This window comes from Mesorhizobium sp. ISC25 (assembly GCF_042295465.1).
GTDB lineage: Bacteria > Pseudomonadota > Alphaproteobacteria > Rhizobiales > Rhizobiaceae > Mesorhizobium.
Genome location: NZ_CP135441.1, coordinates 2588046 through 2645716 on the forward strand (window position 1 = coordinate 2588046; position 57671 = coordinate 2645716).

The 57671-nt window shown below is 59.1% G+C and carries 43 protein-coding genes and 7 pseudogenes (2 of these 50 cut by a window edge); 19 read left to right on the forward strand and 31 right to left on the reverse strand.

Features of this window, described 5'->3' with window-relative positions:
- The 3 genes from RQ479_RS13020 to RQ479_RS13030 form a co-directional block, all read left to right on the forward strand.
- A protein-coding gene (locus RQ479_RS13020; RefSeq protein WP_376705376.1) for a hypothetical protein crosses the window boundary here: on the forward strand, positions 1 to 916 show its 3' portion. Its footprint begins 848 nt before the window's first position; the window shows 916 of its 1764 coding nt (coding positions 849–1764); its start codon lies off the left edge, out of view; the stop codon is at positions 914 to 916.
- A gap of 108 nt (positions 917 to 1024) precedes the next feature.
- Entirely contained in the window at positions 1025 to 1435 is a 411-nt protein-coding gene (locus RQ479_RS13025) for a DUF1036 domain-containing protein (protein WP_376705377.1), read from the forward strand.
- Positions 1432 to 3765 (forward strand): M23 family metallopeptidase, encoded by a 2334-nt coding sequence (locus RQ479_RS13030; protein ID WP_376705378.1) that lies wholly within the window; start codon positions 1432 to 1434, stop codon positions 3763 to 3765. Before RQ479_RS13025 ends, RQ479_RS13030 begins: the two co-directional genes overlap by 4 nt.
- Positions 3766 to 3994: 229 nt before the next feature.
- Here RQ479_RS13030 and RQ479_RS13035 read toward each other — a convergent pair whose 3' ends face one another.
- The gene (locus RQ479_RS13035) at positions 3995 to 4636 is read right to left on the reverse strand and encodes an OmpA family protein (protein ID WP_376705379.1); all 642 of its coding nucleotides are present in this window, start codon (positions 4634 to 4636) and stop codon (positions 3995 to 3997) included.
- Between the two features lie 81 nt (positions 4637 to 4717).
- Between RQ479_RS13035 and RQ479_RS13040 the strand changes: the two genes are divergently transcribed.
- Entirely contained in the window at positions 4718 to 5314 is a 597-nt protein-coding gene (locus tag RQ479_RS13040) for a DUF6931 family protein (protein WP_376705380.1), read from the forward strand.
- 597 nt (positions 5315 to 5911) lie between these two features.
- Here RQ479_RS13040 and RQ479_RS13045 read toward each other — a convergent pair.
- From RQ479_RS13045 to RQ479_RS13055, 3 genes are all read right to left on the reverse strand, one after another.
- Positions 5912 to 6088, reverse strand: a complete 177-nt coding sequence (locus RQ479_RS13045) for a hypothetical protein (protein ID WP_352719935.1) — start codon at positions 6086 to 6088, stop codon at positions 5912 to 5914.
- Between the two features lie 327 nt (positions 6089 to 6415).
- Positions 6416 to 7666 (reverse strand): caspase domain-containing protein, encoded by a 1251-nt coding sequence (locus RQ479_RS13050; RefSeq protein WP_376705381.1) that lies wholly within the window; start codon positions 7664 to 7666, stop codon positions 6416 to 6418.
- Positions 7667 to 7677: 11 nt separating this feature from the next.
- Positions 7678 to 8781, reverse strand: a complete 1104-nt coding sequence (locus tag RQ479_RS13055) for an OmpA family protein (protein ID WP_376705382.1) — start codon at positions 8779 to 8781, stop codon at positions 7678 to 7680.
- Positions 8782 to 9164: 383 nt separating this feature from the next.
- Between RQ479_RS13055 and RQ479_RS13060 the strand changes: the two genes are divergently transcribed.
- Positions 9165 to 9737, forward strand: coding sequence for a DUF1003 domain-containing protein (locus RQ479_RS13060; protein WP_376705383.1), 573 nt, complete (start codon positions 9165 to 9167; stop codon positions 9735 to 9737).
- 107 nt (positions 9738 to 9844) lie between these two features.
- On the opposite strand, the gene RQ479_RS13065 is transcribed toward RQ479_RS13060, so the two are convergent.
- The 3 genes from RQ479_RS13065 to RQ479_RS13075 form a co-directional block, all read right to left on the reverse strand.
- Positions 9845 to 10288, reverse strand: a complete 444-nt coding sequence (locus RQ479_RS13065) for a hypothetical protein (protein WP_376705384.1) — start codon at positions 10286 to 10288, stop codon at positions 9845 to 9847.
- Between the two features lie 1426 nt (positions 10289 to 11714).
- Complete coding sequence (locus tag RQ479_RS13070) at positions 11715 to 12128, reverse strand: hypothetical protein (RefSeq protein ID WP_376705927.1); 414 nt, start codon at positions 12126 to 12128, stop codon at positions 11715 to 11717.
- Positions 12128 to 12301: a hypothetical protein gene (locus RQ479_RS13075; RefSeq protein ID WP_376705385.1), complete on the reverse strand. Its 174-nt coding sequence runs from the start codon at positions 12299 to 12301 to the stop codon at positions 12128 to 12130. The genes RQ479_RS13070 and RQ479_RS13075 overlap by 1 nt, the downstream gene beginning before the upstream one ends.
- Before the next feature lie 87 nt (positions 12302 to 12388).
- Here RQ479_RS13075 and RQ479_RS13080 point away from each other — a divergent pair.
- A pseudogene (locus tag RQ479_RS13080) lies at positions 12389 to 12638 on the forward strand (ABC transporter substrate-binding protein); the annotation flags it as partial.
- A gap of 94 nt (positions 12639 to 12732) precedes the next feature.
- Here RQ479_RS13080 and RQ479_RS13085 read toward each other — a convergent pair.
- The 4 genes from RQ479_RS13085 to RQ479_RS13100 form a co-directional block, all read right to left on the reverse strand.
- Positions 12733 to 13458 carry an RES family NAD+ phosphorylase gene (locus tag RQ479_RS13085; RefSeq protein WP_376705928.1) on the reverse strand — a complete coding sequence of 242 codons (726 nt, stop codon included), beginning with the start codon at positions 13456 to 13458 and terminating at the stop codon, positions 12733 to 12735.
- Positions 13452 to 13787 carry an antitoxin Xre-like helix-turn-helix domain-containing protein gene (locus RQ479_RS13090; protein WP_376705386.1) on the reverse strand — a complete coding sequence of 112 codons (336 nt, stop codon included), beginning with the start codon at positions 13785 to 13787 and terminating at the stop codon, positions 13452 to 13454. The genes RQ479_RS13085 and RQ479_RS13090 overlap by 7 nt, the downstream gene beginning before the upstream one ends.
- A gap of 682 nt (positions 13788 to 14469) precedes the next feature.
- A complete protein-coding gene (locus RQ479_RS13095; RefSeq protein ID WP_376705387.1) occupies positions 14470 to 15543 on the reverse strand; it encodes an aminopeptidase in 1074 nt (357 codons plus the stop codon).
- Between the two features lie 457 nt (positions 15544 to 16000).
- Entirely contained in the window at positions 16001 to 17083 is a 1083-nt protein-coding gene (locus RQ479_RS13100) for a sensor histidine kinase (RefSeq protein WP_376705388.1), read from the reverse strand.
- Positions 17084 to 17409: 326 nt separating this feature from the next.
- Here RQ479_RS13100 and RQ479_RS13105 point away from each other — a divergent pair, with 326 nt between their 5' ends.
- The 3 genes from RQ479_RS13105 to RQ479_RS13115 all read left to right on the forward strand — a co-directional run bounded on the left by RQ479_RS13105 (position 17410) and on the right by RQ479_RS13115 (position 21956).
- Positions 17410 to 18801: a family 16 glycosylhydrolase gene (locus RQ479_RS13105; RefSeq protein ID WP_376705389.1), complete on the forward strand. Its 1392-nt coding sequence runs from the start codon at positions 17410 to 17412 to the stop codon at positions 18799 to 18801.
- A gap of 99 nt (positions 18802 to 18900) precedes the next feature.
- Positions 18901 to 20646 (forward strand): type I secretion system permease/ATPase, encoded by a 1746-nt coding sequence (locus tag RQ479_RS13110; RefSeq protein ID WP_376705390.1) that lies wholly within the window; start codon positions 18901 to 18903, stop codon positions 20644 to 20646.
- Complete coding sequence (locus tag RQ479_RS13115) at positions 20646 to 21956, forward strand: HlyD family type I secretion periplasmic adaptor subunit (RefSeq protein WP_376705929.1); 1311 nt, start codon at positions 20646 to 20648, stop codon at positions 21954 to 21956. The genes RQ479_RS13110 and RQ479_RS13115 overlap by 1 nt, the downstream gene beginning before the upstream one ends.
- A gap of 133 nt (positions 21957 to 22089) precedes the next feature.
- On the opposite strand, the gene nadE is transcribed toward RQ479_RS13115, so the two are convergent.
- From nadE to RQ479_RS13130, 3 genes and pseudogenes are all read right to left on the reverse strand, one after another.
- On the reverse strand, positions 22090 to 22938 hold the full coding sequence (nadE, locus tag RQ479_RS13120) for an ammonia-dependent NAD(+) synthetase (protein ID WP_376705930.1): 849 nt from the start codon (positions 22936 to 22938) through the stop codon (positions 22090 to 22092).
- A gap of 457 nt (positions 22939 to 23395) precedes the next feature.
- Positions 23396 to 24172 (reverse strand): exodeoxyribonuclease III, encoded by a 777-nt coding sequence (gene xth, locus RQ479_RS13125; protein ID WP_376705391.1) that lies wholly within the window; start codon positions 24170 to 24172, stop codon positions 23396 to 23398.
- A 121-nt stretch (positions 24173 to 24293) separates the two neighbouring features.
- Positions 24294 to 24476, reverse strand: a pseudogene (locus RQ479_RS13130) (DUF3606 domain-containing protein).
- A 454-nt stretch (positions 24477 to 24930) separates the two neighbouring features.
- On the opposite strand from RQ479_RS13130, the gene RQ479_RS13135 reads away from it, so the two are divergent.
- On the forward strand, positions 24931 to 25134 hold the full coding sequence (locus RQ479_RS13135; RefSeq protein ID WP_292653944.1) for a CsbD family protein: 204 nt from the start codon (positions 24931 to 24933) through the stop codon (positions 25132 to 25134).
- Positions 25135 to 25897: 763 nt separating this feature from the next.
- On the opposite strand, the gene RQ479_RS13140 is transcribed toward RQ479_RS13135, so the two are convergent.
- The 7 genes from RQ479_RS13140 to RQ479_RS13170 all read right to left on the reverse strand — a co-directional run bounded on the left by RQ479_RS13140 (position 25898) and on the right by RQ479_RS13170 (position 37569).
- Positions 25898 to 28537 carry a caspase family protein gene (locus RQ479_RS13140; RefSeq protein ID WP_376705392.1) on the reverse strand — a complete coding sequence of 880 codons (2640 nt, stop codon included), beginning with the start codon at positions 28535 to 28537 and terminating at the stop codon, positions 25898 to 25900.
- Positions 28538 to 29027: 490 nt separating this feature from the next.
- On the reverse strand, positions 29028 to 30233 hold the full coding sequence (locus RQ479_RS13145; RefSeq protein ID WP_376705393.1) for a TadE/TadG family type IV pilus assembly protein: 1206 nt from the start codon (positions 30231 to 30233) through the stop codon (positions 29028 to 29030).
- A gap of 125 nt (positions 30234 to 30358) precedes the next feature.
- Positions 30359 to 30784, reverse strand: coding sequence for a hypothetical protein (locus tag RQ479_RS13150; RefSeq protein WP_376705394.1), 426 nt, complete (start codon positions 30782 to 30784; stop codon positions 30359 to 30361).
- A 613-nt stretch (positions 30785 to 31397) separates the two neighbouring features.
- On the reverse strand, positions 31398 to 33752 hold the full coding sequence (locus tag RQ479_RS13155) for a CapA family protein (RefSeq protein ID WP_376705395.1): 2355 nt from the start codon (positions 33750 to 33752) through the stop codon (positions 31398 to 31400).
- A 66-nt stretch (positions 33753 to 33818) separates the two neighbouring features.
- Positions 33819 to 34763, reverse strand: a complete 945-nt coding sequence (locus RQ479_RS13160) for a hypothetical protein (RefSeq protein ID WP_292664016.1) — start codon at positions 34761 to 34763, stop codon at positions 33819 to 33821.
- A gap of 153 nt (positions 34764 to 34916) precedes the next feature.
- Positions 34917 to 35372, reverse strand: coding sequence for a hypothetical protein (locus RQ479_RS13165; RefSeq protein ID WP_292664018.1), 456 nt, complete (start codon positions 35370 to 35372; stop codon positions 34917 to 34919).
- Between the two features lie 46 nt (positions 35373 to 35418).
- On the reverse strand, positions 35419 to 37569 hold the full coding sequence (locus tag RQ479_RS13170; protein WP_376705396.1) for an ATP-grasp domain-containing protein: 2151 nt from the start codon (positions 37567 to 37569) through the stop codon (positions 35419 to 35421).
- Positions 37570 to 38147: 578 nt separating this feature from the next.
- On the opposite strand from RQ479_RS13170, the gene RQ479_RS13175 reads away from it, so the two are divergent.
- The 7 genes from RQ479_RS13175 (at position 38148) to RQ479_RS13205 (ending at position 46209) form a co-directional block, all read left to right on the forward strand.
- Positions 38148 to 39755, forward strand: a complete 1608-nt coding sequence (locus tag RQ479_RS13175) for a hypothetical protein (RefSeq protein ID WP_376705397.1) — start codon at positions 38148 to 38150, stop codon at positions 39753 to 39755.
- Positions 39756 to 39941: 186 nt separating this feature from the next.
- Complete coding sequence (locus RQ479_RS13180; protein WP_376705398.1) at positions 39942 to 41459, forward strand: ATP-binding cassette domain-containing protein; 1518 nt, start codon at positions 39942 to 39944, stop codon at positions 41457 to 41459.
- Positions 41456 to 42787, forward strand: a complete 1332-nt coding sequence (locus RQ479_RS13185) for an HlyD family type I secretion periplasmic adaptor subunit (RefSeq protein WP_376705399.1) — start codon at positions 41456 to 41458, stop codon at positions 42785 to 42787. The genes RQ479_RS13180 and RQ479_RS13185 overlap by 4 nt, the downstream gene beginning before the upstream one ends.
- Before the next feature lie 44 nt (positions 42788 to 42831).
- The gene (locus RQ479_RS13190; protein WP_376705400.1) at positions 42832 to 43044 is read left to right on the forward strand and encodes a hypothetical protein; all 213 of its coding nucleotides are present in this window, start codon (positions 42832 to 42834) and stop codon (positions 43042 to 43044) included.
- Positions 43045 to 43176: 132 nt separating this feature from the next.
- Positions 43177 to 44274, forward strand: coding sequence for a cupin-like domain-containing protein (locus RQ479_RS13195; RefSeq protein WP_376705401.1), 1098 nt, complete (start codon positions 43177 to 43179; stop codon positions 44272 to 44274).
- A 530-nt stretch (positions 44275 to 44804) separates the two neighbouring features.
- Positions 44805 to 45536, forward strand: a complete 732-nt coding sequence (locus RQ479_RS13200) for a hypothetical protein (RefSeq protein WP_376705402.1) — start codon at positions 44805 to 44807, stop codon at positions 45534 to 45536.
- 124 nt (positions 45537 to 45660) lie between these two features.
- On the forward strand, positions 45661 to 46209 hold the full coding sequence (locus RQ479_RS13205; RefSeq protein ID WP_376705403.1) for a class I SAM-dependent methyltransferase: 549 nt from the start codon (positions 45661 to 45663) through the stop codon (positions 46207 to 46209).
- 343 nt (positions 46210 to 46552) lie between these two features.
- On the opposite strand, the pseudogene RQ479_RS13210 reads toward RQ479_RS13205, so the two are convergent.
- Positions 46553 to 46785: pseudogene (locus RQ479_RS13210) on the reverse strand (DUF6429 family protein).
- Here RQ479_RS13210 and RQ479_RS13215 point away from each other — a divergent pair.
- Positions 46723 to 46863, forward strand: a complete 141-nt coding sequence (locus RQ479_RS13215) for a hypothetical protein (protein WP_376706085.1) — start codon at positions 46723 to 46725, stop codon at positions 46861 to 46863. The pseudogene RQ479_RS13210 and the gene RQ479_RS13215 sit on opposite strands and share 63 nt — an antisense overlap.
- 39 nt (positions 46864 to 46902) lie before the next feature.
- Here RQ479_RS13215 and RQ479_RS13220 read toward each other — a convergent pair.
- Positions 46903 to 47125, reverse strand: a pseudogene (locus RQ479_RS13220) (hypothetical protein); the annotation flags it as partial.
- Positions 47126 to 47452: 327 nt separating this feature from the next.
- Here RQ479_RS13220 and RQ479_RS13225 point away from each other — a divergent pair.
- Entirely contained in the window at positions 47453 to 49039 is a 1587-nt protein-coding gene (locus tag RQ479_RS13225) for an adenylate/guanylate cyclase domain-containing protein (RefSeq protein ID WP_376705404.1), read from the forward strand.
- A gap of 291 nt (positions 49040 to 49330) precedes the next feature.
- Here RQ479_RS13225 and RQ479_RS13230 read toward each other — a convergent pair.
- From RQ479_RS13230 to rfbB, 8 genes and pseudogenes are all read right to left on the reverse strand, one after another.
- Positions 49331 to 49753: pseudogene (locus RQ479_RS13230) on the reverse strand (3'(2'),5'-bisphosphate nucleotidase CysQ); the annotation flags it as partial.
- Between the two features lie 1006 nt (positions 49754 to 50759).
- Positions 50760 to 51731 carry an NAD-dependent epimerase/dehydratase family protein gene (locus RQ479_RS13235; RefSeq protein WP_376705405.1) on the reverse strand — a complete coding sequence of 324 codons (972 nt, stop codon included), beginning with the start codon at positions 51729 to 51731 and terminating at the stop codon, positions 50760 to 50762.
- Positions 51732 to 51840: 109 nt separating this feature from the next.
- Positions 51841 to 52240, reverse strand: a pseudogene (locus tag RQ479_RS13240) (chromosome segregation protein SMC); the annotation flags it as partial.
- Positions 52215 to 52562 (reverse strand): annotated as a pseudogene (locus RQ479_RS13245) (hypothetical protein); the annotation flags it as partial. The pseudogenes RQ479_RS13245 and RQ479_RS13240, both read right to left, overlap by 26 nt.
- 36 nt (positions 52563 to 52598) lie before the next feature.
- On the reverse strand, positions 52599 to 53390 hold the full coding sequence (gene cysQ / locus RQ479_RS13250; RefSeq protein WP_376705931.1) for a 3'(2'),5'-bisphosphate nucleotidase CysQ: 792 nt from the start codon (positions 53388 to 53390) through the stop codon (positions 52599 to 52601).
- A 10-nt stretch (positions 53391 to 53400) separates the two neighbouring features.
- Entirely contained in the window at positions 53401 to 55338 is a 1938-nt protein-coding gene (gene cysN / locus RQ479_RS13255) for a sulfate adenylyltransferase subunit CysN (protein ID WP_376705406.1), read from the reverse strand.
- A gap of 2 nt (positions 55339 to 55340) precedes the next feature.
- Positions 55341 to 56246, reverse strand: a complete 906-nt coding sequence (gene cysD, locus RQ479_RS13260; RefSeq protein WP_376705407.1) for a sulfate adenylyltransferase subunit CysD — start codon at positions 56244 to 56246, stop codon at positions 55341 to 55343.
- 586 nt (positions 56247 to 56832) lie between these two features.
- On the reverse strand, positions 56833 to 57671 hold the 3' portion of the coding sequence (rfbB, locus tag RQ479_RS13265) for a dTDP-glucose 4,6-dehydratase (RefSeq protein ID WP_376705408.1). 232 nt of this gene lie beyond the right edge of the window; only the last 839 of its 1071 coding nucleotides appear in the window; its start codon lies off the right edge, out of view — the gene reads right to left on this strand; the stop codon is at positions 56833 to 56835.

Genomic DNA, 57671 nt, shown 5'->3' on the forward strand with positions numbered 1-57671 from the left:
GCAGGCGGAGGCGAAACCGGCCGCGCCAGCTCCCGAACCGGCTGCAGGCCAGGCGGATGCGACGAGGGCAAAGGAGCAGCAGGCCGACCTGCCGCCGCCCAAACACCAGGCAAGCCGGCCAGCGAAGGCGATACCAGCAGCGCCCATTCCCGAGGCGGCTGCACGCCAGGAGGATGAGACGAGCGCAGCAGGGCGGCAGGCCGACCTGCCCCCGGCCAGTCAACCAGAGCAGGCCACGGTCGCCCTGAACGTGCCCAAGCCGGAAGTTGCCCCGGTGATCGACGACATAGCGCAGCGTGTCTCGTGGGTTCGCGACTTCAGCGGTGGCGACTGTTTCTACGCCAGCGTGACGTCGATAACCGATAAGACCGCTGCCATCGAAGGATTTGGAACCGCGGTCCAGCCATTCGAGCAGATGCTGGCTGATTTCCAGGCAAAGTTCCACGTTGAGCCGGACATCAACGTGCGCCTCATTGAGCCGAGCCAGTGCGAAGTCACCAATTTCCTGCGCTTTCTGGGGCAGACTGCTGGCGAAAAGCCGCAGCTTGTTCTCGATCGAACATCGGTGCCAAATGGTACGCCGATCAGCGGTACGCTGGTGACGCGTGGCGGGCTCATTTCCAGCGTGCTGCTGATCGACCACAAAGGCATGATGTTCAACCTCGATGACCGCATGGTCGTTCAATCGGACAAGGCCACCTTCAGCATTCCGATCGGTCTCGGCGCCGCCGACAGGGCTGCAGGCAAGGCCGTGCCGCAGATCATCATGGTGATCACCGGCCCCCAGGATATCCAGGCGGCTGCGTTCTCCACGCCAATGCCGGCCTCGCAGCTGTTGCCCAAAATTGTCGAGGAAATCGAGGCCAACGGATCCAAGTTCTCGGCCAGCGCCAAGTATTTCCGGCTCGGCGGATAGCATGGGCGTCCGATGGAACTCCGTAGCTCGCGTTTGCCCCGCTCGTCTTCCGACCTGCCCTTAAAGCAGCATGGCCGGCTTCGAACCTTGCTTGCCTCGAGGGGCCGCATGAGGCTTGCCGTCATTTCGGCCGCCGCGTTGCTGGCCGTGCTCTCATGCAACGAAGCGCGCGCCGAATTCACTGTCTGCAATCAGACGCTCGACGTCGTCAACCTCGCCGTCGGCCAGGAGGTCGACAATGCCGACCAGACCGATGGCTGGTGGACCATCGGCGCAAATCAGTGCGTGAACGTCATCCGCGAGGAACTGACGAACCGCTACATCTACCTCTACGCCACTGACGTTTTCGGCCACGCGATCCTGACCGGATCGATCGAAATGTGCATTGAGCGGCGACGTTTCTCGATACGCGGCATCGACGAATGCTGGCAGCGCGGCCATATTGCCGCGCGATTTGTTGAAGTCGATACGCTTGAACAGGTGCGTTGGACGTTTTTCCTGACCGGAAGCAGTCCGTGACGCACGCTATCGACACCAGCTTCAAGGAGAAGAAGCAAGCACGCGCTGCCCTTCGCCGGGGCAGGTTTTGGCGCAGACTTCTTGCCGGCCTCGCCACGGTTTTCCTGTGTTCGATTGCCGCCGGCTTCTACCTCACCGCGGACTATTGGTCGTTTGGCGACGAAGACGAGGAGCTGCATGCGGTCGAAGGGGCCGACGATGTGCCGGCCGATGCCTCTGTTTATGTGCCTGCCATTATCGGCCTGGCGGGGGACCCGATGTGGATCACGCTCGCACCCGATTCCGCCGCCGCAACGAAAGGCCGCGTTGTTCCGCGTCCGGCCGAACTCGACCAGGCCGGGGTTTCGCCACAGATCGAGATTTTGTCCGACGTCATGCTTAGCGCCAGCGAGAAATTCATGACGACCATACCGTCGACGCAGGAGGATTTTGCATTCTTCCAGGCGCAACGAAAGACCGCCCCCGCAGCCCCCAGCGATCTGCAGAATAATCTTCAGCCATCTCCTGCCGCGGACGAACCCCCGCCTGCTGCCGATCAACAGGCCGAGGCCGATGACCCCGAGGCCGGCTGGGCTGAAACAATCGATGCAGGCGATGCAGCTCTTCCCGCGTTCCAGAAGACCCAGATCGAAAACAACACCAGCGTCGCGACTGTCACGAACGAATATCAGCGGTTCGAGGCGACGGAAGACACGTTCGTGAAGATCCTCAACGATCGCAGTTTGGATAGCGTTGCGCTCGATGCACATTTCTCGGCCGACGACGCCAAGCAGGCGGGCGTGGCGCTGAAGGCGCTCTTCGGCCGGAACGGCCTGGAGCCGGGCTATGTCGTGGCCATGCGTGGATACCGGCCGACCCGCGAGACGACAACGATGTCCCTCATGCAGGTGTCGATCTACGCCAAGAACGTCTTTGTCGGTACGCTGACGCGTAACGCCGCCGGCGTGTTCGTATCGGGGGTCGACCCTTGGGTACGCGAAGATCTGTTCAACTACTCGGGCGCGCCGGCGGAAGGCGGCCACAAAAGGCAGTATCGTCTGCTCGACGCGATCTACTCGACAGCGGCACGCAACAGCGTTCCGACCGGCGTGATCGGCGAAGCCATCATGTATCTGTCGAGAGGTCAGGATCTGGACGCCTTCGCAAGCGAGGACCAGCGTCTTGTGCTGATCTATTCGCAGACGCCACGCGGCAAGGACGAAGGCGCCGGGCGGGTGCTGTATGTGGGTGTCCAGGGCACGACAAAAAGTCTCGACTGTTTCGTCTTCCAGCAGGGCGATGGCCAGTTTGCATGCGTGACAGGCGACGATCAGGTCCGCTCGCTGACGGTCACCAACGGCATGGTCACACCGGTCAATGGGGTCCTGACCTCGACCTTCGGGCCGCGCAAGCACCCAATTCTGGGCACCGTTCGCATTCACAAAGGCGTCGACTGGGCGGCGCCCGTCGGCACGCCGATCGCAGCCGCCTTCGATGGCGAAATCAGCTTCCAGGGCGATGGGGGCGGCTATGGCAATCTGGTCAAGATTTCGCACGGAAGCGGGCGCGAGACGCGCTATGCGCATATGCAGAAATTCGCAATCGTGGGCGGCGTCGGCACCAAGGTGAAGGCAGGCGACATCATCGGCTATATCGGCACCACCGGACTGTCGACCGGACCGCACCTGCATTTCGAACTCTACCAGAATGGCGCGGCGGTCGACCCGCTGGGCACGGTTACCGCGGTCGCTTCGGATTTTTCCGCCGTGGAAACGCTCACCGACCGCATCGTCCATGTCGAAAGTGGCGGCAGTGCCCGTGCCAAGAACCCAAATTCTTCAGCGACCGGCGCCGGCCAGTTCATCACCAAGACCTGGATCCGGATGATGAATACGTACCGCCCCGAACTTGCACGCACGCTCTCGACCGCCGACCTGCTTGCCCTGCGTTATGACGCCACGATCTCGCGCGAGATGGTTCGCAATCTGGCGCGAGAGGGCGAAGCCTATCTTCGGGCGCGCGGTCACCAGATCACAGCCGGCCGGCTCTATCTGTGCCATTTCCTCGGCATGGAGGGCGCGCATCAGGTGCTGTCGGCGTCGGGTTCGGCGGAGCTGAGCGCCGTGCTCGGGTCAGCCGTCATTCAGGCCAATCCCTTTCTCACCGGCAAGACCGCCAGTTATGTCGTGGACTGGGCCGAAAGGAAGATGGGTCGAAAGCTCAGCCCAGCCACGACCGCGGCGAGCCAGCAGACGACGACCACCACTGAGGTCCGGCAGACATCTCCCGAGTTCGCAAAGTATAAACAGGTGATCACGGCGATGCTGAGCTCCGTTCAGAATGCGCTTTGAGCCAGGGCATGGCGCGGGCAAGTCGCAGCCGATTCGGAGACGCAGACCGATTGGTTCCCCGGGTCGGCGATTTCCCAACCAAGGCGCTGCTTTTCGGCGCCGGTGTGGTGGTGGGCGGCGTACTGAAGGACCGACAGCGGGCATTCAAACGACTGCCCTGCCCGTGGCAATGCGAGTTGTGGTTCGGAAACTGCCGCACAGTTTTCCGGCGGCATGCGCCAGCTTCTCGCTACTCGGTCTTTATGCGCATTTCCACGCGCCGATTGACAGCATCGTACGGGTTGGGGCTGCGCGGATGCGCTTCGCCCAGGCCGATCGGGTTGATGCGGGCAGCCTCAATGCCGTTTGATGTCAGGAAGGACGTCACAGATTGCGCCCGTCGCTGTGAGAGCCGCTCATTGTATTTTGCCGGACCGGAAGCGTCGGTGTAGCCCTCGACGACGAAGTGGAAAGTGCTCAGCCGGTTGTCCTTCAGGGCCTTGGCAAACTCCGTGAGCTCGGCGCGCGCGGTTGCGTCAAGTTCGGCGGAATCGAGCCCGAAATTGATCAGCATGTCGAGACTGGATTTGTCGGCGGGTCCGTCTTTTGCCTTGGTCTTGCTCTTGCACTGCTCCTCGGTGCCAACACAAATTCCACGCGACTTGCCAAGGTCGGCCGCGCCGGCAAAAAACTTGACGATGTCTTCTGATTTCTGGACGGGGTCGGCGTAAACATGGGTCGAGAAAACCACGACCGCCAACACCAAGGGTGAACTGGCCCACCGCATAGCGGTTACTCCTGTTGAGCATCCGATATTACCAACCGTGAACATACCAAATTCCGAAGCAATTGTCTGCGGGAAATACCGAGCCGCGGCTGCGTCGCCGGTCATCACCCCGCCGCGAGTTGAGACTTGACCCGCGCCGCGCTGCGGGCTTGAGTGCCCACAGGCTCTCGATGAAGGCGTGGCGTCATGGCCAACGGGCTCCGATTCAAAACGGCACGGGATCTTTTCATAGCTTGTCCCGCCGCTGCCCGAGACATGCGAACCCTTCCAACCGAACAGCGTTCGATCGAGTTTTGCCGCGATCTCCTCGCCGGGCGCGTTCCCGAAGAGGCAATCACCTTTTGTGCCTACCTGCTGCCGGATCGGGCTGCGGTCTGGTGGGCTCATGAATGCCTTGGGCATCTGAGCGAGCTGCTCGACGAGACCGATCAAAAATTGCTCGCACTCGTCAGCAACTGGGTCAGCGAACCGGGCAGCGCCCACCATCGCGCCGCACTGGGCCAGGCAACAGCAGCGCCGCCCACAACCCCGGGCGCCTGGATTGCCTTGGCTGCCGGATGGCGTGACAATGGCCTTGTTGCTGGCGGATCTGTCGGCCGCGCAGCAGAAGAGCCGCCGGCCTTACAGCCGTTTCCTGCCGCCCATGCCGTCAATGCCGGAGTTCTGGCAGGGCTGGCGCGTGTTGCACTCGCGGACCGTTTTGCCGTTCTATCTGCCTTTGTCGAAATGGGTCTCCAGATGGCCGAGATCGAGGCGCTGCGCCAATCCGCGGACGCATACTAGTCTCTCATGTTCCCTGTCAGCGCTGAAGGCGAGAGGGAACAACTGCTTGCGCGAGTGTCCAAAGGAGTCGGATTGGCTGGAACTGCACAGGGCCAAGGGTGGGCCCAGAGATAACGGTTGACCAGATTCTCATCCGCGGGTTGGCTACCGTCTTGCGTGTCTTCGTCTCGGTGCTTTCCTCGGTCTAGCGGGGGGCGTCGGGTGGATTGTGCGGGCCACCAGTCTCAGCCCTCGAGAATGAGGTCTCGCAACGTGCTGCTGCCCCTGCTCCCGCGATCTTGGTGTTCTCTGGGCAGCGTTGCCTTGACGGGCACATTTGAAATCAATTCGATGTACGAGAGCGTACCGAAGGGTCGTCAGGCAGTTCCTGCTCTCGCTGATCAAGCGCGGCTAGCAATACGGCAAAGTGCTCCGTCATTTCTTGATCGACTTCCAATCCTAGCCGCTTGCGCAACACCTGACGATTGCCACGAGGTCCCACTGACGGCCCACGCTTGGTGCACTTCATGAGTTCCTTGCTGCTGCCTGTGCGTTGCAGACGTGGTACGTTAGACTGGTTACTTCCGCCCTGACCAGGGGAGGAAACCAATCATTCGGTCACTCTTTGTCGGCTCGATCAATTTCATCAAGCAAAGACTTGTGCTCATCCGGAAGCCCCTGTTCTACCGGAAGATTTAGCGCCTTGCGAAGGTAGTCGCGGATGGCTTCTGACGTGATCCACCGTCGTATGAGGTCGGCGATAACCTTCTGTTTCTTTTCGTCGAACTCAACCATGGCCGGCCCTACATGCGAATAGGTCCGAACCTCCTGGTGATCCGATTTGTTCCTTAGCTATTCTTTGGTATCGAGCAGGACGGCCCTTCTATCATGTGTCGCCAGATCGATCACAATTTCACACAGTTCGAGGTCCGTCTCGTCTGCGTGTGGGCACAGGGCACGGATGGCCGCTACGGCCGTTCTAAGGGACACCACGTTGCCGTCAGACGGCCTTGACGGCTGCGGCAATAGCTTCAGGCGTAATGCCTCCCGGCGCAGCATCCATAATGGCCGACCCCTCGGTTCCCCTAGGGTCACCTTGCCGGTCGAACCAAAGTCCAGATCTTACTTGCAGCCGCCTTGCGCCCACTTGGCGAGCGCCACCTTGAAGCGCGTCCCAAGTGGGTGTTGCAGGCGCAGCACGGAGACATCGTTGGCGGCGAAATTCTTCGCCTGTTCGCACAGCCGAACCTCATCCCACTCGTGGCAGCCATTGCAGTGCTTGCCCTGCCATACCGCTTTGTCGAGCCCCTCCACAGGAGTGAAGAGCGGCTTGCCGGTGATCAGCTCGGCGATACTCTTGCCGTCGATCTTTGGATCTCCAAAATTGACAGGTCGGTCGAAAAAGATCGGATCGTCCGAGGCCAGTTTCGGGATTTTCTGCCGCAGGACATTAAGCGCAAGCTGTGCCTCATCGTCGCCTGACGAATTTGCGGTGGCGTTGCGCCCATCTGAGCCGCCTTCCGGTTGTTGCGGGGCAGTCGCCTCGCCGACGATCAGCGGCGCGTTGAGATCGACCCTGTGCAAAACGACCTCGGTGGTCAGCGAGACATTGATCCACGGGCGCTGCTTGCCGGCAGTTGCTTTGAAAACATCGGCGGTGACCATGTTCATCGCGTCGGTGATGGAGACGTTCGTGGCTCCGATATGGGCAAGCAGCGCCGACGTGAACGGGGAATGTTCGCTCGATCCGTCGAAGGCGACCTGATTGGGACTGGTGGAAAACGCGACCAGCGTGCCCGCGCCGCCATTCTCGATCGGGATTTCGGCAAGCCCACTTCTCGCTCCCTTGACGCCGGCGGCCTTTGTCAGCACTTCAGCCAGGGGATTGTCGCGACAGGCGTCGAGGAAAATCAGTCTTATGCTGGTCTCGCGCGACATTTGCCGCAAAATGAACTCGACAGGCACCGCCTCGAAATCAAGCGAGGTCTCGTCTTCCAGTGCGGCATCGACCGGAAGCAGGTAGTTGCTGCCTGAAACCTGCAAACCGTGGCCCGCGTAAAAGAAAAGGGCAATGTCGGCGCCACGCACCTGCTTTGCGAACTGCGCAATCGTCGTCTGGGTCTGCAATTTGGTCAGATCGAAACCGGAGACCACTTCAAAGTCCAACTTCTCGAGGCGGTCGGCAACAGCCTGCGCGTCGCGGACCGGGTTGGTCAGGGCCGGCGCATGCTGGTACTGGGAGTTGCCAAGGACCAGAGCAACACGGCGTTCCGCATTGGCCGCCGTCAATGTCAATAGCAGCGAGAGTGTCACCAGCCCGATCGCGCGCAGGGCACTGCCGACAATCAGATCGAAGCCCCACCGCCGGAACAAGAGGTCCTTCCTCAGTTGACGAGCTTGGTGGCGGAAAACTCGATCCGCCGGTTGAGCGCCTTGTTCTTCGGCGTATCGTTGGCCGCAACGGGCCGCTCCTCGCCATACCCGGTTGCCGTGATCTGCGTGCGGGCAATACCCGCGGCAACGATGGCATTGGCAACGGCCTGGGCCCTGCGCTCCGACAGCAGCTTGTTGGCGGCAGGCGACCCATCGGAATCGGTGTAGCCGGAAACCTCTACCTTCAGGCCGGGGCACTTGCCGACTACGCCAACCACCTCCGCCAGCAGCGGACGGCTTTGGTTGTCGAGCCGCGCGCTCGCCGACCGAAAGTAGATGGCCCCGGTGCGGGAGAGCACCGCGAACCGGTTGAGGCACTCCTCGTCGCTGAAGTTCGCTTTCGCGGCATCGGTGGCGACGGGTCCGACGTCGGCAGTACTTGCCGCGACTGTCTGCACGGCCGCGGGCTTGCTGCCGCCGGCGTTGAACACGAAATCGAACGATACCGAAGCGGTCGGAACAATGTTGGTCACATTGGCGGCTTGCTGCAGTTTGTCGACATTCGGCAGCAGTCCGAAGTCCTCGACATGCACGGCAACAGGCGTCTCCGAAGCGACGGAGACCATGCTGTCGCTGATCATGGTCACGACGACATTGGCCTCGAGATCCTTGTCGACCCCGTGCAGGTTGAGGCGGAATGGCAGCACTGCCTTCACTCTTCGCTTGGTCGCCAGGTCGGCAAATGCGGCAGGGTCCACTTTTGCGGTCAGTTCGGCGGACGGATACTTGAATGTCTCAAAGAAAAGGAACCGCATGCGGACATTGCGAAGGTCGACACCCGTATCGACGGAGTTGAGGTCAAAGGTGATCTTGGCCTCACCCGTCGAAGAAAGAGTGCCGGCTATGTTCCTGATCTTGTTGGTTTCAACGATCGTATTCTTCTTGACCGACTGGTAGGTGAGCACGGAGGCCGTCGGGTCGAGTGTCCAGTTCGTCTGTGCATTCGCCAGCCCAGGCAACAACAGCACCGATAGCGCGACGAGCAAGCCAAGAGTGTTTAGGGCTAACCAGCTTCTCGAGCCCGTTTTCCACCAGTCTTCGACGACTTCGAACATGGATCCCCCTTGGCAACAGCCTTCCGTGTCGCATTCACGACCATGCCGTGCCAAGGAGAGCATAGAACAATTGTCGAGGCTTGGCGAGCATCGGCCAAGCGACGGCAACGGTGTAAATTCCGCTCACGGACGAGCTGTCGGTTGCCTTTGCAGCAGTGACAGACGAGAAATTCGCCGTCATCGAGAGCCACACTCGCTTGGTTGATTTCCTGAGCCGGCCGACACTTGGACGGCGATGGCCTATCAAGCCGGATTTGCGACGCAACCTTCCCCGCGAAAAGCTACCTGTTGGTACATGCGCTAGCCGTCGCCGGGGGGTTAACGGAGCAAAATTCAAAATGCGCAGTTAGGCATCGGGGCAGATGTTGAGATAGGAGCGACCTATGCACTCCAGCGTCCCCTCTAACGATACGGCACGCGCCACCCCAACTACGCCGGCCGCGGATGGGCTAGCTCCTGCGTTGGCCCGCAACATTGAGGCTCTCGTCGAGCGGAGAAAGCGAGAGGCGAAAGCAGCTTCTCGTGAGGAAAGGGCCGCCGCCGCAATCAGCAGGTTTGCCGGCAGCATGATCTTCGTCTACATCCATCTTGTTTTCTTTGGCGGCTGGATCGCCTTTAACATTGGTGTCGTTCCGATCGTCCAGGCTTGGGATCCTTCTTTAGTCATCTTAGCTATGTTCGCGTCCGTGGAGGCAATATTTCTCTCCACCTTTGTGCTTATCAATCAGAACCGAATGGCCGCCGAAGATGACGCGCGGGCTGATCTCGATCTCCAGGTCAGCCTGCTGAACGAACACGAGACGACCAAGCTGATCAAGATGGTCGAGGAGATTGCGAAGCGTTTAGACGTCCAGACGGAAGCAGACGAGGAATTGAAGGAGCTGAAGCGGGACGTGGCGCCCGAAGCAGTTCTCGACAAGATCGTGGAGGCGGGAGATAAGGCAACTCTCAGCTGAGCTTTAGCGGCTCAGCGGCTACCGAGTTTGACCAACTCCTGCGTGGACGGCTGCCGTCGTGCCAGCGCCTCGGCCTTCCGATTGGAGACATTTGCACCGAGGACACTTTAGAGAGAACCGTCGCCGCGACGTTGTTGGCGATGTCCATGCCCGGGAACAGGCCGGCGACCTTGCAGTCTTCCGGGACCATGCCGATGCCGGCATGCAATACTTGAATACGATCTGCTCAAGAGCCGCGCGAGCCAGAGGTGGCTGGCGTTATAGAAATACGAACGCGCGAGCGCGTATCCGACCAATCCCAACATCGAGAGCACATAAAGGACTAGGAGCAACGGAACGGATGGTTGGTGGTCGACGGAGGCGTCAGCTTCTTCCTGTTCCTGGACGAGACTGTGATCCAGCCTGGCTTTCGTGACCACCGAATCGGCCGGACCACTTTTCTCGTCAGTTTTTCTTGAAATCGTCATCGTGATGTCTGCTCGGATCACTTGATCTTCGGGCAGGCCGCTCGAAAGCCATTCAAGAAGATTATCGCCATTGCTCTTGTCCATGGCGCCACATGTTTTCTGCCTCACTTATGTTCCAAATTCCTAATGTACGAATTCGACCAAGGGTTTCGCTCGGCAGGTCAATGGGGAGTAGCCCAAACCAGCATGCAAAAAACCCGCGCTTCCGGGAGAAGGACGCGGGGCCGATCGGTGCTACACGATCTGGCAGCAATTTTTATGAAGAGGGACTTGCTGCGTTGAGATGAACCGTCGCGCCGGCCCGGTGTTCCAGCGAGTAAATAAAAACCCGCCGCACATGAAGTACGGCGGGGCCGATCAAGCGCTGTTGCACCAGGCGGGGGATTCGGGTGGGCGGGCTTGCCAGGTGCGCGCGGATCAAGTCGACATTAGGCGCATGAGTGGTAACGCGTCCACCAACCGGCGGTTGGAACGAAATTCCGCCTCCAGTTTCGATCCGCAACCATTCTCCGGCCCGTTTGGAGGCGATCAGTGTGAATCGGCGTGCGGCGGAAGCGCGTAGCGCGCCGCGCGGCAGTCTTTCCCGGCACGAACCAGCTTCTGCGCTCGTCACTCCACCTGGCGCGCGGGAATGTCTGTCGAAACCGCTCAACCGCCGCTCGATCGTACGGAAAGCGCGCTTCGGCACCAGGAGCTGTCTGCGGTACAGCAGGGGCGTCGGATTTTTCCATCAGATTGCGAAGCACAGCACTGCTCCCAAACAACGCGGTGCAGCTCATTTGGGTCCAAGAACACCAGAACGCATGGTCAGAGCCGCAAGGGGAAGCCAATGAGGCGATCGGTGAAACTGCTCAACGCGCTAGCGTGGGGAAACCTTCGCCGCGCCAGACCGTTTATTCTGCACCAGGAGAGGCCCATTCATGCCCAGACGAGATGCAAAAAACCCAAGGGCCAGACGGCCAACGAGCCCTCGTTCGCGTCCTCTGAAAGGCGAGGAGACGGAAGTGAACCACATCGTCGAAACGCATCGGCAAAGGCCATTGCGGCAAACGCACACCCGGAATTCTGCAGTAGCGTCAAGAAAAACGGCGCCGGTGACACCAACAACTAGTTTCCATAAGCGGTCGTGGTGGCGTTGCAGCTGCCATAATCCGAGCGCGCCAAGGCCCATCCAGTGATCTGCGACATTAGATCGTTGTGGCCTTGGCGCGCATCCAGCGCTGGCTGGCGCAAGAGGCGATCTACGAGTAGCACATGATGACAGCAAGGGACGGGATGCCTTCGCCTTCGATCCCCTGTCGAGCCGGTCTGCAAGCCGTTCCAGGGGCGAGCTGGGACGACGAACTGCGGGCCTGGAGGCTTGGAGGTGGTGTCCCTTGGCTGCCACACAGCGGAATTGCCGCCCCGTACTTCGTTCACATGGTTCTATTACATTAGATTTAGCTAAAACATTAACAGCCAGTCGAGCAGCCCCCGAAAGCTCGCTGGTCAGGCCCAGCGGCCTCACCCCCTAACCAAGCTGCTGGGCCGCCGCCCCCAAGGGCGAGCGCGAAGTCGGCCGATCCCGCCGAGATGAACGGCCCCCTCGACGCAGCGGTGTGAGACGGGAGTTCCCGCCTGTGCTGGCGGCATCGCGAATTTTCTGAGTCCTGCGGTCTACCTGGACCACATGGTCACCGCGCACACACTGCGCGAGATCCTTGTCCGGCGTCCAGATGCACACCTTCTGCACGCGCTCATCGGCAGCCGCGCTCTGTGCCGCGGACGCCAGCGCGTCGTCGGCTTCTAGCTCGACCATCGGCCAGACCGCCACTCCCATCGCCGCCAGGGCTTTCTCAAGGGGGTGAAACTGCGCGAGCAATGCGGGCTCGATGCCATCCCCGGTCTTGTAGCCGGGCCAGAGCTGATTTCTGAACGATTCGATTACATGATCGTAGCCACCCCAATGTGTGTGGCGCCATTCTCGATCATTTCCAGCACTGTGTTCAGCACGCCGACCACGGCGCCAAACGGCTTGTCTTGGCCGTTGTTGAACCGGCGTTGGCCATAGAAGTGGCGAAACAGCTCGTATGTGCCGTCTACTAAATGAACGATCATCTCAATCCTCGAGGAACCGCTCGGCCGTGCCCGTACGCCCACCGCAAGCCATGTCTCTTACCGCAGCAGCTTACCTTCAAGTGCAGGCGCGGGCACTACTATATGGTAGCCCGCTGCGACAGCCCCTCTTTGACAATCACGATCTGCGCATGGCGCTGAAATAGCCGTCGACCGCGAAGCGCTGGTCAAGACTATCCTTGGCAGCTACGGCAAGGTCGGTAATGACACGCCGGTAAACGCAGCCTATCCTTTGTTCTCCGCCAACATTGAGCAGCGTGTCTACGATCCGGACAAGGCCGCATTCCATTGCCGGAAATCAACACATGGCGCAGACGTAACCCGCCTTTACGAGTAGTCCCTCGCCTCGGCGGCCTAAATCGATCGAAGCCCTCCACGAAGGCCGGATTGCGAGGTCACCCGCGGCCCGTCGTTCAGGAAACTTCCACGACACGGAAGACCTCCCCCGATCCTGAATCCCGCACAAGATCGACGCGCTCGCCATCCCAGTGGTAGTCGAGATGCCGGCCCTGAACGGGTGCCGAAGCACAATCTGGGTAGAAAAGGCCAACGCACTCGCCGTTTGGATGCCGGATGCTGGGATATACCACACCGTCCGAGCCAGCGTCCTTGAGGCTCTTCGCCAACTCTTGCGATGCCTGGTAGCTCTCCGGAACAAGGGCCGGATGGCCCTGCCGCTCAGGCCCTCTCAAGTCGTGCAGATCGGCATCAATCGAAAGAACGATCTCCCGTAACCGTGACGTCCAGCCAGCTTCTTCGGCTGTCCGCGCCATGAAGCGCTCGTGGTGATGGATAGTCTCGAACAGCGCCGTCTCGAAGACGTTGCCGACGTAGAGGACGCCAAAAGTGCCGTCGGTGAAGCGGCTCGGCCTGTCGGTGCTCACGTGCGTGAAGGGCGCCATCAGGTAAGACGCGCCATTGCCGCCGACCCTGCGCTCGACCGGAACGAGGTCGAGATTGCCGATGGTCGCCATGACCCGCGGGTTGGTCTTCTGCTCCGCGGAGATCAGCAGCGGCCAATCGGCCGGATCCGCAATGTCCTCGAACAGATCGATCGGCGGAAAGGCGCTGCGAATGATCCTGACAGCGCCTTTCCACTCAATTCGCGAAACCGGGATCTGTTTTGGCGCCGTCACCAGCCGCCGCGCTCGGCGTCGAGGTAGCGGCGGACTCGCATGATGTCGGTAAGTTCGCCGCCGAGCATCACGTCTAACGCGCTTGCCCCGGCAAAGGCGGAATTGCCGGTCCGGATCCACGCATATCCGCGTTGCGGCTCGGCGAAGATGATCCTGAGGCCCTTGTGGATGCCCATCAGGTTGGAGAGGCGCGCACGGCCGTCGCGGGATATCCGTCCGGGCCCTTCAGCCTTCCAGCGGCGGAAGGACCGGACCGGCATGTCGAGCAGGGTCGCCGCCTGTTCGTCGGTCAGTTCCCATTTGCCGAAAAGATTGAGCGCGGCGCGAAACATGGCAGCCGCCTCGTCCTGGGTAACAGATCGGCACGGAATGCCTCAGGGGCGGTATTCACGCGTTCAAGTGCTAGCATGCCGGTATCTCCATATGGCAGTGAATATCTCATTGTATGCCATTTGGCAATACGCGAGAACAGCGGAGCGCTGAAATGGTCGGAGCGCTCTCCGCAGCGGCAGCCAAGTACGGACCGTTCGCGGCGAATCGCGGAGTGTTCCGGAATCAGTGATTTTAGTGCCCGGCAGAACAGGCTCTCAATTGTCCGGCCAACCTGCTTGATGGCTTCCATCTCAGCGCACCGACGAAGCTACGCGAATATCGCGATGGAGAAGTGCCCCTGCCTGGTGGTCTCCAGGCATATGATGCCGATCGCGCAGAACAAGCCTGGAAGGCCGAACCGGTTGGCCGCAGGATGAAGGTCTCCCTGGCTCGAACCCGCGTCATGATCCTGAGGGCTGTTCCCTATCGAGATGGGATTCTCTGCGCAGCGGATCATGGCTTCCCACCGCATATTCGATGTCAGCTCGATATTTGCTGGCAGTCCGCCGAGCGACCGGGCTTGGTGGAGAGAACACTGCCCTCGGACTTAACGTCCACGATAGCCGGGGATCCTCCTGAAACCACCCACTCAGTTCACGCCTGATTAATGTCAGAGGATTCTCAGTCGCACCACCCCGCCCGTCAGCTTTGACTGGCTCCATAACACGTGTCTGCCCCCGCAAGCGCTTCGGCGCGGCGAGCTTTGTCCAACGCGCCAAGCCTTTGAACCGATGCGTAGAACCGGGGATAGTCGCCCGAACACAAGTCGAACAAGCGGAGAAAGGCCGGCACCCGGTCGCTGTAGACGGAAGTTGCGGCGAGCTTTGCATTGTTGATCGGAGCATCGAACCAGGCGTCATATCCGCGGTATCCACCCCATCGCCTGTCGCGCATCTGTCGGTAGCGCGTCCTCAGCCGTTCGATCGCGGCCGTCTTCGCGGCCCGCTTCTGCTCAGAAGTACCATTGCCGTCATAGACATGCCTAAGCTGGTCCCGGGTCTGCGACACCAGCACAAGAAATTCAGCTCTGCGCCTCCGGTCGGCTTCGTAACGGCGCAATCCGGCAGTATCGCCAATCGCCCGCAGCCATTTTCTCACACCGGTTGTTTCGACAGCGACAGCGAACGCTTCGTTGAACGCGGAATCGTCATGCACGTAGACGCGCTGGTGGGCCAGTTCGTGGAATACCAGCCCTGCAAGGTACGTTTCATCTTGGGTTAGCATCGTGCTTAGCAGCGGGTCACTCGACCAGCCCAGCGTGGAATATGCAGTTATCCCCGTGACATATACGTCGAGGCCTTGTCTTTGAAATTCGGCAGCGGTTTCAGTCGCAGGCTTTTCGGAGAAATATCCCCGGTAGGGAACACAGCCGAAAACCGGAAAGCACCATGTTCGTGGCGCCAGCGAGAATTCCGGCGCGGCGAAGACGGCCCATGTCACGGAGTCGCGACCAACATCGACATAGCTGCGGTAGCTGTTGTTGTCGGGCAGCGCCAGTTCATCGATAGCAAACTGTCGTATGGCGGCCGCCGATGCCATTCGGGCGCGCAATATCTCAGGGGTCGAAGGATCGTCGATCAGTTTCCCGACGTCTTGGCGCGCCGCCATGATCTGCACATGACCCTGCAAAGATTGCGCGTAGTAGGGAATACTGGTGCAACTGGTTACCCCAGGTGTCAGGATAATCGTAGCAACCAATCGAAAGAATGCACGCATCACGGTTTGCCTACAGCACTGCTCTCATGTCCCGATAGCGCAAAGTTACCTCCGGCCACGAACAGTCAGACCAATTTGATGTGTAGGTTAGACCTTCGTCCTCGGCAAGATTGGCCAATGCGATGACTCGCTGCTGAATTGCCGGCCCGCGTGTGGTGAGCGCGAAGGCGTCAGGTGTCCCCGCCGTCCCCGAGGGTCGCGGTCTACAAAACTAGCGTTAGTCGCCGAGCCGTGCCTTGCGTCCGATCGCGGTTATCACCGGCGCCTCCGGTGGGATCGGGCGAGCCGCTGCAGGCGCATTCGCAGCAAAGGGTTGTGACGTGTTCTCGTGACCCGTGAGCCGGCGCGTGCCGAGTTGGCGGCGTCGCGCGTCGGGTGCCCTAGCCTATTTGCAGCCACCTGCTCAAAGCCGCGACAGGAAGCCAGCCGCCAGCCTGCTATGTTCGACGGCAATCGTTCAGCTTGCTGCCGCCGACCGTTTGAAAACGATGGTCACCTTCGTCCCTTTGTTGGCGCTGGACTCGAGAGCTAGCTGCGCCTTGGCGTTCTCGGTCAGCGATCGCGCGATCAGCGCTCCGAGCTTGCCTGGCTTGGGCCACATCTCGCCTTCCGGCAGGCCGATTCCGTCGTCCGCCACTATAACCCGGCAGCCGTCGCCATCCACGACGCTGTGCAGCGTTATCGTACCGCCGTCGCGCCCCCGAAAGGCATGCTTTAGTGAATTGGTCAGCAATTCGTTCACGACCAGTCCCGCCGGCATGGCGACGTTTATTGAGACCGGATATGTATCCACCTTCATATCCAGCCGGATCCCCTCGACTGCATGCGAGCTCATCACCGCGGACGCGATCTGGCTGAGATACACACCAAGGTCGACCTCCTCCTTCGGCTCGTCGGCCGTTAGCGTCTGGTAGAGGATCGCCAAAGCGTCGACGCGACCGGCGAGCCGCTCAAACCGCCTCCGGTCGGCCTCGGTAGCGTTGCGGCTTTCCAGCCGGATCAGTGCGGTGATCATCTGCAGGTTGTTCTTTACCCTGTGCTGCAGTTCGCGAAGCAGTGTGTCTTTCTCGCTGACCCGCTCCTCGGCCGAGCGCTGATCTCCCGCCTCGCCGTGAGCCGATACGTCGACCAGGGCCACCAGCCGGAAGCAAACCTTGCCGTTGTCGTCCTCTATCTCGTTGGAATAAACGTCGACGATCGCGGGTTTGTCCTCGCCGCGCTCCAGCCTGAAGGTGTCGACCAAATCGGTCCCCTCGACTACCGCCTCGGCCAGCGGCCTGTCCTTTTGCTGATGGAGGCCTGTGCCTAAAAGGGCCGCCCAGTTTTCTCGGGTGAGCCTGGCGGCTGTCAGGCCTGACAGTTTCTCGAATTCCGGATTTGCGTAGACCACGCGCTCCTCACCGGCAAGGTCCGAAACGGCTATGGCGATCGGCACCTGGTCGAGGAATTTCTTGAACTGTTCGCTTTCCAGTGCGGTTGCAAGGTCAGGTGTATCAAGCAACTGCTCGACCGCCTCAGCCTTCTCTGAATCCGATGTCATTTGCGCGCCTGTTCTGTGCGGATAATATCAACATTGCGGCGCGCCTGCCACAGCCAAACTGGAGCTGCATCTCACGTTTTGCATCCCGCATCTGACAACAAGCCCTGCGTCCCATAACGGCCGCTCGTCTAACGTTGCGACCGGCCGAAGCAGGAGCGGCAAGGGCCGACTGCAATCCTGGTGCCCTGGAAGGGTTGAGGCGCCTGCTCCGTTGCATTAAGCTTTTGGTAACTCTCCTAAGTCGAGACCTAAATGGTACTGGCTCCTTTTGCCTGCTTAGGTGTTAGGCGTGATATCGAGGCGAGAAAGAGGAGAAAGGGACCAAAATGGCCAGCGTACTGAACGCTAAGGGTGTTCCACTCGCCTACAGCGGGTCGTCAGTGAAGTGGTATTCGGCGACGAATTCCGGCCCGACACTTTATGGCAGCATCTACAACGACTCGATGTACGCCGACGGCGGGGTCACCGTCACAATGTATGGCGGTAAGGGCGATGACATCTATTATCTGTATTCCTCCAAAAACAAGGCGTTCGAGCTGCCCAACGAGGGTGTCGACACCATCTCGACCTGGATGAGCTACAAGCTCCCGGCCAATTTCGAGAATCTGACGGTCACCGGCGACAAACACTACGCTTTCGGAAACGAGCTAAACAACATCATTGCCGGCGGCTCCGGCCAACAGACGCTCGACGGCGTCCGGGGCGACGACGTTCTCAAGGGTGGGTCCGGGGCCGACATTTTTGTCGTGACCCCCGGGAATGGCAGTGACCTGATCCTCGACTTTGGCGCCGACGACACCGCGCGCGTCGGAAGCTACGGCTTCACCTCCTTCGAGGAAGTGCACGCCAACATGGTCCAGACGGGAGCGAATGTCCGCCTCAACCTGTCCGATAACGAGTTTCTCGTGTTCGCCAACAAGACCATCGACCAGTTCACCCCAGGCCAGTTCGATCTGGCCCTGGACAGGTCGCATCTGGAACTCACCTTCTCGGACGAGTTCAACGCACTGGACCTGTGGAATGGCTCGAGCGGCACATGGGATTCGAACTTCTGGTGGGGCGCCGCGAACGGCAGCTCGCTCACGAGTAACAAAGAGCTTCAATGGTATATCGACACCAACTACGCTCCGACGCGTTCCGTTAGCCCCTTCAGCATTGAGGACGGTGTTCTCACGATTACCGCCGCCCAGGCTCCCGCCGCCATCCAGCCCTACATAAACGATTACAAGTACACGTCAGGTTTGCTGACGACCTATGAATCCTTCGCGCAGACCTACGGCTATTTCGAAATTCGGGCTGACATGCCCGAAAAGCAAGGTGTGTGGCCGGCCTTCTGGCTTCTTCCCGCAGACGGCTCCTGGCCACCGGAACTGGATGTCGTGGAGATGCTCGGTCAGGATCCTAACAAGCTCATTCTGACAAGCCATTCGAACGAGACGGGAACTCATACGACAGTGTCCTCGACGGCCTATGCCGCGGATACCGAAGGGTTCCACACCTATGGCGTGCTGTGGACAGAAGACGAACTCGTCTGGTATTTCGATGATGTGGAAGTTGCCCGTGCCGCAACGCCTTCCGACATGCACGACCCAATGTATATGCTGGTCGATCTGGCGGTCGGTGGCCTCGCGGGGGCGCCTGCCGACGGGCTTGCGACACCTGCGGAGATGCAGATCGACTACATCCACGCCTACGCGCTGAACGATTGGCTTATCTAGGCGCACCACCTGACGGCGGCGGTATGTAGACGTTGTCATCGAGCCTGATTTCGGGCACGATCCTTGCGCCTGGACCGAACTGGAACCGATGTGAAGGCGATGTCGCATTCCCATTCGTCCGAGCCGCCGCGAACAACGCTCGCTGCGGTTTTGGCTTCTTTCCGCCGCGCGATCGCTGGAATTGCCCTGATGAGCGGCGTCGTCAATGTTCTGGCGCTGACCGGCTCGTTCTTCATGCTGCAGGTCTATGATCGGGTCATACCCGGCCGCAGTGTGCCCACACTCGTCGGGCTGACCGTATTTGCCGGCACGCTATTCATTTTTCAAGGCGTTCTTGAGCTTGTCCGGTCGCGGTTGCTTGTGCGCATCGGGATGGCCTTGGACGCGCGATTAAGTGGGCAAGTCTATACCGCCCTTATGCGTTTGCCGTTGCGCACCAAGCTCCCAGGCGACGGCCTCCAGTCGTTGCGGGATCTTGACCAGGTGCGTTCGTTTCTGTCGAGCACTGGTCCGACAGCGCTTTTCGACCTGCCTTGGATGCCGCTGTATCTGATAATTTGCTTCCTGTTCCATTTCTGGATCGGCATGACGGCGCTGGCCGGCGCCATCGTTCTCGCCGGCCTGACTCTGCTTGCCGAAGTTCGCACGAGGGAGCCTGCGAAGAGGGCAAACAGCCAGGCGGCGGCGCGCAATACGCTTGCGGAGGCGACGCGTCGCAATGCAGAGGTTCTGCAGGCGATGGGCTTTGGCGCGCGCATCGCCGAGCGCTGGTCAGGCGTCAACGCCGATTATCTCAACACCAACGCAACAGCCAGCGACCTGGCTGGGACGCTCGGGACGATCTCGAAGGTCCTGCGCATGATGCTGCAGTCGGGTATACTGGCGATCGGCGCCTATCTGGTCATCCATCAGCAAGCAACAGCCGGTATTATGATCGCCAGTTCGATTATGATGAGCCGGGCGCTCGCACCGGTCGAACTGGCTATCGCCCATTGGAAGGGTTTTGTCACTGCTCGCCAGGCATGGACCCGGCTGAGCCAGCTTTTGGCCATGCTTCCCCAAACCGCCACGAGTGTCTCGCTGCCCGCGCCGGTATCTGCTCTTGCCGTCGAAAGCATCAGCGTCATGCCACCCGGCGAGCGCCGTGTGGTTGTGCAGGATGTCGGGTTCGCGCTAGAAAAGGGTGCCGGCCTTGGCGTCGTCGGACCGAGCGCGTCTGGAAAATCTTCACTTGTCCGGGCAATAGCCGGAATATGGCTCCCGATCCGTGGAACGGTCAGGCTCGATGGCGCGACCCTCGACCAGTGGTCATTGGAAGAGCTAGGCAACCATGTCGGCTATCTGCCGCAGGATGTGCAGCTGTTTGATGGCACCATTGCCGAGAACATCGCGCGCTTCGAACCTCGCCCGCCGTCTCACAAGATACTGGCGGCTGCGCGAGCCGCCGGCGTTCACGATCTCGTCGTCCATTTGCCTGAAGGATACGAAACTCAGATCGGCGAGGCCGGGGCGGCGCTTTCGGCGGGCCAGAGACAGCGAGTTGCGCTCGCACGAGCCCTCTACGGCGATCCGTTCCTCGTGATCCTGGACGAGCCCAATTCCAACCTCGATGCCGAAGGGGAGGCCGCGCTGGCGGCGGCAATTGAGGGCGTGCGGGCGCGAGGCGGCATTGCTGTGGTGGTTGCACATCGGCCGAGCGCGCTTGCAAGCCTGGATCAGGTCCTTGTCATGGCGAACGGCCGTGTCCAGGCGTTTGGCCCCAAAAATGAGGTCCTGGGCAAGGTAACCCGCCCGGGAGGCGTTCCTCTGAAGGTCGTCTCCGGCCCTGAGGAGGCGACACAGTGATGACGCAACATGCGGCATCCGCCATCGACCGGTCCATTCGACGCTATCTGTTCGGCGGTGTCGCGGTGTGCATGCTTCTGGTTGGTGGGGCGGGAAGCCTGGCCGCGGTCACGGAGCTTTCCGGAGCCGTCATTGCTTCGGGAAAGCTGGTCGTCGATTCCAGCGTTAAAAAGGTGCAGCATCCAACGGGTGGCGTGGTCGGTCAAATCCTCGTTCGAGAAGGCGATGGCGTGAAGGCGGGCCAGGTCTTGATCCGTCTCGATGAGACCGTCACCCGGGCCGATCTAGCCATCGTCAGCAAGAGCCTGGACGAATTCGAGGCGCGGCTGGCCCGCCTCGAAGCCGAGCGCGATGGCAATGACGCCATCGCCTTTCCAGCTTCGCTGCGCTCGCGACAGGGCGATCCTGAGATCCGGCGTGCGATGGCAGGCGAGCAATCCTTGTTCGAGTTTCGTCGCCAGGCACGCACTGGTCAGAAGGCTCAGTTGGAAGAGCGCATTGCTCAGCTCAGCGAGGAAGTTTCCGGTCTGACCGAGCAAAGGGATGCTAAAAGCCAGGAAATCAAGCTGATCGGGCTTGAGCTCGACGGGATGCGCAAGCTCTGGCACCGCAAGCTGGTTTCAATCGATCGCATAACGACGCTTGAGCGTGATGCAGTCCGGCTTGAAGGCGAGCATGGCAAGCTGACTGCGGCAATCGCGCAATCGAAGGGTCATACGTCCGAAATCCGTTTGCAGATCATTCAGATCGACCAGGATTTGCGCAGCGAGGTGGCAACCGAACTCCGTGATGTCCAGGCAAAGCTCGCCGAGTTGGTTGAGCAAAAGGTCTCTGCCGAAGATCAACTCAGGCGAATCGATATACGCAGCCCGCAAACTGGCGTCGTCCATCAGCTTGGCGTGCATACGGTCGGCGGCGTTATATCTGCCGGAGAGCTCATCATGCAGATTGTCCCTGTGACAGACGACCTGACCGTGGAAGCGCGTGTGGCACCGCAAGATATCGATCAGCTGACACCAAGGCAGAGCGCAACCTTGCGGCTTTCGGCCTTCAACCAGCGGATAACGCCTGAGCTAAATGGTGTAGTCAGTGAGATCTCCCCCGATCTCAGCATCGATGAGCGAAGCGGCACGAGCTTCTATACCGTGCGGGTCACACTGCCGCGCCCAGAGCTTACACGACTGAAAGGCCTGACCTTGGCGCCCGGCATGCCTGTCGAGGTGTTCTTCTCGACCGGCAGCCGGACAATGCTATCTTACCTCGTGAAACCTTTGGAAGATCAAATCCAGCGGGCATTCAGGGAGGAGTGAGTTCGCGCACCGGCCTCGGCCATACGTGCCGACACTCTCGACCGCATGACCGCAGGCGGAGCTGAAAGAGCAACGCATCGCTCCAGCGGAAGTTCAGGCTGCGGCAAGCCGTCGGTCGCGTATGTTGAGACGACTATTGCCGATGCGCCAATGTCGAACTCGTCATGGCAATCGGTGTGACCGGAAGCGCTCGCTTATGGGCTGTGCTGGAATGCGCGTGAAGTATGCGCGTGCGCGCCGCTTCGTTGATCTCCCGGCCTTCTAGGAAGTCATCAATCTGATCGTATGTGAGACCATATGCATCTTCGTCAGGCCGAAGCGGGACGAGGTTCTCCAGGTCGGCGGTCGGGATCTTGTCAACAAGTTCAGACGAAGCGCCTAGATGCATTGCCAAGGCGCGAACCCTGCGTTTGTTCAACCCGGAAAGAGGAAGAATGTCGGCGGCACCGTCACCGAATTTGGTGAAGAAGCCCATCAAGGCCTCAGCCGCATGGTCGGTGCCGATGACCAGCCCGCGGGTGGCGCCGGCGAGCGCGAACTGGGCAATCATGCGTTGACGCGCCTTGATGTTGCCAAGCAAGAAATCCTCGCGGCCGGCAGCGCCGAGCTCGACGCCAGTCAGCCTGATCGCATCCAGCATCGCGTCGGCAGCCGGCTTGATGTCGACCCGATGCACTTCGTCCGCCGCTATGGTGTCCAAGGCGCGCTGCGCATCATGCTCGTCTGCCTGGGTGCCGTACGGGAGACGAACGGCCAGGAATCTCGCGTCGTATCCTGTCATTCGCAGTTCCTCGACGGCGCGTTGAGCCAGAAGGGCGGCGGCGAGTGAATCCACTCCGCCGCTGATCCCCAGCACATAGGTGCTTAGGCCGGATGCATGCAGATAGGTGCTGAGAAACTCCATGCGCCGATGCGCTTCCAGCGCGACGTCGAAGCTCGCAGTGACCCCCAACGCTTCGATAATCATTTCCTGTTCTGTCATGCGCAGAGGTGCTCCCGATGTCACAAACATTCCGTCCAGTCGTGCGGCCACGAGGTGGACGGTGGTCACTGTCTCGACCTGCATGCCGAAGCGGCTCTCATTGATCGCCAGCATGACATCGTGGGTCGAGTCAGATCCGGAACATACCGCATCTGCGGCGATGACCACTGGCTTAGATCGATTGCTCCCATCACAGAGGCGAGCACGCGGACCTCCGTTTCCGCGCCCGACACGATGAGTAGTTCAATTCCCGCAGACCGCAGCCGAGCATGCAGTCACCCGTGCCAAGCAGACATACCGTTTGTCCCCAGCAAAGCGGGCGGCACGAACCGCGCCCAGTTCCGGAACAAGATTGATCAGGTGAGGATCAAGCCCATCGTGGTTCATCGTCTCCCACTTTTGGCTGATCGACGTGTTCTTTTCGGGAATTCCGATCCACCATCTGTATTCCTCCCAGTCAATTGAGCTCGATCCAGGCCGGCACGTGGTCGCTTGGCTTGTCCCACCCGCGAAGCTCGACATCCACGCCGGCATTGCGCAGCCGGTCGGACACTGAGGGGCTCACCAGGAGATGGTCCATCCGCAGACCGGAACTCCGATCGTAGCCGCCACGGTAGGAGAAATTCCAATAGGTGTAGATGCCCTTCTCCGGATGGATGCGGCGCACGGCATCTATCCAGCCAGCTTGGAGCATTTTGGCATAGGCTTGCCGACTCTCCGGGAAATAGACCGCGTCGCCCAGCCATCGGCTCGGCACCACGGCGTCGATCGGGGTTGGAACGACGTTAAAGTCGCCGCACAGAACGCTTGGCGCCCGGTCCTGGAGCAAGTGCTGGCCGTAGCTGATGAGACGATCGAACCAGCGCAGCTTGTAGTCGAACTTTGGGCCGGGCGCTGGATTGCCATTGGGCAGATAGAGACAGCCCACGACGATCCCATCCACCTCGGCCTCGATATAGCGGCTGTGGGTATCGTCAGGATCCCCGGGCAGGCCGCGTCGACGTTCCACCGGCTCGATTCCGCGGGCGAGGATTGCAACACCGTTGTAGGATTTCTGGCCGTGCCAGATCGCGCCGTAACCCGCCTCCCTGATCGCTTCGGCAGGAAACTTGTCGTCCGACGTCTTCAATTCCTGCAGGCACACGATGTCAAAGTCGCTTTCGCCCAACCACTTCAGGAGCACAGGCAGTCGGCCGTTGACACCGTTCACATTGAAGGTGGCGATGCGGGTCATTTGCACGCCCTCTCATGAAGACCTCGCGGCAGTCGGTCATAGGGCAACGTGGCCTATCCTCTGCGCTGAACCTCGAGCTCTTGATATCGCCAACTTCGCCGGCCTCCTGTGGGGCCGAGGCTCACTTCCTGCCCAGCTTGTCTTCGACCTTCTTGCGACTGTTGCCGAGCGACTTCACCGCCGACTTGACGTCAGCTTAGCTGGCGCCGGTTTTGCTGGCCTCATACTTCATTTCATGGTCCTGGCCACCGGCGACCCTTGCCCGGTCCTGGTTGCGTCCACGCGTTGTGCCAATGTTCGCCATTTCTATCTCCAACAATCGCCGTTCCAGTCACCAGACAACGCGGCCGGACTCTTCCGGTTCAATCCCGGCGGCGCGCGTGGCACGGAGCCAGCTCCCCGGCAGGGTATCGATGAGCCCATGTATTCGGATTCGGCACGTCTACCGTGGGCGGGGCCTAGCGGCCCGAAGCCCGGGAGGGCGATTTCGACACGGATGATCTTGCGCAGGACAGCCGTGCTCCTCTCGCTCAACACGTCACGCTCCGCTCGCTGTTTGCGTTCGCCCACGGCGCCGCATCGCCTGTCGACGTGTAGCAAAGGGCCTTCGTCGGGGAGGTCGACGCGTCCCAAAGGCCCACCATCTCCTGATTGGCGCCGTCACCTTCCGACTGGAGACATGAACATCAGAGATCTTCGTCCCGGAACTCCCTGGCCGGACGACCGTTTCGCTTGTGTAAAACAATGGAGGATATGTCATGGACTGGGATCGGGTCGAAGGAAACTGGAAGCAGGTCAAGGGTAAGATCAAGGAACAGTGGGGCAAACTTACCGATGATGATCTTGATCGCATCGCTGGCAATCGCGATCAGCTCGAAGGCAAGATCCAGGAACGCTACGGTATCGAAAAGGACCGTGTTCGGCAGGATATTGACGACTGGTATGATCGGCAAGTCTGGTAGGATCGCATCAGGCTGTCATTTACAAGAAGAGCCGCTGTTTACTTAACGGCGCTCGTTGGTGTGCTGGCAGTTGCAAGGCCAAGCCAGCTCGTGTTGAGACAGCCAGCGGTCTGACCAAGCCGCTGCGATCGTAAGGCGCAGACCGAACCGCATGTGAGTTATGCGCTGACCGGCTGCCGTCCGGCCTTCCGCGATAACGCCATAGGCGCGAGCGTGGGCGCTGTTAAGTTCTCCGGGCGGCGGACCTGATGTCCGCACGGCCGGCGCCTCCCGCCCCCGAGCTCCCAAACGGGCGCCGGCCAATCTCGTCTAGGCGGCAGCATTTCCGTCAAAGGCCGGTTCTCCCTGCTGTCTTTTGTCGTGTTCGGCGGGATGTCGATGACGACTGGCAAGTCTGGTAGGATCAGAAAGCGCCATCGGACGCTAGGCTCGTGCAATCCTTCTTCAGTCTGACCTGATCAACCCCAGCCGCCTCCCCCGCTTCCACCGCCACCGCCACCAGAAGGAATGACAGGCGCGGGAACAGGCTCGTCCTCAACCGGTATAATTACTTTCTTCCCGGTTTTTTGTTTGCGAACGGGCTTGACGACCTTCGGCGGAGGCACCCGGCGGAGAATCTTCGGCTGGGGCGTTTCGACCAGCGGCGTCGGTTCAACTCTCGGAACCAGGGAAGTGCAGCCCATGAGACCCGCCAAGAAGCCGGATAACGCTGTTCCAAGTATTGCTTGTTTCAATACTCTGCCCGCCATTGTCTCCTCCTTGGTCAAAACAAGTCCCGACGCGGATTGGCTTCTTCCCAGACTCGTCTGGCCGCGTTAACCAGTTGAGTGTCTTGTGAACCGGAGCCGGGAAGCTTCGATTTCAGTTCCTGTCGCAGCTGCCTCAACGCCGCTGTTTTTGGCTTCGGTCCGAACTTTGCCAGCGTCCTCTGCGCGTCCGGCAGTTCCTTGCGCACGTCAAGTGCGGCCGCAAGTGCAAGGAAGCGCACGGCAAGGGCCTGATCGGCCTTGTCGCCCTTTTGCATTTCGAGGGCCGCTCGATCGTAAGCTGCGGACGGATCACCCCGAGCGATCCCAATTTCGAACAATCTTTGCGCTTCTGCGAGGCTCCGTTCCACACCGACACCGTCCCGATGCATGCGTGCGAGGCTGCCAGGCGCATAGGGCTGGCCGAGATCGATTGCCTGCTGAAACAGCGCTAGCGCCGTATTGGGATCCTTCTCCACGCCCTGCCCGGACAAGTAATTGCGCCCGAGCAGGTTCATGGAATACATGTCCTGCCGCTGGACACCGGCTTGCAGGAAGGCAACAGCGCGGGCCGGGTCAGCGGTTACGCCGTTGCGGCCCTCGGTGAAGATCGCGGCCAGATCGTTCATCGCATAGGTGTGCCCCATCGCTGCCGCCTTGAGCAGCAGGTCCAAACCCTTGCCGGTGTCGGGCTTGACGCCATAGCCATTGAACAAGGCGCGACCCCACGACGTCATTCCGTAGGGATCGCCCTTGCCGGCGGCCGCCGCGTAGAGGGCGTTGGCCTGGGTGCGGTCGAGGGCCATCCCGGTTCCGGTCGCAAACATGTAGCCGAGTTCGAACACTGCGCGTACATGTCCCTTCCTGGCCGCCTCCTCGATGGCTGTCTTGGCTTCTTCGACCTTGCCTGCCGCAAGCAGCGCCCGCCCCAGTTCATAGCGGAAGCGCGGGACTTCGGGATAAGCCTTTACCGCGGCCTCGCAAAGCTCCACCGCGCTAGCGCCAATTTCATTCGGCAGCAGGCCGGGGGTGACGCCCTGCAGATCGAGAGGTTCGCCGGCAGCCGTGTCGCACGGATCGATCGTCGGCGACAGTTTCATCGTCGCGGGCTTTGATGAGTTGCTGTCAGCCCGGATTTCGAAGCCGACCTCGACCTTGGCTTCCGCGCCGATCTGCGGTTCATAGCGCAGTCGGTCGACCTCTCCGGCCATCAGGCGCGACTGCGGCGACAGGGTTCGATCAGGCAGCGAGAGCGTTCCCGTTGCCGGATAACTCGATACTTTTAGGCTGACGGCGGGATCATCGGTCGGGAAATCCAGATTCAGCGCAACTGGACCCACGCCCACGGGAACGTCGATGTCGCGGTTTTCGATCGCCTCGGCCGCACCGGTGATATGAATGCCACGCTCCAGCACCTGCTGCTTCTGCTCGGCCTCGAGCGAAGCCATGATCTGTTCGCCTTGCGCGCCTTCACCGCTCTTGACCCGAAACACGACGATGCCTTGGGTCTGGCCGCCCCAGTTGTCATGCGTCGCATAGGCCAGCATGTCGACCTCTTCCTGCGGCGCGATCCCCTTGGGAACATCCATCTGCAGACGCGGCAGATCCTTGCCCTGGATCGGCACGCCCAACTCGACAGGCTTGCCGTCCAGCATCAAACGCCCCAAAGCGGGCGGTCTTTCGATGCTCAGGGTAATCGTGCCACCATCGACATCGACGGGTTCAGGCAGGCCCAAGTCGACGGGTCCGACTCCTGAAAGCACGACCTTCTCCAGCACCGGCGGCAACGATGGTCGATTGCTGCGGCGCATCAGGACGACTTCGTCGATGAGCGATGAGTTTTCCCAGGGAACTTGGAGGCCATTTGTGGCCTCGACCACATCGCGGCGCACCGCCGCCATCACGGTGCGGATCTCCTGGTTCGGGGCCAGCGCGCGACGGGAAAATGCCGCAGAAAACGGGCTGAGTTCGCCGGCGCCGTCATAAGCCGCCGCCCCGGGTTCGGTGGCAAAGGCAATCAAGGTGTTCAGCGAGCTTCTCACCTGTGCGAGCCCCGTATTGCCGGCAGTGATGAGCTGGTCCCTCAGCCAGTAATTCTTGCGCGGAAACGGATTGTTGCGGCAGGCATCGAGTATGATCACCTGAATCTTTGATTTCGAGCGTAACTGTTCCAGCACATCGTTGAGCTTGATGGCCTGGACTTCGATGTCAGCTGCCTGCTTCAAGGAGGCATCGACCGGGATCAGAAAATTTTCGCCGCCGATCTGGAAACCGTGGCCGGAGTAGTAGACGACGGCCAGTTCTGCGCCGTCTGCGGCGGCAAGATAGTTGCGGAACTGCTCCTCGAATTGCAGCTTCGTCAGATCGCTTGCGACGAAGACCTCGAACCCTGCCAGTCGAAACGTTTTGGACACGTCCTCGGCATCCTTGGCCGGGTTCTTGAGTGCGGGAAATTGTCGGTACTCCGAGTTGCCGATGACAAAGGCGACCCTTCGGTCGGCGCAAGCGTCAAAGGTCGTGAAGCTCGCGAAGAGGAAGGCTGCGATGATTCCGCAAAGTCGGAGCATGGCAAATCCCTTGAACGCTGTTGCCTCGCCCACAAGAACACGGCACGTGGTAGCAAGGTCGGTCAGAGAGCATGCAGTCTGCCGAAACAAAAAGAGAGAAAGGCCGTCGCGACAGCGGGCATATTCCTCACTTGATCGAATGCTAAATTACATCAGCGACCGAGTGTCTGCAACGTCTGTCACACCTCCAGGCGTGCTCTTCCGATCCCTGGTCGCTCGGCTGGGTCGACTACGCGCAACTTACGAGCCCCACCAGTCCAGCCACAGCTGTCTGTGGCCAGACGTTCGACAAGCGAAACCTTGGCGAGGTGCTGCATAACCATCTCCCCGACCATGAGCCGTTGAGCTCGACGGATGGGTAACCAGCCTTCGAGCAGATGGTTTCGGTCTTCAAAATCATGATCGGTCCCAACCAGACGATCTCAAAAGCGATGTCGTCGTTGAACCGTTGAACCAGGCAACGCCGAATTCTCAGAGGAGCATGCTAGGTGACGCGCTGCGGAGACGCAGCTTTCCGTGCGCCACCTTGATAACGGGCGCGCCAGCACTCGCCGCAAGGCTCAGTCACACCCCTGTCGTCTTACCGAAACAACACTATTGCTGAATTTCCGAGACCGTTGGGTGGGGGGGTGCCCGAGATATCCAGGCTCACGCTCGAATTACCTGTGTGAAGGAACTGCCAGGCGACAATCCAACCTATTTTGGCTATCAATTTGAAATCATGCGTTCCCTTTATCCGAATTCGATGGCGTGGCAAGTATATTGTTCCATCAATGCGGTAATTCTTATTTCCTGAAAATGATAGCGCTGGTGTAGCGTCCGAAAGTTCGCGAGATCCAAATATAGCGAGCCCGGCATAGATTCCATCCTTGGGAGCCGATAACCGGACAGAACCATTTCCCGGCGATTGAATCATGCTGGACCCCGAGTCAAGATAAATGGTGACTTCGTCGCCCTTGAGATCCGCATTGCTATCGACGCTCACCACCGCTTTGTGAAAGTAGTGAACTCCCGGAGAGAGAATCACGTCTCCGTCAAAGCTGATGCTTCCACAGAACACCCGACCGGCCCGTATAGTAACACCGGAAAGTATCTGGTTGTTATAATCACAACCTCTCGGAGGAACAGGCTCTGGTATGTCGACCAGCGGGTCGGCTAGCAGAGGTTGGTTCGTTTTCGGTACCACGCTGTAGCCGCCTCCTTGATAGTCGCCCACGACCGAGATTTTTCCGGCGACGATCTTTCCGGTCCCAACGTGCCTCAGCGCGTTCGCGCTCGAGGAGTTCACCTGAACGCCGCAGTTTGAAACGGATACCCCCCCCGAGCCAATCACCGCCATGGTCCCGTCGGAGTCCGGATCGAGGGCATAAATGCAGTAATCTGGCGCAGATTTTCGAGCTGTTGCCGCCACTTGAAGCTCTATCGTCTGAATTCCGGCAAGGTTCATGAAGAGGGTCGGCATTCTGGCTGAGATTTCGACTACCGCCTCCCGCAATGCATAGGCAGGCGTGCTGATGTTCGCGTCGACCGCGAGATCGATCGCAAAGGAGCGATTTGCAAACGCCCAGTCCTTCGCTACCTGGACGGCTTCTTTGTTGCCTTCGTGATTTTCGACGGCGGCAAGAGCCGCCGAATCGGCTATTTCTTGCAACTTGGATTTCCATATGACGGCATTGGTAAAGTCGATACTGAGGCCTAAGGCCAAGCCAAGAGGAACAGCCATTAAGGCGGCTGCCACAGCAAAGTTCCCCCGCCGGTTGAGCAGCAGATATTTCAGTTTCGGCATGGAGATGCCCTCTTTCTGGAGAGCACTCTAGGTTGACGATAGTTTATATATCGCTAAATTAGCGTTCGCCGAACGATGGATTCAAGACTTGATATGAGCGGAAACAAACACTGGCTGCTGTTTCCTCATTTGAGGCCAAAGGCTTGATCAGTCTGATCGGACTGCAACAAGTCCCTTGCGGAATGCCCGACACCCGGCAAAATCAGGAGACGCCAGTTCAAGGGCCACCCGTTAGCGGTCGCGACAGCCTGCGCAAGCTCGAAAGTGAATTGCCCCCGGTCCAAACGCGTCTCTCCTTGGCGCATAGCAGCCGCGCCTTCGTTTAGATCGACATCGCCTGTGTCGTCCTCTCCCAGATAGATCGTTAGCGGCAAAGCCAGATAGGCCTTCAACTCCTGAGAGGCTTGATCCGCGGTATAGACGCAGCCCGAGGGGAGACATCCCAGCCCGTAGGCTGCGGCCTCCGCCAACGAGGGCAATACGTAGGTAGACGGGTTGGCTACCACCACTCTCTTTGCATCCGACAAGGCGAATGCGGCAACACGGGACATAAATTGACCTCCCGCGGAGTGCCCAAACAGGTAGTACTGCGCAGTCGGCAGCCCCTCTCGAGCCCTGGCCCAATTTACTAGTCCCTTTACGTACCAGACAGTCCACCGGTCCCGAGGTTGGATTGTGCCCGAGTTGACAATGCCTCCCCGCTGATAGCTCCAGCCTGGGAACCTCTCCAGGTCGAAAAGCGGTGCGATGACAATCAGACAATTTCGATCCGCAAGAGGCCGCGCGTAATCTCGGTAGGATGAGGCGGTTCGGCTCAGCCCATGGAAAACGAACAGGATAGACGGATTGGCACAATTCTGTGGATGATAGGTGTATACCGTCAACTTCGTGCCGTTGATAGTTGCTGAAGTTGAACCATTGCCTACTTTCCAGGCAAGAGCCTGGCCTGAGTGCATCAAGGCACAGCCCAGGACGGCTGCGACTAACAGACGGATTAAGAATCGCACCTGTTGCTCCATGATGATCAGCCACTAGTGCTAGCGTATTAGCGAATTCTAAACAAATAAAGACGCCCGATCGGTAAGAATTCGTTTCAGCAGATGCGGTTCCCTGGGCAAAAGGGCTCGACCCGCCTGGCTAAACATTGACGCGCATCCATTCACCTCAGCACGCGGGAATAGACAATCTAAGACATTTATCTTGGACGCCTGCGACCACATCGGCGAGTCCAGGCGACATCGCGAGCAACCGGTCGATTGTCTCGCGGCCAGCCGCTCCCCCCATCACCTTTGGTTGGTAATTGAGGCGAGGATCCCGATTTTGAACGTAGACGGGATAAATGTCTAAATCTATTTGCTCTATGCCAAAGTGAAAACAGGGCAAAATACACTCACCCTTGCTGTTTCCAGATCCAAACGCGAAGTTTCCAACGCTATATAATATCGGCCTGCCTCTATAGATTTCGACCGGCTGGAGGATGTGAGGATGATGGCCTATGACTGCATCAGCGCCCAGGTCGATAAATTGCCGCGCTTTCATGCGATCGTCCTCGGTAGGTTGACGCTGGTACGGTATACCCCAATGCACCATCACCGCGATCCGATCGACCAGCGGACGCAGTCGTGCGAGGTCCCTCTCGACGAGTTCGGGCAGATCTCGTGCGGAGCCAGGCAGGTCGCCCCGAGCCGCGGTTCGACGGTTCCAGTAGTATCCGAGAAGCCCGATGCGGACATCCACGCCATTAAAAATCGCTGGATCGTGCGCGGTAGCCTGGTCCCGGCCACCGCCGTACGATTTGATGGAGTGTCGCTCCAAAGTGTCGAGCGTCTCAAGAACGCCAGCTCGGCCACAGTCTTGAACGTGATTATTTGCGATGGTCAACGCAGCGAAGCCAGCACGGCGCAAGACAGAGGCTGACTTGGGGTCGACCTTATATGAGTAGTTCCGAGTGGTCTCTGCTTTGTCGGAATTAGAGGAGAACGGCCCTTCGAGGTTTCCTGTTATCAAGGCGCAGCGCCGTAGGATCGGCTTCACCCAGGCGAAAGGATATTCGGGGCCGAACTTCCGGATACGATGTCGCATTCGCATTCCCGTCATGAGGTCTCCAACTGCCGCCAGGTTGTAAGGGCCGCCGGCCGACGAGGAGAGGAATAGGTCAAGTTGGTCCGGATCTATCAGATCGACGTCATCCGGAATTATGACCTCTGCAAACTTTTCACGAATTTTTGCCACGTGGCGCTGTACTTTTTCAGACTCCGCGAGGCGATAAGGGAGAGACGGAACTGACGGTGATAGCAACGCATCAACCGTCGAAGAATTAAAACCTATCCCGCGCCTTTGAAATACATTTCGGATCAGCGCTTCGTAACGACCACCGAATCTCGTTCGGTCTGCGTAAAGCAGACATGAGGTAAAGTTCTCCGGAGACGACCTGACGGTGCGAGTTCGAATTCGGGAAGGGGCGTATGGGCTATCAGAAAGTCGCCCCAGCGTCATAAGGGCAGCAACGACTAACGAAAGGCAGGTAAGTTTGTCTCCCGGAAAGGCCGTGTGCAGGTCCCAGATTGCCCCCGCCATAACCTGCGTGACCAGCGCCTCCGGTGGCGGCACGGCGCCATCGTCCATGCGGGAGTCATTGGCAAGACTATTCGATGGTATAAACTCTGCATCATGACGGAGATGCCAACACCACAAGTAGGGCGTTGAGAGCATCGAGGCCGCCAAGTACATACTCAAGGCGTATTCAAGGGGTCCAGGCCTGCTAAAACTGGCACTCGGTGCGTGCAGCCTATCACTTTGGATATCGGCGGTATGACGCACCACGTGAAGTCCGAATGCCTGATAAATGAAGCTGGCATTGTGGGAGGGGTCGCAGAGGTAAGCGCCGCCTGCAATTCTTGCTAGCCACCCGTCCGTGGTGACCGTATTCCCCGGTCCAAACAGCAATTCCCCACAAAGGGGAATGGCAAAATCATCGAGATTTTCCATCCTTGCAGGATACCGGTATTTGACCCCTCGAACTGGCACATACCTAATCGTATCCTCGGGCAGATTCCGGTTACCTCTCCGTTGCGTCGCTCGGTGCGCATTGAGGATCGCCCTGACCTTGGGCAAGGGGCTCTCGCCAAGCGAACGCAGCGCTTCGTTCATGCGCCGAGCCATCAAGGAGACGTGAAAGTAAACATTAACCTGGCCAAAGCGAGCGGCAGCTTCGCAATCCGCCTCCTCACCAAGAATTCCGCCGCCAAAAGGTTTGAAAACATAGTTGCCGTGCTCATCGGGCAGTGCCTCGCCCATCTCGCCGGTTGGCCACTGCGTCTCGGCAACTGACGATCCGGGCAAGAAACCATTGCTAATGACGTCCACGTACTGCCCGCGCAGGCCCCTTGGCGGTTCGGCGTCTCGGTCGAGATGGGGCAGTTCGACTTCGCTTAGGCTCACCCGGCCGCCAGTAAAGTCTGAATCGCAAGACTCCCAAACATAAACAGACCCAGTCGCCATATCTATTTCCCCGGACAAGCTGCAGTTCCTTTGCGGATATCGCTGGCTACCAACCGAAACCAGGTGCGCCACTTAGGCTTCCGATCAGGTGACGGCATTGGCGCCGTTTACTCGTCCATAATGATCATCGCCGACGCAGCCGCCGCTAAATCCCATATGTCTGACACAGCTCTCTGCAATAAGCTTGCAAACGTTTACAGGTCGACCGTACATTGGGAAGAGATGTAATCCGAGGTCAGGGCGCGTATTGGCCTCGACGACGATGTAGTTCTGCGGCTCGGCTTCGCTCATATGATCCGTGCACAATATATCGATGCCGCCAACGTGAAGTCCGGGAATAGCGCGCGCTACGCGTTCCGCGATGCGTTTCATGCTGGGATGAGCGCGATTCGTCATTTCCGTAGTTTCGCCACCTGTTGATGCGTTGCTTTTCCAGTCCAAGGTGACCCTTTGATCCTGGGCCGGTACAGAGTCCGGCTCAAATCCCTGTGATCTGAGTATCACCTTTCTATAATCATCCAGGAATATTGGCCGCTTCCCGAGATGAGGGTTTTTCGAACGGATATCGTTTTTGGCATCAATGAGTTGGCTGACAGTTCTGAACCCATCGCCTATCAGAAAGGGGGGGGTGCGCATCGAAACCGCGACGCATTGTGCGTCGACCACTAAATACCTGGCTTCGTTACCCGTAAAACACCTTTCTACTAGAATATGACTCGATGCTAATTGCAGCGCGGCGCTCCACGCCACCTCAAATGTCTCTGGCGTCACGTTGACGGAAACGCCACGCCCCTTGTTTCCATCGGAAGGCTTCACAACAGCTGTTCCGAATTCAACGACTTTTTGGCGCGCGCTCTCTTTGTTGCGGATCCCGAAGGCCTTGCCATCGGCGAAGCTTACCCCCGCTTGCCTGAATGCCGCTCGTGCCAGTCTCTTATCCTTTAGCATGCGGTACGCAGTAAGGGCAGTGAAGCTGGTTTCCTCTTTCACCAGTAGGCATTTCTGAGTCCCGCTGGAAGCGATGAGCATTGGTCCCCGCCTCCGGGTTCGCAGTCCCAGCTTACGGAACTCCGAAATGAACAGTTTTATAGTGTCAAATTCGTCTGTATCTGCGAATGTATTCAGCTCGACTGCAGGGTCCGGCACAGATCAACACCTCCCAACGAAACACGTCTATTCGCTCTATGCCGACCGGCTTGCCCTCTGCCCCTTCCGTGGGGTTGGCTCATTGTTGCTGGTTGCCAAATTGTTGAGGTCATCTGGCTCATTGAGCTCTTGCCGAGCGCTTTCTAATGCCTTCGCTGCAGATCCCTCCTTAATCACCTTAAGTTCTTCCGCGACCATATTCGATTTTGTGAGATGCCACTTGTCGAGGGAGGCGGCGCGCACAAAGCCGTAAGCCGATGGCATACGGAACATCAGCCAGCCCAGCTTCGACAATTCCTCTGTGAAGCCTCTCACGAAGGCTTGCCCGCCAACACGCCGTCCAGTTAGGCGCCTGAATGTCTTGTACGACATTCTTGCACGGGTTCGCGGCTGTCCCGCTTTGTTTGTGGTGCGTTTCAAGGTCAAAGCAACGAGTGTCGCCGCATCACTTAGCGAAACACTCGGTGTGGCAGTTGACGAAACAGTATCCATAATCTTACTCTCCTTTGCTTCAGCAGAATCGATAAAATCATAACTGCTATTGAACGTCTTTCGTCTCGGGCCGAGCCGAAGGAAACGGGGCCACTTCATCGAACCAGCCATCCTTTTTTGCCAAATACGACATTGCCATTGCGTGCATGGCAGCCCTTACTTGCGGTGGCCGCGACAGTGACATAGATGTGACGGGTTCCGCGGCTAGCTCACCAGATCTCGACACGAGCGCCATTTTGGCACCCGATCCGTCAGCGCTCCATCTCAAAGCTAGAACCAAGCCGCCACTCTGTAGGTGCCGACGTAGACCGGTACCAATATCAGGCTCGGCACTGACCAATATTAGTCGTGTGATCGGCAAAGTCGACAGTGCACGGCGAGACCATTCATCTTCGCTATCGACAATGAAATAGCCCTGGTTGCCTCGCTGCAGCACCCGCTGAGTGAGATCTTCGAGAACTGTACCATGATCTGCATCTGTTGGAGTCATTGAGACCGCACGGCAAGCACCCAGACAAAGACCGCTCGCCCAAAGTCTGTCCGGAGAGGCTGCATAAACAAGAGCTTCCAGGAACGGGTCTCTGGCCAGCATTTGGGGCGTTGTCCGCCGGCCAAATTCCTGGGGTACCGTGTTGATGTAAGCGCCTCTTTTCGACAAGAGACCAACTCTTCGCCCTTCCGCTTGGAAGCGGTGATCGATTGCTGTCGCCACCATACCTGTGTGTCGATCGCCAATGACGAGTACGGTGGCAATTTCCGACGAGCCCGGCTCATTGTACATATTGGCCAGGATGACCTCGCTCACATCTCTCGAGACCCCCGCTCGCGGCCAAAGATGAAACTCGATCCCCGGCCGTGCATTTACCTCGATGACAGTACATCCGACCTCTTTGTAAGATCTTGCAATGTCGGGCATGATGAGATCTAGCCCGGCAATACTGAGGCCAATGACCCTGGCGATGCGCTCGCATAGTTGCATGTTATCTGGATGAACGGAGCTTGTAACATCGACCGGGACGCCTCCGCGGGCGAGGTGACCGGTAGGCCGGAGAACCAAAGGTTGCCCGGAAATTGGGACGGACTCCAGCGTAAGACGATGCAAGGCTAGGTGCCGTAGCAGCTCATCGTCAATTTCTACAGTCGAAAGACGCCTCCCGTCTCTGTCCGGTTCCCGATTCAAATCATGAATCAAGTCAAGTATCGTTTTTTCACCGTCGCCCACGACTTGAGGCGGGCAACACATGACCGCTGCCACGAGATGAGAGTCAACGACTGTCGCCCGAAATTCCGGGCCGGCGATGAACTGCTCAACCAAGACGCCATACCGCTCTGAGTGGGGGATATCGTGCGCTATGTCGAATGCCGCCTCAACTGCACGGCGTCCCCGCAGTTTAACCGAAACCCCCCGCCCCTGATTTCCCTGAGCCGGTTTCACGACCACGGTCTTACCGAGCTGTTTGGCGGCAGCGACTGCCTCAGATTTGGTGCGAACGGTGATTTGACGGGGTACTTGGATCCCCGCTTGCGCCAAAAGTCTGTTGCCCAGCCTTTTGTCCAAGGCCACCTTCGCCGACGCAAACGATGTAGAACCTGATATCGTCGAGAACAGCTGCTTCTGGTGCTTGCCTTGGCCAAGACGAAGGTGATTACGGGCAACGAACTCGAACGGGATGCGATTTCTCTTAGCTGCAGCGACCAGCACAGCGGTCGAATTTGAAAGACGCCGTTTGTTCGCCCTTTCCAGGTTCAGCTCTCGAGCCTGAGTGTATTTCGGCCCCCCTTCCTCGCCTCGCGCCGCCTCACCAATCGCTTCAACGACGGCCGAAGCAGCCGCGCGCGACATCTGCGGGTCATCCGACTCCCAAACGATTGCAATATGGCTTTCGGACGGACTGCCTACTAGCGACGCCACCGGCGAAAACGAATAGAAATTCATCGCGCGGCGAAGCTCAAGATCGGCGGACAGGATGGCATCGGCGATGTACCGAGGGACCAAAGCGTCTTGTGTACAGCCGGGAAACATTTCGGACAGCGCTGAGCGACCCAGCGCAGGAAAATCAGAGATGCGACTGACTGCTAGCCGCCCGATATCCAGGGTTAATTTGACCACCGTGTTCGTGCTATGCACATTAAGGCCCGATAGCACCTTAAAACTGGTAATCTCGATTTTTCCCAACGCTTCAGATAGGCTGACCATAACCCCACTTTTGCCCCCGGATGTTCACGCTCCGCCTGGTTTTCGACCGTCTCCCACAATACAGACTTCCTGACCACGCTTCCGCTGCAGCCACTTCAAATGCATCTCGAAACGGGCACCGCATCGATGGGCATGAGCGGCTTCGGCAAGACCCGATGTGAAGGGGCGAAGATGTGGCGCATTCCACCACATTTAAGCACGCTTTATATCTGATCCCCCGCGTTCAGTCGGCCTAAACGCTACGGCCGCAGCATCCGGAAGTCGCGTTCTTATTCTCTTGAAAGACTGGTGGATTTCCCGCCGGCCTGATCCGGACAATGCAGCTGGATGGTATGTGACCTCGCGGGGAGATGTCGTCATGCATTCGAATGGCAGAGATCCAGACAATATAGTGTTAATTAGCCGTTGAAAGTCGTCAGCTTGGGGATGTATTTTAGGCATCTAATGCTAGTTATCTAATCATATTGGTTATCGAATAATCTATTGTAAGCAGACAGGAGTATCAAAAAGACTTATCTGGCAACATTGAACAGAAAAAGACTCTAAATGCCATCCGAGTATAAGTTGGGGGGAGTTTCATGTCCGTTTCAAGAATTAAGCGCGGGCGCCTTAAGAGAGCTAAACGAGCATTCGCCACCCGCCGGGTCGCCGCATCTCACATGCGCACACTCGTCACGGGACCTATACAGCCCGTCGCTGGCGATCTTGTTTTGGCGCGCGTTGATGAACTCGGCAATCACAGCAGATTGGAGCTCCTTTGCGGGCGAAAAGCGATCATGTTTCCCGGAGATGAGATAATCCTCTGTTATGGAAACAGGTACGCTCCTGACCAGTTCGAGGCTGTCATAGGCCCTGATCTGGGGCCGTGCGACTTAGTAGCGGGGGGCGGCATCGCGGCATGTGAGCTTTCCAGACATGCTCGGATGCTGGCGCCAACCAAGATCACCCCTCTCGGCCTTATTGGCGACAAATTCGGTCGCCGGCTGAACGTGTGGGATTACAAGGTCAGCTCCGACGATTTGCCCCCTTCCCTGCCGATTGTTCTGTCGCTTGGGACGTCAATGAACGCCGGCAAGACATTGACGGCAACGTCATTGGTCCGAGGGTTCAAAAAGGCGGGACTGAAGGTCGCGGCACTGAAAATTACTGGAACCGGCTCGGGTGGCGACACCTGGATTGTACGGGATGCCGGAGCCGACATTGTTCTTGATTTCACAGATGCAGGATTTGCAACGACGTATTTAGCCCCTGTAGAATTGATCGAAAAGGGCGCGTTCCGCCTACTGAACCATGCCGCTGAAAATGGATGTGATGTCGCCGTTATCGAGATCGCCGACGGGCTGCAGCAGAAGGAAACTTCCGAGCTAATTCTGGCTGAATCATTTCGTAACATGGCTCTCGGCGCCATTTTCGCTTCTTATGACGCGATGGGCGCAAAGTATGGAGTTGATACCCTCCGCGCTGCTGGCCACAAGGTACTTGCAATTAGCGGCAGGATCGGCCGATCGCCGCTGGGTGTGAGGGAGGCTGAGGAAGCCACAGGCCTGCATGTCTATTCCCCATGGGAGCTCCAGGATGGGGCGCTCAGCCCCGTTCTAAAGGCCCGCGCTTCTGAAAAATTAGCTAACGGGCAGGGTAATAACCCATATCTTCGGCGTATTGCTGACGCCCCAAATCCAATGGTGGCCCTCGGCCAGGGTCGAGCCCATTCTTCCCAGCTGCGAATTGATTTTCTGGGAAAACTCGCGCACGAACTGGTTCAGGCAGAGTTGGGAGAAACACCTAGTCCGAGGCCCGGCGGCGACAGCAGGGCGACATGGCCCAGTCCCTTTGGGAGCGTCTCAGTCACTCTGCCCGAGATGCTATCGCCTGGCTCGAACCCCTTATTTATGTCGATTCAGGCGCCGGCTGAATTGATCGAAGCGGCAGTGGTGGCAAAAACCCCTAGGGCCCTCAAGTCATCCCTGGGCAGCCTGGTCCAAGCCCTCGGGTGCCCTCCTCTGTCCGCCACCCGAATGGATAATCTCGTGAGCGGAGCTTGGTCGATGTTGCAGGCAGTTGATCAGCAAAATGTTCATACAGGGCCTGCGTTCAGCCCTCATGACGATTTGGACGAGATGATCATGAACTTCTCAGGGATTTTCAACGAGGGTGTCGACCAGCATGCCCCGCTTGGGCGGGCGTGAAAGACGGTGTCCTTGGTGAGAACACGAGGCAGGCGGCGGTACAGTGCCCCCCTCAGCGAAATGTGGCGAAGGTCAATCCCTGGCCTTGCCGCGGTTGTGGGTTTTGGCGTCTGTATCAACGTGCTCCGATTTGCTGGGCCGCTTTATTTTATACAAATATTCGACCGGGTCATTTCCAGCCGCAGCGTGGAAACCCTTGTCATTCTGACCTTGGCCGCCTTGGTCGCTCTGGTAACCGGCGTCGTGCTGGAAGCCATTCGTCGTCGCATGCTTTCCCGCTGGGGCGTTTGGATCGAGCACCACTTGACCACCCAGTCCGTGAAAGCCGGATTGACGGCAGGCGTCCCCAATCCGCCGCTTCTGACCAGTATCGAGAAAGTCTCCAGCTTTGTTGAGCGAGGGCTAGCTCCTTGGCTGGACGTGATCTGGGCTCCCATTTTCCTGTTATGTGTATACTTGATCCATCCTGTTCTCGGCGTGATCGCGTTGGCAGGCATGGCTTTGCTGATAGCTATGAGCATGCTCAAAGAAAAGGTCACACAAGAGCCTCGCCAAGCTGAACGTGAAGCTGCCAAGCAGGCGAAAGAGGTATTGATCTCAGCGGAAAGGCATAAAGACGTCGTCGGCGCCTTCGCAATGGCCGACGCGATCGCCGGTCGCTGGGGTAGGAACAGAGTCGATGGCTTTTTGCAACGGGAGCGGCTTAATGCCAGAGGATCGAGCCTTGATGCAGCGATCCGGGCGCTGAACCGTTGCGTTTACATAATTCTATTGGCATCGGGCATCTGGCTGTTCCTAAACGATTCGGCGTCCCTGGGAGGCGTATTCGCAGCTCGGCTTATTGCGAGCTTTGCTTACAGAATGGTGGAAAGGGCAGTTCGGGAGCTCAGAAGCCTCATCGAAGCGCGGGAGGGATACTCCAAGATCAAGGCGGAACTTGCCAAACCGTTGGACGTAGAGCCATCTCTGCTTCCTGGAACGCCGCGAGGCTCGTTAGTTCTCGATGAAGTTACATTTAGGCATGCTGGATCGCGAGCAGACATATTTAAGAAGCTGTCGCTCTCTCTGGCTCGTGGGGAATTGCTGCTGGTCATAGGACGTGCAGCCACCGGCAAGACAACGCTTTCTCGTCTTCTCATTGGTTTGCTCAAGCCCCGCACCGGTCAGATCCGATTGGGAGACATGAACATAACCAGGCTTCCGGATTATATTAGAGCTGGAGCGATTGGATATTTACCTCAGCACGTTGAACTGTTCGAGGGAACCGTCGCGGAAAATATTGCGCGGTTTCAACAAAGTTCTATCGACGACGTGGTTTCGGCAGCAAAAATAGCCGGAATACACGAAGTTATCATTCGTCTGGGCCAGGGCTATGACACTTTGCTTAACGACTCGGTCGGCCTGTCCGGGAGTGAACGGAAGCGAGTAGCCCTTGCCCGCGCACTCTTTCGCGCACCGAGACTTATTGTCTTGGACGAACCCTTCGCTAATTTGGACGCCGCCTCGAAGAAGACCCTTGAGTCGGCGATTAGGCTTATGAAGGATGCAGGAAGCTCGGTAATCGTCACCATGTCCGGACAGACCAACCGTCTCGCCGGACTAGTTGATAGGTCGCTGATCCTGGGAGGTCGATCGCCCGAGCTTACCGAAGGTTCCATTCGTCCCGCTCGCTTCGGGAAAACTGAATTGCGGAGCATTAAGTGATAGCTTCGCTCGCCCTTGGCACCAAACACCCCGGCACCCAGCAAGCCGAAGATCCGCCGCCGTTTGGTAGGCGTTTGGTGATCTTTGGTGTCGCGATAGTCGCAGCCTTCTCCACCGTGACCGGCATGTGGCTTGTTGCGGCACCCATCCAGGGTGCGGTCTTGGCCACCGGGGTGGTGAATGTTGCTTCAAACGTAAAGACAGTTCAGCACCTCGAAGGCGGCATCATATCGGAGATATTAATTCAAGAGGGAGATCGCGTGTCGCCAGGCCAGGTGTTGATACGATTGCAAAGCACCGCTTCGAAGGCAGCTGCAAATGAAATCAAGGCGCAGTGGTACGAGGCGAAGGCTACCGAAGCGCGCCTGGTCGCGGAAAGAGATGGAAAGGACTCGATCGAAATTCCGCCTGAATTGAAAGGGTCCGGCAAATTGGCGGCGGATGCTGTTTCCGGGCAGGAGAGTGTCTTTCGGACACGTCAAAACCTCTTCAGAGAGCAGCTCTCCCTACTACAGCAAGCAACCGGAAGCATGGCAAAGGAGATCGAGGGCTTTGAAGGGCAAGTCGTAGCGGCTACTCGGAAGCTCGAGCTAATTGAGGAGCAACTAGGTGATGTCCGAGCCCTGTATGAAAAGAAGTTGGTGGTCAGGACACGCCTTATAGATTTGGAAAGGGAAAAGGCGGACGTGGGAGGTGCCCTAAGCGGGTATGTAGCGTCGATCGGCGCAACCCAGCAAAAGATGGAGGAGACGAGATTCAAGATCGCCGAACTTAGCGCCTCGACGACGGCCGATATCGTCGAGGCACTAGGAGAAACACGCGCCAAAATATACGAATACGAGCAGCGAATGGCCGCTGCTGATGACGTGGCGACGCGTACCGAGATACGCGCTCCTATCGGAGGCACCATAGTGGGACTTAAGGTCCACACGAATGGGGGGGTCGTAGCGGCGGGAGAGCCGCTAATGGACATCGTCCCTCAAGACGACAACTTCGTTGTTGTCGCAAACGTTGATCCCCTCGACGTCGACCAGGTGAAAGTAGGGCTGCACGCGACAGTTTGGCTGAGCGCTGTGAGCAGACGCTACCAGCAACCGATGAGCGGTGACGTTCGCACTCTTTCCGCTGACCGGCTAATTGATGCTCGGACCGGTCAAGCTTTCTATTCGGTTCGAATTGTTCTGAGACCGGAGTCTTTGAAAGCAGCGCCTGTAGCATTGCAAGCTGGGATGAGCACGCAGGTCATGATCGAAACTGGAGCGAGGTCAGCCTGGGAATATCTCAGCGCTCCTGTCTACGCCGCTATGGGTCGCGCCCTTCGTGAATAAAGAGACCGAGCAATAAACAATGACTTGGAAGTTCCGCCCGAAAGATGTGCAACGTTGCGCTCGGCAACTCTCCGATCTGCATGCGCTCCAGCCACCTTATCGACGCGTCGCCGCCGCTCGGCCTTGTCGACGCCGCGCATGCGCAGGCTGAACTCGACATTCTCACGGTAAGGAATGGAAACAGCGCCAAACTCTGCCAGACCAGCGGCGTGTCGCGCTGTCAGGTGACAGCTTTCCTCGATCAGCACGGCTGTTGAACACCATAGTGTCTGGATCGCTGCCATTCGAATGGACGACGACATCGCCCCCGACAGCCACATACCATCCAGCTGAAACGCAATTTGTGTTCTATTTCTTTGATTAAGGTCATCTCAATATGGGTGCAGAACATGGCCAGCAACGCCAAACTCGCTGAAACAGCTCCCAAAGCGCCAAAGCTTGAATTGAAACCGATCGAGGAGATTGACAGCAGGCAAATCTCCACGGCAATCCGGCAAGATCGGCCGTTTGTTGTTCGAGGCTGGGTTTCAGCCTCCGACGGTTGGGGATTGGATGACCCTAAATGGGCGCGGAATACCGGGCAGGTTACGGTGATTCCAGGGGACGATGCCACGGTTTCCACTGCATCCTATGTCTTGCGCAAGAGCGGAATGACCCACGAAATGACCTTTCGCGAGTTGTTCGACCGGATCCTAGGCCAGGGTAAATGGCGACCACTGATCGACGCAAATGAGCGCTACTACATGTTTGGTGGGAAAGTCCCGAGCAGTCTTCTGGAAGCATTGCCCTGGCCAAGCGACCTGGAGTTCGTTGGCTCGTCTCCCTATGTTGCTTCCGAAGGGGTTACCGCCAAGGCGCATTATGATCATTGGTACGCATTCCTGGTGCAGCTACATGGGACAAAAGCGGTAAAAATGTTCCCCCCTTGGGATTATAGTTTCATCTATCCGCAGCATGAAAAGACGGCCGACAAGCCCAGGCGAGCGCTTGTGGATCTGAATAATCCCGATTTTGACCAGTTCCCGTTGTTGAAGCAACTGCATGGAGAGATTGCCGTACTGAATGCAGGTGACGTTTTGTACATGCCCGTACATTGGTGGCACGAAGTTGAAACCGAGGGATTCTCCGTCAGCATCAACCGGCGTTTGAAACGGAGTGCGCTGGACTGGGCCGGCGCTCTGCTTGTATTCGGTTATCAGGTCCTGCAGGGCGCATACCGTTACCGCATCGAACCGATCCCCAGCCACGAAATTAAGACTGTGGCCCAGTATGCCTATGTTGAGTGGAAGAGCGACACCGGCAAAACGGAATACGATCAATGGTGCGCATTCCTGGCGCAGTCGGGGCGAGACCAAGCAAAGGCGTTGCGGATCCCCGAAGGTTTCGGAGTCCTGTTGGCGCGGTGGCTTCAGACCGAGCAAGAGCTAACGAAGGCAGAGTTTGAGGCGCTCTCGCATCCCGCGGCTGAACTATCTGTTCGGGACTGACCTGCATCCCGGATTTCGGACCGTTCTGAGCTGGAATTTTCCACTGAGTTGAAGTTTTCGGAGGCGCCTTCATCCTGCGACAAGCTGAGGAGGGGACGGCGGGCGGGCATCGATGTCTCGCCGGACCTTATCTCGGCCGTCACCGATCCCGTCCTTGAGGAGGTGGGCGGTCACGGCGCCCAAGCCACACGTCTCGGTCCGCCGACGATCGGGTTTCAGCCCCTGGGCCGGCGTCGTATGGCACGTAGCCGTTAGAATTCGGCAGTTAGTGCCGGATTTTGAAAGTCTCAAACTCTCAAACGAGCTCTCTCGATTCAGCATTTCATCGACGTGGCGTTAGCTGCGGCTTCCGTTAGGCCCTGTGCGCCGCCACCAACCTCGCGTAGACATGCCTGCCGGCATCGGCGCTGCGACGTGAGAACCCCATGCGAATACTGTCGTGTACCCTCTTCCTTTTCCTAGGCCTCTGCCTGACCAGCCTGTCGCCGGCCAGGGCCGCGGCAGGCGATTGCGGTGATGCTGCCGCGCTGGTGCAGCAGGCCTATCCCAAGGCCCGAAAAAGCGCCGACGGCACCTCGTTCATGCTTGAACCGCATGTCAGCATCGCCTCAACGCTCCCGGCGAGCGAGGCGCCATTCGGCCTGGTCTGCAAGATCTGGCCCGCCCACGACGACCTGCTACTGGTCGCAGTGCCGCTGATTGACAGCGCTAACGGCGACCACCTGCATGTCGGCGATATCGAGCTTCTGGTCGTCGAGAGGAAGAGCCTGCGGGTGCGCCAGCGCCTGCTCCAGCCCGGTCTGATGACCGATGACATGATTGTCATCGAAAAGGTGGAATTCGACACCGGCCGTTATGCACTGGCCCCCGATGTCACCGCATTCGGCCTGCGCATCGAAATGGCACACCATTCGCTGACCGCTCCCTTCACTGAGGCCGACCTGCGGCTCTACGCTCTCGCCCGCGGTGAACTCCACGTGGTGCTCGACGGCCTCGTGGTGGACGTCTCTGGCGGCGACAGCGATGGCAGTTGCGCCGGATCCTTTCGTTCCAGCCAGGTCAGCCTGGCGATAAGCCCGGCCAGCCATCATGGCTATCACGACATCACCGCGGTTGAGCGGACGGATACCGACAATCCCTCCCCCGACCAGGACGGCGAATGCCAGTCCCATCCCGGCAAGCCTGTGAAACGGACCTACCGGCTGCACTATAACGGCACCCGCTATCCGGTTCCCGCGGCACTCAAGGTGATGGGATTGTGACGCGGCCGCACACGTCCCTGCCTTGGTTCGTCAATGTGATCAATTCCAGTTGAATGGGTATCGACCATTAATTCTCTCGTGGTAGGAGGCGCTCAAGGGGGCTCTTCCCAAAGGAGCTGATGATTTGTGGTGGTCAAGATTCAAAAGGGGTTTTGCAGGAACGTGGGACGACAGACTGGACGGGCTATTCTCCGCCAAGGTCGACTACGCCGGAAAATCCATTCTCGATGTTGGCTGCAATATGGGTGTTGTCGCCTATGAGATATCCAAGCTGAAACCCAGCTCGATCCACGGGATCGACATTGCCAAGCCGCACATCGAGACTGCAAAAATGTTATTGAGCGGCTCCCCGGTACATGCCCGGTTCGATCGTCTGAATCTTGGCAGCCGGCGCCTCGGCAATATCCTTCTACCGAAATACGACATCATCCTGCTGCTGGCCGTCTATCAGCACATGCAGCGCAACATCGGCCCAGGCAAGGCGCGTAAGGTGCTTTCCAATATTGTGAGGCGCACCTCAAACGTTGTTGCCCGCGTTCCGCCGGGAACGGATGGCGACTTTATCGAAACGCTTTCTGACGAGGGGTTCCAGGTCAAGAGCACTCACACATCGCCTCTTGGTAGTCATGTGCTCGTGCTTGAGAAACCTGCCTTCGGAAATCCGCAGCCATGATGACACATAGCTTGTGGTAGTCTGCCTCTTCAACATCCCATGTGCCAGCAGCGGGCGCAGACCCGCTGCCTGCCTGCAACTCGGCCCGGGCAACGCCGATTCGCCGGCAGAAAGCATCTTGCGGATGGACCTCGCGGCAATGCCGTTGATATGAGGGCCGCGGCTGCGGTGTTCTCTGCCACTGCCTTAACAGACTGGATGCGCCCGTTGGCGTAGGTGACGAATACCAATTTGGCCGTCACGGCGAGAGCACTGGCCGTCCCGCCTGCGGTCAGCGCGCCACCGGTGTCGAAATTCAACCATGTGCGCTATCAGCTCGCAGGCGCCCGTCCAGCGCTCTGGCTCAAGGCGCCGGGCGAGTGAACAGAGATCGGAATAGCTCCTCAGCACGCCGCAGTCCTTCATCTGTCAGAACCACTGACTTCGCCTTGTTTGCCGGATTCGCGATCAGCCCCTTCTCGTGCAAGCGATCCAGAGCATTCCAATCCAACCCTTCCAGGCGCGCCTCTCTTCATGCAGCGTCAGCCAAAGCAGGCCCAGAACGGCATCGTCGATCTTGTCGGTGTCGATCTCCATGCAAGCAGTTTAACACGCGAAGGCGTCGCTGCCATGATCCACACCGTAGGGTTATTCCTCGCGCAACGGTTCGCCTGAAAATAGATGCTTCACCTAGGCGTCGCATGCGCGACGGCGTCATTTGGGGGGACGAGTCGGGATGGGATCCGAGTTTATCATGGTGCCTAAGCGGCCGTGGCAGCCCTTGGCGCTGGCAATGAAATGCGGATTCGTCGTCGCTCTGGTTGCGCTTACCGCAGGCGAGCGGCGCACCATCGAGCGTGCGCGTCATGCTGCCGGCATTGCGCAGTACCGCGTCACCCGCCGCGGTATCCCATTCCATAATGCGGCCGAAAGGCGGGGGCGTTTCGCGAGACACGTTCTTTTCCGACGCGCTCTCCGGCCGCAGAAGTCTCAACCTTGCCAGAGGTGAATTTTTGACCCCTGAGCGGTTATCGCGGAGCGCATTCCGGGCCACAACCGGCTTTGCGACATCCCCTTCACTGATTCACTGCCCGTCTGGCGCCAGAATGCGAAATCCGCTGTGAGGGCCGGGGCTTAGCAACAACCGCTCAAGGTCGATCCGACGTTGCAGGGCTGACGTGTTTTCATCGAGCCAAGACTGACTCTAGTACCGTGCCAGGAATGAGCTATAGTCCAGATACTGTGGCGGCCGGGCGCTTGCACAATGGCTGGACTGGGTGAACAGATTGCGCGTCAGCAGCGCACCATGGGACCGCTTCTGGTGGCGGCAGTGGTCATCGGCCTTATCGGTCTGCCCGTCGCAGCCTGGCTCGACCTCCGAGACCTATCGGAACGGATGCTGCGCAGGCAAGCCAGCGAAATCAGCCGGGTCATCGACGAAATGCGCGGATTCTACGGCAGCGACGTCGTGGGACGCGTGCTGCAAGCAGACGGCGCCGTGACTGCGACGCACAACTACCGGGACGTGCCAGGTGCGATCCCTATTCCAGCAACCCTCTCGATCGAACTCGGCAAGCGCATCAGCGCTCACGACGCGTCGGTCAAATATCGGTTCGTCTCGGATCTGCCTTTCAAAGGTCGCGCCCCCCACCAGCTCGATGTATTCGAGCGGAATGCAATCGTTGCTTTGCGAGCCAACCCGAAGGAGCCGATCATCGAAGTCTCGGGTTCACTGTTTGACCGGCAGGTCCGCGCCGCGGCCCCTGTTGTAATGGGACAAGTCTGCGTGACCTGCCATAACTCACACCCGGACAGCCCCAAGACTGACTGGAAGGTAGGGGATGTCCGAGGGATCCAGGAGATATCAGTCAATCAGCCTATCGCTGCGAACGTCCTCACCTTCAAATATCTGCTCCTATATTTCGGCTTCGCGGCGGCGGCGGGCCTGACGTTCATTCTCCTGCAGCGTCGGCAGTCCGCGTTGATTCAGGGCATCAACAAGGAGCTTTCCGAGGCAAATGACTTCCTGGCCGCGATCTCATTGAAGATCGCCAAATACCTTTCGCCTCAAATTTACAAAAGCATCTTCAGCGGCCAGAAGGACGTCACCATCGCGACCGAGCGCAAGAAGCTCACGATCTTTTTCTCCGACGTCAAGGATTTCACCGCGATCGTGGAACGGCTCCAGCCCGAGGACTTGACGCTTCTCCTCAACGAGTACTTCACCGAGATGTCGACGATCGCGCTCAAACACGGCGGCACCGTCGACAAGTTCATCGGCGACGCCCTTCTTGTGTTCTTCGGAGACCCCGAGACGCAAGGCATCGAGGAAGACGCGAGAGCCTGCTTGCGCATGGCTGTCGACATGCAGCGTCGGGTGGAGCAGTTGAACAGGGTGTGGCGTGACCGCGGAGTTGAACGGCCCTTCCGAGCTCGCATGGGCATCAACACGGGCTATTGCAATGTTGGGAACTTCGGTTCCGATGATCGGATGGACTACACCATCATCGGAGCCGAGGCGAACTTGGCGGCCCGTCTGCAGTCGATTGCCGAGCCCGGCGGCATCTGCCTCAGCTATGAGACTTACGCGCTCGTGCGCGACCTTGTCCGGGCGCGTCCATTAGCACCGATTGCCATGAAGGGGATCAGCCGGGAGGTTGTCCCCTACGAAGTCGAGGGCCTCCTGGGTGAACTCGCCCAGCGCCCTCAGGTCATCAGCGAGCACGCGACTGGCCTCGACTTGTTCCTCGATGTTGAGGCAATCGACGAGAACGGGGTCGAGCGGGCGAAGAAACGACTTTCGGAGGCGCTCGTGGCCTTAACCATCCGAAGCAAGCCCGCCGCATTTTAGCTTCTTTAACCTGATGCAATCTGGACCGTGGCCAGCCACATAAAGTCGGATTCAACGCCGTCCCATGCGCCGCCGGTCGGCTGAAACGGACGCTGCCTCGCGTGCAGCAGGCCGGATGGGGATCGTTACGTGGTGTCTACAGCTTTCGATCAGTACCTGAGATCGCGGCCATAGTTACCGTAATCATTATCTTCACCCATGGGCCCGGACCTGCGCTTTCGTCGCGATAAGTCCTACGAGCGAAGAACACTGACCATGTCTGACGCGTTCCCTTGGTTGCGCAGTCATCGCCTAGCCAGATCCAGCAGCCTTGCCGCTGGCGATAAAATGCGGGTTGCGAAATCCTCGTCGTCGCTCTGGTTGCGCTTGCCGTAGGCGAGCGGCGCACCATCCAGCTTGCGCGTCATGCCGCCGGCAGAGCGCAGCACCGCGTCACCCGCGGCAGTATCCCATTCCATGCTGCGGCCGAAGCTCGGATACGCACCCGCCTCGGGGCCGGCGATAAGACAGATCTCAACATTGCAACGACGAGCCGACCGAGACGATCTGGCCAGCGCCCAGCGCACGGATACGATATAGCTTTTGTCTCCGGCGTGTTGTGGATCGGTTGGCCACTAAGGTCAGCGGCATCAACCCGGCCCTCTCGTCGCCGTTATTGATCTCAATGGCCGCTGCCCTGCCCTGCTGGCCGGGTACGAAGCGGCCGGTGCCGGGACGCGTACACCACTTCTAACGAACTGCTCGGCAGCATCCCGCGACACACTAACGGGAGCGCGACAAGTCGGTAAGGGGACACTTGCGCTCTGCGTCGCGAGCGACTGCAGCGCTCACGCAGCCTCGGGCACAGGCACAGGCGAAGCAGTCGCCAAAGTTGAGCCGCGCCGAGTGCCGCCCCTTGCCGTAGTGGTCGAAAAGCGCGCGTCGCCCGCGTCCGGCGGCACTGCCACATGTCAATCTCTATCACCGAGACAGCGTTCCGCGGCTTCAGCCGCCTTGCTAAAGATTCTCGCGACCGCGATTGCAACCTCGCAAGTGGCGAAGTCAGCCGCTTCTGGTCCGCTGTGCGCGCAAGGAGTCCGCGCCCCCTCGTTGTGTTTATTAGCGCCGTTAGCGCCGAGGCATCGTTGAACATCAGTCATTCTCGTACAGGCTCTCGCGAAACGCCTTGTCGGCGGGCTTTGTTCAGTCCTGCCCTGGGCTCGCAAATCACGGCAGAATCTGACGCCGATCTCCACCAAAGACGGTCTAGCCTGTTCGCGCTCAAGCTCATGCTTGAGCGCGGCGTGGACGGCCTCGGTCAGGCCGGCCCTCTTGAAGCCGCGACCTGGCGGGCCAGAGCTTCTGTCTCGGGATTCTTGATGTGGAATGCCATGACTGCCTCGCATAGCCGAGCAAGTGTATTGGTATACAGCAATTTGCATACACCGTGTGACTGGCCCGGGAGCATCGACCGGAAGGACTCCAGCAGCAATATCGCCGACCGAATCGGCGATGCTGGCTGGCAACGACGGTCAGCGGCACCACACCGTGTCTCGTCGCGTGACGAGGCCGCACGCGTTTTGCCGCGAGGGTTCTTTTGAGCGTAGCGTTTCACTGAACAACGCCTCACTCAGGCTTTGCCCGGACATCTAGAATCGGCGCGCCTGATCGGTTGCAGATCGGGCCCGATGCCAGCGCCATGGTGGGCGTCGAGCCAGAAAAAAACGGCGAGCAGTGCAAGTCACTGTTTCGAGTACGGCCGGTACCAATCGACAAACTTCTTCAGCCCGTCCTCTATCGAAACGCTAGGCCTGAAGCCGAAATCCCGCTCCAGGGCGGTCATGTCGGCGTAAGTCTTCTCGACGTCGCTCGTCTGCATCGGCTCGTTGTGGCGGATTGCCTTGACCTCGAGCAGCCTTTCCAGAATGTCGATGAAGTCGCCCAGGCGCACCGGCCGGTTGTTGCCGACATTGTAAAGCCTGTTCGGCGGAACGTCAGCCGCCGGCGGCTTGTCGAGCACGGCGACAACCGCCTTCACAACATCGTCTATGTAGGTGAAATCGCGCCACATTTCGCCATTGTTGAAGACCCGGATCGGCTTGCCCTCGAGCATCGCCCGGGTGAACATCCAATAGGCCATGTCGGGACGGCCCCAAGGACCGTAGACCGTGAAAAACCGCAGGCCGGTCTGCGGTATGCCGAACAGATGGGCGTAGGTGTGGCTCATCAACTCATCGGTTTTCTTGGTGGCAGCGTAGAGCGAAACGGGCTTGTCGACCTGATCGGCTTCGCTGAACGGCACGCTGCGGTTGCCGCCATACACCGAGCTCGACGAGGCATAGACCAGATGCTCGAATGCCGGTTCGGCGCGACAGAATTCGAGCACTTCGAGGTGGCCCATGACATTGGAGCGGATATAGAGCCGCGGATTGTCGAGTGAGTGGCGCACGCCCGCCTGCGCGGCAAGGTGCACGATCCTGACGATGCCTTGCCCGGCCAAAGCGGCCGCAAGCGCGCCCTGTTCGGCAATATCGATCTGGTGGAACGAAAAATCCTTATGGGGCAGCAGGCGGGCGAGCCGCCCCTTTTTGAGCGCCAAGTCGTAATAGTCGTTCATGTTGTCGACGCCGACGACCGCTTGTCCCCGGTCGAGCAGATGGTGGCAAACGTGACTGCCAATGAACCCCGCGGCTCCGGTGACAAGTATAGGCAACAAGCTTCTCCACGCGCACAGCCGGGCCGGTATCTGGAGCGGCAGATCCGGCCCATTTCGTCGTGCTATAGTCGAAAGCCGAGGTGGAGACCACCATTAAGCTGATGCGTCAGCTTGCCTCGCGCATGGCTTCGGCCGCCTGCAGGTCGACCGACACCAACTGGCTGACGCCTTGCTCGGCCATGGTCACCCCGAACAGCCGGTCCATGCGCGCCATGGTGATCGGGTTGTGTGTGATGATGACGAAGCGTGTCTCGGTGGTTGCGGCCATTTCGTCCATCAAATTGCAGAAACGCTCGACATTGTGATCGTCGAGCGGCGCGTCGACTTCGTCGAGCACTCGGCGCCGGGTTGGTCAGGAACACGGCGAAGATCAGCGACATCGCCGTCAACGCCTGCTCGCCACCGGACAGCAACGTCATCGTCTGCGGCTTCTTGCCGGGAGGGCGCGTCAGGATCTCCAGTCCGGCTTCGAGCGGATCATCAGACTCGATTGGTTGCAGCTCGGCCCAGCTCGACGGCGCGGAGCAGCCGCTCGCGAACCTCGCGCCAGGCGCGCCATCCCAGTAGATGGAATCCGACCCTGTGCCCGAGCTTGGCGACTGCGATGATTCGTCGGGATCGGCAGTCCAAGTGGAGGGCTTGGGCTGCTGGTTGTGCGATTGATGGTGGCCTGGAAGTCGACGACGGAATGGAAGACTCCGAGTTTCAGGCGGCGCTTCGACAGCTTGGCGAAGAAGCCCTCCACCGCGTTGAGCCAGGAGCATGAGGTCGCGTGAAGTGCAATGTGAAGCGCTCGTGGCGCTCGAGCCGGACCCGCACCTTGGGATGGCTTGTTTTGCTGACGCGTCCCCTTTGGTAGCGCAGTCATCGTCTACCCAAGTCCAGCAGCCCGCTGGCGATAAAATGCGGATTGGCGAAATCCTCGTCGTCGCTCTGGTTGCGCTTGCCGTAGGCGAGCGGCTGTCCGTCCAGGGTACGCGTCATGCCGCCGGCAGCGCGTAGCACCGCGTCACCCGCGGCAGTGTCCCATTCCATGGTGCGGCCGAAGCGCGGATACACATCCGCCTCGGCGCCAGCGACGAGGCAGAATTTCAGCGACGAGCCGACCGAGACGATCTCGGCCGCGCCAAGCGCGCGGATATAGGCGTCGGTTTCCAGCGTGTTGTGGGACCGGCTGGCAACGACTGTCAGCGGCACCACACCGGCCCTCGCCGAAATCGGCTGGCGATCGACGATCTCATAGTCGTCATCAATCTCGATCGCTTCCGCTTTGCCCGGCCGGCCGGAAAAGAAGCGGCCGGTGCAAGGCGCGAAAACGACGCCGATCTCCGGCACGCCATGGCGAACCAGCGCGATGTTGACGGTGAAATCGGTCCGCCGGTTGACGAACTCCTTGGTGCCGTCCAGCGGATCGATAAGGAAGAAGGCGTCGCCGAGATCCGGCGCCATGATGCCGGCCGAAGCTTCTTCCTCGGCCACGCATGGAATCTCTGGAAATGCGGCACGCAGCCCGGCAAGGATGATCTTCTCGCTCTCGCGATCCGCCTCCGTCACTGGCGAACTGTCAGATTTCTGGTCGACCGCGCAGCCGGCGCGATAGACGCGCATCACCTCGCGCCCTGCCGCCAAGGCAAGGCGCTCGAAGACGGCGAGCATCGCTTCGTCGTCAGATACCGCCGCCGCTGTCATATTGGTCTTCGGCAATGTCCCGCTCGTTCAGCCAGAGTTCCAAGGCGTCCACCATCTCCTCGGCCGATCTGCCGAGTGTCTTGAGATGGATTTCGGGTCTTTCCGGCACCTCATACGGTGAATCGACGCCGGTGAAATTCTTGATCTCGCCGTTCAACGCCCGCGCATAGAGGCCCTTCGGATCGCGCCTGGCACATTCCTCGAAGGGTGTGTCGACAAACACCTCGATGAATTCGCCGTCGGCCATCAGTTCGCGCGCCATGCGCCGCTCGGCGCTGAACGGCGAAATGAACGACACGATGACGATCAGCCCGGCGTCGGCCATCAGGCGCGCCACTTCGGCGACGCGGCGAATGTTTTCGACACGACCGGCGTCGGTGAAGCCGAGATCGCGGTTGAGGCCGTGACGGACGTTGTCGCCATCCAGAATGTAGGTATGGCGGCCGGTGGCGAAGAGCTTCTTCTCGAACAGATTGGCGATGGTCGACTTGCCCGAGCCCGAAAGCCCGGTGAACCAGAACACGGCCGGCCGCTGGTTCTTCATATCGGCGCGGGCGCGCTTGCCGACATCGAGCGACTGCCAGTGGATGTTTTCGGCGCGACGCAGCGAGTACAGGATCATGCCGGCGCCGACTGTGGCGTTGGTTATGCGGTCGATCAGGATGAAGGCACCCGTCGTCCGGTTCTCGGCAAAAGTATCGAAGGCGATGGGCGAGCGTGTCGAGATGTTGCAGATACCGACTTCGTTCATTTCAAGCGACTTGGCCGCCTCATGGGCAAAGTCGTTGACGTTGACCCGGTATTTCAGGTCGGTGACGGTGGCGCTGGTCTGGTCGGTCTCGGTGCGCAGGATGTAGGAGCGGCCGGGCAGCAGCGCGTGTTCGTCGAACCAGACGATGTTGGCGGCGAACTGGTCGGCGACCTGCGGCCGCGCTGCCGGCGATACCAGCATATTGCCGCGCGAGACCTCGACCTCGTCGTCGAGGACAAGGGTGACGGCCTGGCCGGCGATAGCCTGCTGAAGGTCGCCGCCATGCGAAACGATGCGCCTGACATGGGAGGATTTGCCGGATTTGGCGACGACCACCTCGTCGCCCGGCGCAACCGAGCCGGAGGCGATGGTGCCGGCGAAGCCGCGAAAATCGAGGTTGGGACGGTTCACATATTGGACGGGAAACCGGAACGGCAATTCGACCGCGGCCTCGTCGACCGAGACGGTTTCGAGATGTTCAATCAGCGTCGGGCCGGAATACCAGTCTGTCCTATCGGAACGGCCGGTAACGTTGTCGCCATAACGGGCCGACATCGGAATGGGCACGATCGTCTGGAAGCCGAGCTCACGAGAGAACTGCGCGTAATCCGCGACGATCCGTCTAAAAGCCGCCTCGTCGAAGCCGACAAGATCGATCTTGTTGACGGCGAGCACGATGTGGCGAATGCCAAGCAGCGAGGCAATGATCGAATGCCGCCTGGTCTGACGCAGTACGCCCTGGCGGGCATCAATCAGCACAATGGCGAGATCGGCAGTCGATGCACCTGTCGCCATGTTACGCGTGTATTGTTCGTGGCCGGGCGTGTCGGCGACGATGAACTTGCGCTTTGGCGTGGCGAAGAAGCGATAGGCGACGTCGATGGTGATGCCTTGCTCGCGCTCGGCCTCGAGGCCGTCGACCAGCAGCGCGAAGTCGACGTCGTCGCCGGTGGTGCCGTGCTTGCGCGAATCGCGCTCGAGCGTGGCCAGCTGGTCTTCGAAAATCTGCTTGGTGTCGGAAAGCAGGCGCCCGATCAGCGTCGACTTGCCGTCGTCGACCGAGCCGCAGGTCAGGAAGCGCAGCAGCGACTTTCGTTCCTGCGCCGCCAGATAGTCGCGGACGCCGTCGGTTGGGGCGAGGCTCTTGGCCATGATGTGGCGCATACTCAGAAATACCCCTCGCGCTTCTTCTTTTCCATCGAGCCGGCTTCGTCGCGGTCGATCAGCCGACCTTGCCGCTCGGAAGTGCGCGCTGTAAGCATTTCGCCGACTATCGCCTCCAGAGTGTCGGCTTCCGAGTCGATCGCGCCGGTCAGCGGATAGCAGCCGAGCGTGCGGAACCGCACCATCCGGTTCTCCACTGTTTCGCCGGGCCGCAGCTGCATTCGCTCATCATCCCTCAGGATAAGCATGCCATCGCGCTCGACGACCGGCCGCTCCTTGGCCAGATACAGCGGCACGATCGGGATGTCTTCCTGGAGAATGTACTGCCAGATGTCGAGCTCGGTCCAGTTCGACAACGGGAACACCCTGATCGATTCACCGGCAGCGATGCGGGTGTTGAAAATTTTCCACATCTCCGGCCGCTGGTTCTTCGGATCCCAGACGTGCTGGGCGTTGCGGAAAGAGAAGATGCGCTCCTTGGCGCGCGACTTCTCCTCGTCGCGTCGCGCGCCGCCGAAGGCAGCGTCAAAACCGTATTTGTCGAGCGCCTGCCGCAGCGCCACCGTCTTCATCACATGCGTGTGGGTGTTGGAGCCGTGGTCGAACGGGTTGATGTTGTCGCGCACGCCGTCTTCATTGACATGGACCAGGAGGTCGAAGCCGAGCTTTTGCTGCATCTGGTCGCGAAAGGCGATCATCTCGCGGAATTTCCAGGTCGTGTCGACATGGAGAAAGGGAAAGGGCGGCTTGGCCGGATAGAATGCCTTCATCGCCAGGTGCATGAGCACGGACGAATCCTTGCCGACCGAATAGAGCATGACCGGCTTGGCAAAAGCCGCGGCCACCTCGCGAAAAATATGGACGGATTCAGCCTCAAGCCGCTGAAGGTGCGTAAGCGCGATGTTCATGGACTGTGAGCGTTCTTTCGTACCCATCCACGGAAGGGCCTGTATCGTCAACGGCGCGATCTTCAGCCGCCCGGTTCAAGCTGCACTTCTGGACAATCTATTTTTCTCGTGCCGGCGTTCTAGCAGATCGTTCCTGCCCAGAACAATGCAAGACAAGCCTGCGGCCGAATGGTTCGGGAATGAATTTTCCATACAGCCGGCGAAATCGGGAAATTCCTCCCTGACGAGGGGCGGCGCCTGCGAGGGACCGAAAATATTGCTTGGGCCACGGAAAGGCCGCTGCATTTTTCGTGATGCCCGGCCAGTTCCGCCAATTCCAGTGAGCCGTCTGCCGGTGCTGAATCGTACCCGGAAGAGCCATGGATAGTGACCCCACCGGCTAGTTCATCCTTGACCTGAACGAGGCGGCGCAGCCTGCGGCCGACACGAGCAAATCGAGTGGCCGTGAGCGCGGGAGCTATGATTCCGGATTCGCCGGATCAAGCTGAGGCCGGCTGACGACAGTAATCTCTCGAAGCTGCATCGAAATAAAAACACGCTCGACCGAGCTATTAACGATTTGGTCTCGCGTCGGTGACGACAAGGTTCATACAGCACTCATGCGCTCCTCGCGAAGTCGCTCGCTTGTATGGTGGTCGCTGCGGATCGGCCCCCACCACCATTCGTTCTGGAGATACCAGTCGACCGTTTTGGCGAGGCCGCCCGCGAATGTCTCGCGGGGGGCCCAGCCGAGATCGAGCCGTATCTTGGAGGCGTCGATCGCATAACGGCGGTCGTGGCCAGGGCGATCCGCGACAAAGGCGATGAGATCGCGATACCGCCGAGACCCGGAACGCGGCCGTTTGTCGTCCAGAATGCTGCAGATCGCCTCGACCACCTCCATGTTGCTGCGTTCCGAGCCGCCACCGATATTATAGCTCTCGCCGACTACACCTCGGGTGGCGACTATGGCTAAGGCGCAGGCGTGGTCTTCGACGAAGAGCCAATCGCGCACATTCCTGCCGGCGCCGTACACCGGCAGCGGCTTCTCGTCGAGAGCGTTCAAAATGACGAGCGGGATTAGCTTTTCAGGAAACTGGCAAGGACCGTAATTGTTCGAGCAGTTGGACAGCACGACCGGCAGGCGGTAGGTTTTATGCCACGCACGCACCAGATGATCGGATGCGGCCTTTGAAGCCGAATACGGCGAGGATGGGGCGTATGGCGTCTGTTCAGTAAAAACACTGTTGTCGAAAGGCAAATCGCCGAACACCTCATCGGTCGAAACGTGGTGGAAGCGGAACCGGCTTTTTCTCTCGCTGGAGAGTCTGCGCCAATATTCCAGCGCCGAATTCAGCATCCGGTAGGTCCCAACGATGTTGGTCTCGATGAAGGCAGCGGGCTTGTCGATCGACCGGTCAACGTGGCTTTCGGCGGCCAGATGAA

Bases quoted from the DNA above. Each gene is read 5' to 3' on its own strand.
- RQ479_RS13075 (WP_376705385.1), bottom strand. From the start codon at position 12,301: ATGATCGTTCATTTAGTAGACGGCACATACGAGCTGTTTCGCCACTTC.
- RQ479_RS13095 (WP_376705387.1), bottom strand. From the start codon at position 15,543: ATGCGTGCATTCTTTCGATTGGTTGCTACGATTATCCTGACACCTGGG.
- xth (WP_376705391.1), bottom strand. From the start codon at position 24,172: ATGACCCGCATCGCCACCTTCAATGTGAACGGTGTCAACGGCCGACTG.
- RQ479_RS13060 (WP_376705383.1), top strand. From the start codon at position 9,165: ATGCACTCCAGCGTCCCCTCTAACGATACGGCACGCGCCACCCCAACT.
- RQ479_RS13175 (WP_376705397.1), top strand. From the start codon at position 38,148: ATGTCCGTTTCAAGAATTAAGCGCGGGCGCCTTAAGAGAGCTAAACGA.
- RQ479_RS13040 (WP_376705380.1), top strand. From the start codon at position 4,718: ATGGCCAACGGGCTCCGATTCAAAACGGCACGGGATCTTTTCATAGCT.
- RQ479_RS13105 (WP_376705389.1), top strand. From the start codon at position 17,410: ATGGCCAGCGTACTGAACGCTAAGGGTGTTCCACTCGCCTACAGCGGG.
- cysN (WP_376705406.1), bottom strand. From the start codon at position 55,338: ATGCGCCACATCATGGCCAAGAGCCTCGCCCCAACCGACGGCGTCCGC.
- cysQ (WP_376705931.1), bottom strand. From the start codon at position 53,390: ATGCTCGCCGTCTTCGAGCGCCTTGCCTTGGCGGCAGGGCGCGAGGTG.
- nadE (WP_376705930.1), bottom strand. From the start codon at position 22,938: ATGACAGAACAGGAAATGATTATCGAAGCGTTGGGGGTCACTGCGAGC.
- RQ479_RS13225 (WP_376705404.1), top strand. From the start codon at position 47,453: ATGGCTGGACTGGGTGAACAGATTGCGCGTCAGCAGCGCACCATGGGA.
- RQ479_RS13115 (WP_376705929.1), top strand. From the start codon at position 20,646: ATGACGCAACATGCGGCATCCGCCATCGACCGGTCCATTCGACGCTAT.
- RQ479_RS13035 (WP_376705379.1), bottom strand. From the start codon at position 4,636: ATGACCGGCGACGCAGCCGCGGCTCGGTATTTCCCGCAGACAATTGCT.
- RQ479_RS13135 (WP_292653944.1), top strand. From the start codon at position 24,931: ATGGACTGGGATCGGGTCGAAGGAAACTGGAAGCAGGTCAAGGGTAAG.
- RQ479_RS13045 (WP_352719935.1), bottom strand. From the start codon at position 6,088: ATGGTTGAGTTCGACGAAAAGAAACAGAAGGTTATCGCCGACCTCATA.
- RQ479_RS13100 (WP_376705388.1), bottom strand. From the start codon at position 17,083: ATGACATCGGATTCAGAGAAGGCTGAGGCGGTCGAGCAGTTGCTTGAT.
- RQ479_RS13165 (WP_292664018.1), bottom strand. From the start codon at position 35,372: ATGGATACTGTTTCGTCAACTGCCACACCGAGTGTTTCGCTAAGTGAT.
- RQ479_RS13170 (WP_376705396.1), bottom strand. From the start codon at position 37,569: ATGGTCAGCCTATCTGAAGCGTTGGGAAAAATCGAGATTACCAGTTTT.
- RQ479_RS13145 (WP_376705393.1), bottom strand. From the start codon at position 30,233: ATGCCGAAACTGAAATATCTGCTGCTCAACCGGCGGGGGAACTTTGCT.
- RQ479_RS13150 (WP_376705394.1), bottom strand. From the start codon at position 30,784: ATGTCCCGTGTTGCCGCATTCGCCTTGTCGGATGCAAAGAGAGTGGTG.
- RQ479_RS13090 (WP_376705386.1), bottom strand. From the start codon at position 13,787: ATGTTTCGCGCCGCGCTCAATCTTTTCGGCAAATGGGAACTGACCGAC.
- RQ479_RS13065 (WP_376705384.1), bottom strand. From the start codon at position 10,288: ATGGACAAGAGCAATGGCGATAATCTTCTTGAATGGCTTTCGAGCGGC.
- RQ479_RS13160 (WP_292664016.1), bottom strand. From the start codon at position 34,763: ATGCTCATCGCTTCCAGCGGGACTCAGAAATGCCTACTGGTGAAAGAG.
- RQ479_RS13190 (WP_376705400.1), top strand. From the start codon at position 42,832: ATGTGCAACGTTGCGCTCGGCAACTCTCCGATCTGCATGCGCTCCAGC.
- RQ479_RS13195 (WP_376705401.1), top strand. From the start codon at position 43,177: ATGGCCAGCAACGCCAAACTCGCTGAAACAGCTCCCAAAGCGCCAAAG.
- cysD (WP_376705407.1), bottom strand. From the start codon at position 56,246: ATGAACATCGCGCTTACGCACCTTCAGCGGCTTGAGGCTGAATCCGTC.
- RQ479_RS13025 (WP_376705377.1), top strand. From the start codon at position 1,025: ATGAGGCTTGCCGTCATTTCGGCCGCCGCGTTGCTGGCCGTGCTCTCA.
- RQ479_RS13110 (WP_376705390.1), top strand. From the start codon at position 18,901: ATGTCGCATTCCCATTCGTCCGAGCCGCCGCGAACAACGCTCGCTGCG.
- RQ479_RS13215 (WP_376706085.1), top strand. From the start codon at position 46,723: ATGCAGCGTCAGCCAAAGCAGGCCCAGAACGGCATCGTCGATCTTGTC.
- RQ479_RS13055 (WP_376705382.1), bottom strand. From the start codon at position 8,781: ATGTTCGAAGTCGTCGAAGACTGGTGGAAAACGGGCTCGAGAAGCTGG.